The organism is Bradyrhizobium sp. 139 (assembly GCF_023074175.1).
Lineage (GTDB): Bacteria > Pseudomonadota > Alphaproteobacteria > Rhizobiales > Xanthobacteraceae > Bradyrhizobium.
Window position 1 is genome coordinate 1 of the sequence record NZ_JADPKS010000154.1, and the last position, 56006, is coordinate 56006.

The 56006-nt window shown below is 64.2% G+C and carries 52 protein-coding genes and 2 pseudogenes; 24 read left to right on the forward strand and 30 right to left on the reverse strand.

The genetic code is table 11. From position 1 onward, the window contains the following. Positions 1-267 (reverse strand): hypothetical protein (locus IVA80_RS32935; RefSeq protein WP_247439156.1); only part of this gene is annotated, 267 nt, incomplete at its 3' end. 109 nt (positions 268-376) lie between these two features. Here IVA80_RS32935 and IVA80_RS32940 point away from each other — a divergent pair. Further along, complete coding sequence (locus IVA80_RS32940) at positions 377-565, forward strand: hypothetical protein (RefSeq protein ID WP_247439157.1); 189 nt, start codon at positions 377-379, stop codon at positions 563-565. A gap of 51 nt (positions 566-616) precedes the next feature. Next, the gene (locus tag IVA80_RS32945; protein WP_256467563.1) at positions 617-1651 is read left to right on the forward strand and encodes an ATP-dependent DNA ligase; all 1035 of its coding nucleotides are present in this window, start codon (positions 617-619) and stop codon (positions 1649-1651) included. A 26-nt stretch (positions 1652-1677) separates the two neighbouring features. On the opposite strand, the gene IVA80_RS32950 is transcribed toward IVA80_RS32945, so the two are convergent. Beyond that, entirely contained in the window at positions 1678-2781 is a 1104-nt protein-coding gene (locus IVA80_RS32950) for a DUF305 domain-containing protein (RefSeq protein WP_247439158.1), read from the reverse strand. Beyond that, a pseudogene (locus IVA80_RS32955) lies at positions 2778-2900 on the reverse strand (alcohol dehydrogenase); the annotation flags it as partial. The gene IVA80_RS32950 and the pseudogene IVA80_RS32955, both read right to left, overlap by 4 nt. A 288-nt stretch (positions 2901-3188) precedes the next feature. Between IVA80_RS32955 and IVA80_RS32960 the strand changes: the two are divergent. The 6 genes from IVA80_RS32960 (at position 3189) to IVA80_RS32985 (ending at position 7108) form a co-directional block, all read left to right on the forward strand. Then, positions 3189-3497, forward strand: coding sequence for a hypothetical protein (locus IVA80_RS32960; protein ID WP_247439159.1), 309 nt, complete (start codon positions 3189-3191; stop codon positions 3495-3497). 161 nt (positions 3498-3658) lie between these two features. Further along, on the forward strand, positions 3659-4051 hold the full coding sequence (locus tag IVA80_RS32965; protein WP_247439160.1) for a VOC family protein: 393 nt from the start codon (positions 3659-3661) through the stop codon (positions 4049-4051). A 30-nt stretch (positions 4052-4081) separates the two neighbouring features. Further along, on the forward strand, positions 4082-4690 hold the full coding sequence (locus IVA80_RS32970) for a cysteine hydrolase (protein WP_247439161.1): 609 nt from the start codon (positions 4082-4084) through the stop codon (positions 4688-4690). 88 nt (positions 4691-4778) lie between these two features. Beyond that, a complete protein-coding gene (locus IVA80_RS32975) occupies positions 4779-5855 on the forward strand; it encodes a flavodoxin family protein (protein WP_247439162.1) in 1077 nt (358 codons plus the stop codon). After that, positions 5852-6757 carry an NAD(P)/FAD-dependent oxidoreductase gene (locus IVA80_RS32980; protein ID WP_247439163.1) on the forward strand — a complete coding sequence of 302 codons (906 nt, stop codon included), beginning with the start codon at positions 5852-5854 and terminating at the stop codon, positions 6755-6757. The genes IVA80_RS32975 and IVA80_RS32980 overlap by 4 nt, the downstream gene beginning before the upstream one ends. Before the next feature lie 120 nt (positions 6758-6877). Continuing rightward, positions 6878-7108 carry a hypothetical protein gene (locus IVA80_RS32985; RefSeq protein ID WP_247439164.1) on the forward strand — a complete coding sequence of 77 codons (231 nt, stop codon included), beginning with the start codon at positions 6878-6880 and terminating at the stop codon, positions 7106-7108. 8 nt (positions 7109-7116) lie between these two features. Here the strand turns inward: IVA80_RS32985 and IVA80_RS32990 are convergent, their stop codons facing one another. After that, positions 7117-7839: a DUF72 domain-containing protein gene (locus IVA80_RS32990; RefSeq protein ID WP_247439166.1), complete on the reverse strand. Its 723-nt coding sequence runs from the start codon at positions 7837-7839 to the stop codon at positions 7117-7119. 127 nt (positions 7840-7966) lie between these two features. On the opposite strand from IVA80_RS32990, the gene IVA80_RS32995 reads away from it, so the two are divergent. Next, on the forward strand, positions 7967-8182 hold the full coding sequence (locus IVA80_RS32995) for a hypothetical protein (protein WP_247439167.1): 216 nt from the start codon (positions 7967-7969) through the stop codon (positions 8180-8182). A gap of 118 nt (positions 8183-8300) precedes the next feature. On the opposite strand, the gene IVA80_RS33000 is transcribed toward IVA80_RS32995, so the two are convergent. The 7 genes from IVA80_RS33000 to IVA80_RS33025 form a co-directional block, all read right to left on the reverse strand. Further along, positions 8301-9449, reverse strand: a complete 1149-nt coding sequence (locus IVA80_RS33000) for an amidohydrolase (protein WP_346348055.1) — start codon at positions 9447-9449, stop codon at positions 8301-8303. A 278-nt stretch (positions 9450-9727) separates the two neighbouring features. Beyond that, the gene (locus IVA80_RS33005) at positions 9728-10816 is read right to left on the reverse strand and encodes a mandelate racemase/muconate lactonizing enzyme family protein (RefSeq protein ID WP_247439171.1); all 1089 of its coding nucleotides are present in this window, start codon (positions 10814-10816) and stop codon (positions 9728-9730) included. Positions 10817-10966: 150 nt separating this feature from the next. Then, positions 10967-12160 (reverse strand): M20/M25/M40 family metallo-hydrolase, encoded by a 1194-nt coding sequence (locus IVA80_RS33010; protein ID WP_247439172.1) that lies wholly within the window; start codon positions 12158-12160, stop codon positions 10967-10969. A 101-nt stretch (positions 12161-12261) separates the two neighbouring features. Continuing rightward, positions 12262-13509, reverse strand: a complete 1248-nt coding sequence (locus IVA80_RS33015; protein WP_247439174.1) for an MFS transporter — start codon at positions 13507-13509, stop codon at positions 12262-12264. 257 nt (positions 13510-13766) lie between these two features. After that, positions 13767-14531 (reverse strand): outer membrane beta-barrel protein, encoded by a 765-nt coding sequence (locus tag IVA80_RS33020; protein WP_247439175.1) that lies wholly within the window; start codon positions 14529-14531, stop codon positions 13767-13769. 298 nt (positions 14532-14829) lie between these two features. After that, positions 14830-15129: an HGGxSTG domain-containing protein gene (locus IVA80_RS38505; RefSeq protein WP_346348054.1), complete on the reverse strand. Its 300-nt coding sequence runs from the start codon at positions 15127-15129 to the stop codon at positions 14830-14832. Further along, entirely contained in the window at positions 15126-15782 is a 657-nt protein-coding gene (locus IVA80_RS33025) for a hypothetical protein (RefSeq protein WP_247439177.1), read from the reverse strand. The genes IVA80_RS38505 and IVA80_RS33025 overlap by 4 nt, the downstream gene beginning before the upstream one ends. Before the next feature lie 441 nt (positions 15783-16223). On the opposite strand from IVA80_RS33025, the gene IVA80_RS33030 reads away from it, so the two are divergent. After that, complete coding sequence (locus IVA80_RS33030; RefSeq protein WP_247439179.1) at positions 16224-17198, forward strand: tripartite tricarboxylate transporter substrate binding protein; 975 nt, start codon at positions 16224-16226, stop codon at positions 17196-17198. A 39-nt stretch (positions 17199-17237) separates the two neighbouring features. Here IVA80_RS33030 and IVA80_RS33035 read toward each other — a convergent pair whose 3' ends face one another. Then, positions 17238-17699 (reverse strand): NUDIX domain-containing protein, encoded by a 462-nt coding sequence (locus IVA80_RS33035; RefSeq protein ID WP_247439181.1) that lies wholly within the window; start codon positions 17697-17699, stop codon positions 17238-17240. 104 nt (positions 17700-17803) lie between these two features. Here IVA80_RS33035 and IVA80_RS33040 point away from each other — a divergent pair, with 104 nt between their 5' ends. Beyond that, complete coding sequence (locus tag IVA80_RS33040; protein ID WP_247439182.1) at positions 17804-18931, forward strand: DUF1236 domain-containing protein; 1128 nt, start codon at positions 17804-17806, stop codon at positions 18929-18931. 49 nt (positions 18932-18980) lie between these two features. Here IVA80_RS33040 and IVA80_RS33045 read toward each other — a convergent pair whose 3' ends face one another. Next, complete coding sequence (locus IVA80_RS33045; RefSeq protein WP_247439184.1) at positions 18981-19943, reverse strand: lytic transglycosylase domain-containing protein; 963 nt, start codon at positions 19941-19943, stop codon at positions 18981-18983. A gap of 179 nt (positions 19944-20122) precedes the next feature. On the opposite strand from IVA80_RS33045, the gene IVA80_RS33050 reads away from it, so the two are divergent. Then, positions 20123-21157 (forward strand): L,D-transpeptidase, encoded by a 1035-nt coding sequence (locus IVA80_RS33050; RefSeq protein WP_247439186.1) that lies wholly within the window; start codon positions 20123-20125, stop codon positions 21155-21157. Here the strand turns inward: IVA80_RS33050 and IVA80_RS38470 are convergent. The 3 genes from IVA80_RS38470 to IVA80_RS33060 all read right to left on the reverse strand — a co-directional run bounded on the left by IVA80_RS38470 (position 21154) and on the right by IVA80_RS33060 (position 23486). Beyond that, positions 21154-21288: a hypothetical protein gene (locus IVA80_RS38470; RefSeq protein WP_256467559.1), complete on the reverse strand. Its 135-nt coding sequence runs from the start codon at positions 21286-21288 to the stop codon at positions 21154-21156. The two genes, IVA80_RS33050 and IVA80_RS38470, sit on opposite strands and share 4 nt — an antisense overlap. Position 21289: 1 nt before the next feature. Beyond that, complete coding sequence (locus IVA80_RS33055; RefSeq protein ID WP_247439188.1) at positions 21290-22147, reverse strand: VOC family protein; 858 nt, start codon at positions 22145-22147, stop codon at positions 21290-21292. Positions 22148-22295: 148 nt separating this feature from the next. Further along, positions 22296-23486, reverse strand: coding sequence for a urate hydroxylase PuuD (locus tag IVA80_RS33060; RefSeq protein WP_247439190.1), 1191 nt, complete (start codon positions 23484-23486; stop codon positions 22296-22298). A gap of 236 nt (positions 23487-23722) precedes the next feature. Between IVA80_RS33060 and IVA80_RS33065 the strand changes: the two genes are divergently transcribed. Next, a complete protein-coding gene (locus tag IVA80_RS33065; RefSeq protein WP_247439192.1) occupies positions 23723-25063 on the forward strand; it encodes a sorbosone dehydrogenase family protein in 1341 nt (446 codons plus the stop codon). 54 nt (positions 25064-25117) lie between these two features. On the opposite strand, the gene IVA80_RS33070 is transcribed toward IVA80_RS33065, so the two are convergent. Next, entirely contained in the window at positions 25118-25918 is an 801-nt protein-coding gene (locus IVA80_RS33070; RefSeq protein WP_247439195.1) for an SDR family NAD(P)-dependent oxidoreductase, read from the reverse strand. 254 nt (positions 25919-26172) lie between these two features. Between IVA80_RS33070 and IVA80_RS33075 the strand changes: the two genes are divergently transcribed. The 4 genes from IVA80_RS33075 to cyoD are packed head-to-tail and all read left to right on the forward strand — an operon-like array spanning position 26173 to position 30023. Beyond that, positions 26173-27006: a cytochrome ubiquinol oxidase subunit II gene (locus IVA80_RS33075; protein WP_247439196.1), complete on the forward strand. Its 834-nt coding sequence runs from the start codon at positions 26173-26175 to the stop codon at positions 27004-27006. Beyond that, the gene (gene cyoB, locus IVA80_RS33080; RefSeq protein ID WP_247439198.1) at positions 26996-28996 is read left to right on the forward strand and encodes a cytochrome o ubiquinol oxidase subunit I; all 2001 of its coding nucleotides are present in this window, start codon (positions 26996-26998) and stop codon (positions 28994-28996) included. The genes IVA80_RS33075 and cyoB overlap by 11 nt, the downstream gene beginning before the upstream one ends. Then, complete coding sequence (locus IVA80_RS33085; RefSeq protein WP_247439200.1) at positions 28996-29637, forward strand: cytochrome (ubi)quinol oxidase subunit III; 642 nt, start codon at positions 28996-28998, stop codon at positions 29635-29637. The genes cyoB and IVA80_RS33085 overlap by 1 nt, the downstream gene beginning before the upstream one ends. Next, positions 29634-30023, forward strand: a complete 390-nt coding sequence (gene cyoD, locus IVA80_RS33090) for a cytochrome o ubiquinol oxidase subunit IV (protein ID WP_247439202.1) — start codon at positions 29634-29636, stop codon at positions 30021-30023. Before IVA80_RS33085 ends, cyoD begins: the two co-directional genes overlap by 4 nt. Before the next feature lie 214 nt (positions 30024-30237). Here cyoD and IVA80_RS33095 read toward each other — a convergent pair whose 3' ends face one another. Further along, positions 30238-31026, reverse strand: coding sequence for a thermonuclease family protein (locus IVA80_RS33095; RefSeq protein ID WP_247439204.1), 789 nt, complete (start codon positions 31024-31026; stop codon positions 30238-30240). Between the two features lie 202 nt (positions 31027-31228). Between IVA80_RS33095 and IVA80_RS33100 the strand changes: the two genes are divergently transcribed. The 3 genes from IVA80_RS33100 (at position 31229) to IVA80_RS33110 (ending at position 34395) form a co-directional block, all read left to right on the forward strand. Next, positions 31229-32827, forward strand: a complete 1599-nt coding sequence (locus IVA80_RS33100; protein ID WP_247439206.1) for a GMC family oxidoreductase — start codon at positions 31229-31231, stop codon at positions 32825-32827. 7 nt (positions 32828-32834) lie between these two features. Beyond that, positions 32835-33284, forward strand: coding sequence for a hypothetical protein (locus IVA80_RS33105; RefSeq protein WP_247439208.1), 450 nt, complete (start codon positions 32835-32837; stop codon positions 33282-33284). A gap of 91 nt (positions 33285-33375) precedes the next feature. Continuing rightward, on the forward strand, positions 33376-34395 hold the full coding sequence (locus IVA80_RS33110; RefSeq protein ID WP_247439210.1) for a trypsin-like peptidase domain-containing protein: 1020 nt from the start codon (positions 33376-33378) through the stop codon (positions 34393-34395). Between the two features lie 291 nt (positions 34396-34686). Here IVA80_RS33110 and IVA80_RS33115 read toward each other — a convergent pair whose 3' ends face one another. Continuing rightward, positions 34687-38163, reverse strand: coding sequence for an indolepyruvate ferredoxin oxidoreductase family protein (locus IVA80_RS33115; protein WP_247439212.1), 3477 nt, complete (start codon positions 38161-38163; stop codon positions 34687-34689). A gap of 639 nt (positions 38164-38802) precedes the next feature. On the opposite strand from IVA80_RS33115, the gene IVA80_RS33120 reads away from it, so the two are divergent. Next, entirely contained in the window at positions 38803-39504 is a 702-nt protein-coding gene (locus IVA80_RS33120; protein ID WP_247439214.1) for an isochorismatase family cysteine hydrolase, read from the forward strand. Positions 39505-39513: 9 nt separating this feature from the next. Beyond that, positions 39514-41184, forward strand: coding sequence for a regulator (locus IVA80_RS33125; RefSeq protein WP_247439216.1), 1671 nt, complete (start codon positions 39514-39516; stop codon positions 41182-41184). Here the strand turns inward: IVA80_RS33125 and IVA80_RS33130 are convergent, their stop codons facing one another. The 10 genes from IVA80_RS33130 to IVA80_RS33175 all read right to left on the reverse strand — a co-directional run bounded on the left by IVA80_RS33130 (position 41185) and on the right by IVA80_RS33175 (position 50329). Next, complete coding sequence (locus IVA80_RS33130) at positions 41185-42009, reverse strand: carbohydrate ABC transporter permease (protein ID WP_247439218.1); 825 nt, start codon at positions 42007-42009, stop codon at positions 41185-41187. Continuing rightward, positions 42006-42944, reverse strand: coding sequence for a sugar ABC transporter permease (locus IVA80_RS33135; protein ID WP_247439220.1), 939 nt, complete (start codon positions 42942-42944; stop codon positions 42006-42008). The genes IVA80_RS33130 and IVA80_RS33135 overlap by 4 nt, the downstream gene beginning before the upstream one ends. Then, a complete protein-coding gene (locus tag IVA80_RS33140; RefSeq protein WP_247439222.1) occupies positions 42941-44263 on the reverse strand; it encodes a sugar ABC transporter substrate-binding protein in 1323 nt (440 codons plus the stop codon). Before IVA80_RS33140 ends, IVA80_RS33135 begins: the two co-directional genes overlap by 4 nt. A gap of 75 nt (positions 44264-44338) precedes the next feature. Beyond that, on the reverse strand, positions 44339-45118 hold the full coding sequence (gene soxA, locus IVA80_RS33145) for a sulfur oxidation c-type cytochrome SoxA (protein WP_247439223.1): 780 nt from the start codon (positions 45116-45118) through the stop codon (positions 44339-44341). After that, positions 45115-45432, reverse strand: coding sequence for a thiosulfate oxidation carrier complex protein SoxZ (soxZ, locus tag IVA80_RS33150; protein ID WP_247439225.1), 318 nt, complete (start codon positions 45430-45432; stop codon positions 45115-45117). Before soxZ ends, soxA begins: the two co-directional genes overlap by 4 nt. Then, a complete protein-coding gene (locus tag IVA80_RS33155; RefSeq protein ID WP_247439227.1) occupies positions 45432-45899 on the reverse strand; it encodes a SoxY-related AACIE arm protein in 468 nt (155 codons plus the stop codon). Before IVA80_RS33155 ends, soxZ begins: the two co-directional genes overlap by 1 nt. Positions 45900-45907: 8 nt before the next feature. Continuing rightward, the gene (gene soxX, locus IVA80_RS33160) at positions 45908-46360 is read right to left on the reverse strand and encodes a sulfur oxidation c-type cytochrome SoxX (protein ID WP_247439229.1); all 453 of its coding nucleotides are present in this window, start codon (positions 46358-46360) and stop codon (positions 45908-45910) included. Next, entirely contained in the window at positions 46353-47636 is a 1284-nt protein-coding gene (locus IVA80_RS33165; RefSeq protein WP_247439231.1) for an NAD(P)/FAD-dependent oxidoreductase, read from the reverse strand. The genes soxX and IVA80_RS33165 overlap by 8 nt, the downstream gene beginning before the upstream one ends. 45 nt (positions 47637-47681) lie before the next feature. Beyond that, a complete protein-coding gene (locus IVA80_RS33170; RefSeq protein WP_247439233.1) occupies positions 47682-49868 on the reverse strand; it encodes a molybdopterin cofactor-binding domain-containing protein in 2187 nt (728 codons plus the stop codon). Between the two features lie 11 nt (positions 49869-49879). Continuing rightward, positions 49880-50329, reverse strand: a complete 450-nt coding sequence (locus IVA80_RS33175) for a (2Fe-2S)-binding protein (protein WP_247439235.1) — start codon at positions 50327-50329, stop codon at positions 49880-49882. A 261-nt stretch (positions 50330-50590) separates the two neighbouring features. Here IVA80_RS33175 and IVA80_RS33180 point away from each other — a divergent pair, with 261 nt between their 5' ends. Further along, positions 50591-52210, forward strand: a complete 1620-nt coding sequence (locus IVA80_RS33180) for a B12-binding domain-containing radical SAM protein (protein ID WP_247439237.1) — start codon at positions 50591-50593, stop codon at positions 52208-52210. Between the two features lie 5 nt (positions 52211-52215). Here the strand turns inward: IVA80_RS33180 and IVA80_RS33185 are convergent, their stop codons facing one another. Beyond that, positions 52216-53604: an MFS transporter gene (locus tag IVA80_RS33185; RefSeq protein WP_247439239.1), complete on the reverse strand. Its 1389-nt coding sequence runs from the start codon at positions 53602-53604 to the stop codon at positions 52216-52218. A gap of 171 nt (positions 53605-53775) precedes the next feature. Here IVA80_RS33185 and IVA80_RS33190 point away from each other — a divergent pair. Further along, positions 53776-54837, forward strand: a pseudogene (locus IVA80_RS33190) (isocitrate/isopropylmalate family dehydrogenase). Positions 54838-56006 lie beyond the last annotated feature (1169 nt).

Consider the following 56006-nt stretch of genomic DNA (forward strand, 5'->3'; position numbering starts at 1 on the left):
TCCTGCCATGATGTCGCTCCTCATTGCGCCAATCGCAAACGAGGAATCCGCCAACACCCAATCAGTTCCGACGCAGATTTCTTGGAATCGATCGTCTAGTTGGACGAGCGGCCCCGCTGCAGCGCGGAGCCGCGCCTGCAGCAGCCGTTCTACGCCGCGCTCGATGCCTTGCTGGATGTCTTGCTTGAGGTCTTGCTGGATGTCTTGGCGTTGACGCCCTTGCGCGGGGCCATCGTGTTCAGCTTGGGATTTGCGCCTTCTCTTCATTTCATTCTTGGTGAATAGTCCGCCTCGAATGCCTCACTTTCGCGAATAAAGAGGTGGAACGCGAACGGGCCTACGTTGTTCCCTCTTCCAGCTGGACAGGAGTATCGAGATGGCCGACGAGCGCTTTGCCAAACTGTTAGGCCAGGCTGCCATGGACGTGTGGGGCGATATGCCGCGTGACGTCCAGGAGGCGCTTTTCGAGACAGCAATGAAGGGCCACGCCGGGGATCGCGAAGCTCTGGCGCGACTGCTGCATGACCGTCACCCGCGCACCGCGCATCCTGCCAAGCCCAATTGAAGTGCGCACGGGCGCCGTCTCGATGATCGCAGCGTGCCGCGAGTGCTGATCATGGAGCCGATGGAAGCCGAGTCTGTCGCCGAGCTTCCCCGCGGGGCGCAATGGCAATACGAACCGAAATGGGACGGATTCCGCTGTCTGCTCATCCGCGACGGGCGGCGGGTCAGGATGCAGTCGAAGAGCGGGCGGGATCTCGTCCGCTATTTTCCGGAAATCGCTTCCGCTGCATCTGCCATCTCCGCCGGCTCCTTCATCCTCGACGGGGAGCTGATCATTCAGCTCGAGGAGGGATATTCGTTCGACGCCTTGCTTCAGCGCATCCATCCGGCGGCCAGCCGGGTGGAGCGCCTCGCCGGCGAGACGCCGGCAAGCTTCGTCGCCTTCGATCTGCTGCGATCGGCCGGCGCGGATCTCGCGGTGCTTCCGCTCGCCAGGCGGCGGCCCGCACTTGAGACCTTCGCGCGGCGCCAGTTCCGGGGCAATGGCGTGTTCGCTCTATCGCCGGCCAGCCGCAATTACGCCGAGGCAAAGCGATGGCTCCAGCGTGTGGAGGATGGTCATGATGGCGTCGTCGCGAAGCGGCTGGACCTCGCCTATCGCAGCGGCGCGCGAGACGGGATGCAGAAAATCAAGCTGCTGCGATCGGCCGACTGCGTGGTCGGCGGGTTCAGATATGGAGAGAAGAAGCAGGGCAAGAGAAAAGTGATCGGCTCGCTGCTGCTTGGGTTGTACGACGCAGCCGGACTTCTGAATCACGTCGGCTTCACATCGGCGATCAAAGCGTCCGACAGACTCGGCCTGACCGAAAAATTCGAGAAGATCCTGAGCGAGAGCAGCTTTACCGGCAAGGCGCCCGGCGGCCCGAGCCGGTGGTCGACAAAGCGATCCGCGACCTGGCAGGCGGTGCGTCCCGTTCATGTCGTCGAGGTCTGCTACGACCATGTTTCGGGTGACCGGTTTCGCCACGGCACGAAGATCCTGCGCTGGCGCCCGGACAAGAAGCCTTCCCAGTGTCGCATGGAACAGCTTCGGCAACAGTCGGCGAAGCCACGCCGGGCAATGACTGTGAGGCCAGGCAATCACTAAGGACGCGGGCTTGTCCGCGCGCGGCCTTACAGATTGTTTGCGAGCATGTTTCGAGTTGCCTGGCGCACCGCCTCGATACCGGACATGCCCTGCATCAGCGCGATCTCTCCCTGCTGTTCATGGCGGATCGCATGGGCCATGAGACGCAGCCGCGGATCGCCGGAGGAATGCCACTCGACGTCAGCCATCCTGACCGCGCCGGCGTGATGCAGGCTCATCAGGCGAACGAACACCGCGTCGAACTCCGCACCTGTTGCTGAGTCGGCTTCGGCCATCTGGGCGCTTGTCAGATAGCCCGGCATGGCCGCGCGTTCGTCGCTGGAGCAGATCGGCATCGGCTCGGCAAACCAGCCATCCCACCAGCGTGCGAAAATTCGGTTCTCTCCCGATTGCGATGCCACCATGAGAGCCGCCAGCGCGCGCAAGTGCGGCGCCTGCGCCCTTACGGTCGCCAGACGAGCAAGTTCGATGCCCTGCTGGTGGTGCGTCGTCATGTGACGAAGATAGCGCTGGTCGCTGTCCGGGCTGCGGCTCATGAGAGGCAGGGGGGCCGACATCGCGTCGGCCAGCCCGAGAGTCGCCGACACTGCGAGCACGCCAAAGGCTGCAATCGTCCAGCGTCGCGCGAAGCGGACTGCATGCGTCGCCGGAGCGTGACCGATCGGCCAACGTAGCCATGCGAACAAGGGATAGATCAGGGCGGAGGAGAGATGGACCAGAAAGCCGATCCAGTAGGGCTGTTGCAGCGTGAAGATCGGTTGCCAGAACGGAAAGAGCGGGACCAGCACGAACCACTCGGTCGCCGACGTCAGGACGGCCCAGGGAATGGCGAGGCCGGCAAGGACCGCCGGGTGGAGGCGTTCGGTCCATCGGCCAAGCAGGCCGAAGAAGACCAGCGCCCATGAAAAGTCGGCCCATTGGTGAAAAGCGATGCCGATGACGATCGCGGCGATGCCGGGCTCGGACGAAAGCATCGCGTCGCGTGCCGGAATGGCCGCCACCGTCATCCAGTCGACGAGGGGATCGCGACCGAGCTGGCCCGCCGTCACTTGACTGAGCAGCGTCGAAAAGCTGCTGCTGACGAGGCCAAGCTGGGCTGCCGCCAGCCAGCGCGATTTGGCAGCCATCATGCGCCGAAGCGCTTCATCGCGACCTTGATGCAGCCGTCCTTCTTGGCTCGGAAATTGTCCGGTTCCGGCCCCTGCTCGAGAGATGCGCGGTGAGCGGCGACGAAGGAAGGATCGATTTCGTCTTTGCCGTGCCAGGTGAGAGCCTTCATCGTGGAACTCCAAGCCAGAGATGACCGCTAAGCCAGGCCGCGCCTCGAAGTTCCTGTCGCGTTAAGGAACGCCCTTCGCCTTGCGCGATTAGACAAACGACTTTCGAGAGAACGAAGAGCAAGGCTGAACAGGCGGCTGGCGCGTCGACCGGTATCGGCTGCGAGCACGCGCGTATTTGCGCCCGGACAGCATCGCAAAAAAAATGGCGGAACCCGGCACCGCCGAGCATTAGCCGGCACTGCAGGAAGGAGATTGTCATGCTTACAAGATCAATGCTGGTTGGCGCCATGCTGGCAGTCAGCTCTACCATCGCTTTGGGCGGTCCCTGCAACACCAACACCGCCGACCGCGATGCCGGCTCGGGACCGGTCACGACCGGCCGGGCGACTGACACGACTGGCGTCGCGTCGTCAAATGCCAAGGAGCATCCGCCGACCTCAACCATGAACAAGGCCAGCGAGAACACGGCGACCTCGTCGCAGGACGCCCAGCGTCAGATGCAAGGCGAGCCGACGGTTGCCGAACAGTCGAAGACGACGGCCGGTGCCCGCGGCAACGATTGCTGAGCCATCGGGATTTCCAGGCTGAGCGCGAGAGGGAGCTGATCTTCGCTGCTTCTCGCGCTTGGCCGTTTGAGGACTGCCGAAGTCATTAGGACTGCCGAAGCAGGACTGCCGAAGTAGAACTGCCGAAGTCACGGCGCTTCTGGGGTGGGAGAAACGAGCCGATGATCCATCACGTATCCGTCGGAACCAACGACGTGCATCGGGCGCGCGCGTTCTATGATCCGTTGATGGGGTTGATCGGCTTTCGGGTTCTCAAGTCCTCGGATCGCGCCGTTCACTATGGCGCATCTGATATCGTGTTCAGTCTCGAAACGCCGATCAACGGTGAACCTGCCGGCGCGGGAAACGGCGTGCATGTCGCCTTCCAGGCGCCCGACCGGGAGACCGTGAGGCGCTTCTACAGGGCGGCCCTGGCAAGTGGCGGGCGCGATGAGGGAGCACCGGGCATTCGTGAACAGTACAACGCCAACTACTATGGAGCCTTCGTGCGCGACCCCGATGGCAACAAGATCGAAGCCGTGACCTACACGGCGCGGGAGAGCTTCGATCTCTGATCGAGCCAGGCGCTTCAGGATAGAAAGCTGATGAGTGACGCAAAGTTGCCGGACGGCCAAATTCGGCATGCCGTTCACCTCTGCATCGACATGCAGAACATCTTTGCGCCCGGCGGTCTCTGGCAAACGCCGTGGATGGAAAAGGTCCTGCCGGCAATCGCGTCGATCGTCTCCCGCCATCAGGCCAGAACGATTTTCACGCGCTTCATCACGCCGCAGGATCCGGAAGACCGTCCCGGCCAATGGCGGGTCTATTTTCAACGCTGGCACGAGGCAACGCGCAGCCATCTTCCGCCATCCGCTCTCGATCTCGTGCCGGCGTTGGCGCGCTATGTTCCTCCAGCACATATCGTCGACAAGCCGGCCTATTCAGCGTTCAGCAATCCGGGTCTGACGGGCCTGCTGGTCGAAAAGAGCGTCGGCACGGTCGTTATTACCGGCGCGGAAACCGATGTCTGCGTTCTCTCGACGGTCCTGAGCGCCGTCGATCTCGGCTTCAGGGTCGTGATCGTCGAAGACGCGCTGTGCAGTTCGTCCGATGTCGGCCACGATGCGCTCATGACGATGTACCGCAGCCGTTTTCACGGTCAGGTCGATCTCGTGACCGCGGGAGAGCTGGCGGAGTTCTGGCGCGAATAGAGATCTCCTGATCCCGCCCGCGCTTGCTTAGGAACCGCGCGCGGCACCTCGGGTTGGTCGGGTTGCACCAATTTGCCTGGGAGCGAGAATGACGGAACCGGACGTTCGCAAGGGGATGCCGCCTGTCCGGCTGTCGCGCGAGGCGTTCGAGACGCGCTACAGAAGCCAGTTTGTCGATCCGGCCTTTGCACAGCTCAAGCCGGAGCTGGATGCGATCATCGGTGCCGCCTGGGATGCCTACAGCCATTCGCGCAAATCTCCGGTGACGCGGAAGGCAGGCGCGGGCTTTGCCGATCCCGATTACGAGCTTGCGGTCGACTGGCTCGCCGCGCGCGCCGCAATTCTCGAGGCGCAGCGCCGGCACGACGACGCCAACGCGGCGCCGCGCATCCTCATCATCAACGGCTCGGCCCGCAGCGAGCACACCTGTCCCGGCGAGATGTCCAAGACCTGGCGCCTGGTCAAGCTGGCCGAGCCCGTCTTCATCGAGATGGGCTATGCCGTCGACATCCTCGATCTCTCCCGCCTGACCTCGGAGTTCGGCAAGAACATCCATCCGTGCAAGTCGTGCGTCGCCACCGCGATGCCGCTCTGCCATTGGCCGTGCAGCTGCTACCCGAACTATTCGCTGGGCCAGGCCAGCGACTGGATGAACGAGATCTATCCGCTTTGGGTCGCGGCCCACGGCATTCTGATCGTGACGCCGGTGAACTGGTACCACGTGCCGGGCGGGCTCAAGGCGATGATGGATCGCCTCGTCTGCGCCGACGGCGGCAATCCTGATCCGACGTCCACGCACGGCAAGAAGGCCGATGAAGCCAAGGCGCTGGAGCTGAAGGGCTGGCCCTATCCGCGCCATCTCGCCGGCCGCCATTTCGGCCTCGTCGTTCACGGCGACAGCGTCGGAACCGAGGGCGTGCGTCGCGCTCTGTCCGATTGGCTGACCGACATGCACCTGATCTCGGTGGGCCGCTTCGGCGAGCTCGACGGTTATATCGGCTACATGGAGCAATATGCGACCTCTCACCGCGATCTCGACGAGGACCGCGCGTTTCAGCAGGAGGTGCTGAACGTGGCGCGCACGCTCGGCAACGCTGTCAGGCTCGCACGCAGCGGGCGGCTCGACCAGCCTGGAGCCGGCCTCGAAGAGCCGACTCCCAAATGACCGCGGGCGCAGGGCCGCTTGATTGCCTGATTGTCGGCGGCGGCCCGGCCGGGCTGATGGCCGCAATCTATCTTGCGCGATTTCGCCGCCGCGTCTGTGTCGTGGACAAAGGCGCGAGCCGGGCGGCTCTGATCCCGCGCAGCCACAATGTCCCGGGCTTCGTCCACGGTCTGTCTGGCGCCGAGCTGATCGTTCGAATGTCGGCCCAGCTGGACGAGCTTGCCGTTGCGCGGGTGGAGGCTGAGGTCACGACGCTGCAGCGGCACGAACATGGTTTTCAGGCTGAATGGAACGGCGGCGCGCTTGAGGTGGCCACCGTCGTCCTTGCCTGCGGCATCGTCGACACCCACCCGCCGTTCGACCAATGGCGTGCCGCAGTCGCCGACGGGCTGTTGCGCTATTGTCCGGTCTGCGACGCCTTTGAGGTCGCCGGCCGGCGCATCGGCGTCATCGGCCCGCTCGGTCGTGCCGCAGGCAAGGCCATATTCATGCGCGGCTACTCGCGGGATGTGACGCTGCTCGCAACCGAACGGGATGCTGATGAGACCGCAGTGTCACGGCTGGACGAGGCGGGGGTCGAGGTCGTGTTCGCGCCCGATCTGCAGCTGCGGCGCGGACACGACCGTATTGAAGCCGTCTTCGTCGATGACCGGACCGCGCTGTTCGACGTGGTTTATCCCGCCATGGGCGCGGAGGTGCGTTCAGGCCTCGCGGTGTCCCTCGGCGCCGAGCATACTGCAGAGGGTTATCTGAGGGTCGACGACCATCAGCGCACGTCGGTCGACGGGCTCTACGGGATCGGCGACCTCGTCACCGATCTGCATCAGATTTCGGTCGCGTTCGGTCACGCGGCGGTTGCGGCCTGCGCGATCCACAGCAGCCTGCCGCGGCGCCTGGCATGAACGGGCTCCGCGTCGGCGGTGAGCCTCACGATCGATCGCGCCGGGAACGAAGGGCATTGCCCGGCTTTGGTTCAGCGGAGCGGGGATCCCGCACCTGTGCCGAATCCCGCCACTCCATGAGTGCTTGAAGAAAAATGGCTGCTTGAAGAAAATGATCGCCTGAGGGAGAAACTCATGCTGGAAGAGAAGCTCAAGGAAGCCATCATCGGCGAGCTCAAGCGTCAGGCCGCCAACCGGCCGCAATCGCTGAAAGTCGATGGCTCCTCCGAAGAAGAACTGGTCGTCAACGGAAAGATCGATCTTGCCGAGCTGGCCATGGTGATCGCCGGTTCGGTTGCGGGCGGACCGTAGCTCGCGCATCAAAGCATGGCTCTCAGCTTCGACGCGTCGGCCGGTGCCGCGCTCTTCTGGTCGTTGTCGAAATAGACGTAGACGTCGCAACCTTGCCGCTTCCAGGATTTGATCCGCCGCGCCCATTGCGCCAGTGACGCAGGCGAATAGTGGCCGTGATAGCGGCCGCTCGGGCCATGTCCGCGCACATAGACGAAGTCCGCGGTGCGCTTCCATGGAGCCGGTGCATCGTGATGGTCCGACAGGCAGAGCGAGATGTTCTGATCGGAGAGCATCCGGAGAATGCGCGGCTGATACCAGCTCGGATGGCGGAATTCGAAGCTGTAACGCCGCTTCCTGGAGAGCAGTTTGAGGAAGGACGCCAGCCGGTCGGCGTTCGCCTCGAATTGCGGCGGGAGTTGAAACAGGATCGGGCCCACCTTGCCGCGCAGCAGTGAAAGGCGATCCTCCAGCAGCTCAAGGCTGTTGACGGAGCGATCGGACAGGCGCTTCCAGTGCGTGATGAACTTCGACGCCTTCCATGCGAAGACGAAATCGCGGCCGGTCTGCTCCCGCCAGGTTTTCACCGCTTCCGGCGTCGGCGTGCGGTAAAAGACGCCGTTCAGCTCGGTGGTCTCGAACTGCCCGGCGTAGTAGCGAAGTTGCTGCTTCAGCGGCAAGCCTTCCGGGAAAAACGGGCCTCGCCAGGAATCATAGTGCCAGCCGGAGGTTCCGATCAGAACGCGCGCCATTGTTCACGTGCCACCGCTTGCGCGGCGGGAACGGCCGCGCTTTCCCGGAGGGAACGTCCGTGCAGCGGATACGTTGCTTGCGGAAACGGGCGCGCCTTCCGCGCCGCGCAGAACGGGATTGGAACCGATGTACGCGCTCTTCGAAGGCAACAAGCAGATTGGCAATCCGTTTCCCACCGAGAAGGAAGTGTGGGAAGCCGCACTGATCGAGGGATTGGTCACCGACGTTCCTGTCGCCGACGAGGAAGGTGGCCATCTTCTTCCGGCCGGATATCACGTCGCGCGGGTGGACGAGATCTGCGAGCCCCGACCGGACTGGAAGCTGCCGCGCGAAATCTCGTGAGCGGCCTCGTGTCTCCGCTAGAGCATGATCCGGAAAAGTGCGCAGCGGTTTTCCGAAAAGATCATGCTCAAACAATAACCTAAAGCGCGATGACGATTCATCCTGATCTCATCGCGCTTTAGCTCGACGCCAGCGCCGTCTTCGCGACTTCGGCCATCCAGCCGGAGGCCACCGGCAGGATCGCGTCGTTGAAATCGTAGCGCGGGCCGTGCAGTTCGGCGCCGTCGCGTAATGGCCCGTTGCCGATCCAGACGAAGGCGCCGGGTCGCTGCTGGAGATAGAACGCAAAGTCCTCGCCGGCCATGCTGGGCGCGAGGTCGCGGCGTATCTCGGCCCGGACTTTCTCCGCGGCGCTGCGCGCGAGGCCTGCCTCTGCCGGTGTGTTGATCACCACGCCGACGCCGATCGCGATCTCGGGCGTGACCTTGACGCCGAAACTCGTGGCGATCCCGGCGCAGATATCGTCGATCCGCGCGAGGATGGTGTCCTTCACCGCGTCGCGATGATACCGCAGCGTGCCGCGGATGGTGACGCGCCCGGCGATCTGGTTAGCTGCGGTGCCGCCCTCGATCGTGCACAGCGAGAGCACGGCGGCGTCGAGTGGGTCGACGCTGCGCGACGCGATCGATTGCATCGCGACGATCAAATGACCGGCCGCCATCACCGGATCGCGCGTCAGATGCGGCATGCCGGCGTGACCGGCATGGCCGTCAATGGTGATGGTGACGCGCCCGCCGGAGGCCATGACGACGCGGTCATGGACCGCGATCGTGCCGGCGCTGAGGCCCGGCCAGTTGTGAAAGCCGAACACCCGCTCCATCGGAAAGCGATCGAACAGCCCGGCGGCGACCATCGCGCGCGAGCCGCCATAGCCTTCCTCGGCCGGCTGGAAGATGAAATCGACGGTGCCGCTCCAGCTTGTGTCCGCGACCAGCAGCGCGGCGGCGCCGAGCAGCGAGGCGGTGTGCCCGTCATGGCCGCAGGCATGCATGACGCCGGGAGTCTGTGAGGCATAGGCAAGGCCGGTGTCCTCGGTGATCGGCAGCGCATCCATGTCGGCGCGCAAACCGACGCGGCTCTGCGCATGTCCGCACGTCAAGGTCGCGACGATGCCGTGCCCGCCGATGCCTGACACGAAGGGAATGCCGAGCTCGGCGAGCTTTTCCTGCACGAAGGCGGCGGTGGCCTTCTCCTGGAGGGACAGTTCCGGGTGCGCATGCAGATGCCGGCGCCACTGGGTCAGTTTCTGATGCAACTCGGGGGTCAAGGCAGGCGTCTTTCGCATGGTGGCGGCTGCTGCCACCATAGCCGATTATCCACCCGCCGCATCAAGCGCCTTGGAATGCCTCGCGTGCAGCAACACGCGGCGTCTGAGAGTGGCAGGATTTGATGACCGCTGCGAACACGGTGCGCCCCCTCTCCCGCTTGCGGGGGAGGGTTGGGGTGGGGGTGTCTCCGCCATCGAGACACTCTCTGTGTGGAAAGAACCCTCACCCGGCGCTTCGCGCCGACCTCTCCCGCAAGCGGGATAGGTGAGGACCCGCCCTATGGCGAAAGCTTCGCCAGCCCGTTCCAGTCAAAGCTGATGCCGTGGCCCGGGCGGTCTGGCGCCAGGGCCTTGCCGTCCTCGAGCACCAACGGGTGCTCGATATATTTGTCCAGCCCGAAACCATGGGCTTCCAGATACGAGCGGTTCGGGCAGGCCGCGAGCAGGTGCACCGTGATGTCGTGCGCGCCGTGGCTGGTGACGGGCAGGTTGAAGGCCTCCGCCAGCCGCGCGATCTTCATGAACGTACTCACGCCGCCGCAATTGGTGACGTCGGGCTCCGGATAGGACACTGCACCCGCGACGATGTAGTTCTTGAACTCCCACAGCGAGCGCAAATTTTCGCCGGCCGCGATCGGCACGCCGCCGGCCTGCATGACGCGGGCATGGCCCGCGACGTCGTCGGGGATGATCGGCTCCTCGAGCCAGGTGAGATCATGGGGCACGAAGGCACGGGCGGCGCGGATCGCTTCCTCGACGGTCCACTTCATATTGGCATCCGCCATCAGCGGAAAACCGTCGCCGAGATGCTGTCGCATCGCAGCGACGCGCGCGACGTCGGATTTGAGGTCGGGCCGGCCAACCTTCATCTTGATGGCACGAAAGCCTTTTGCGAGATTGCCGTCGGTCTGTTTCAGCAGCGCCTCGACGGAGAGATCGAGGTCGATGCCGCCGGCATAGCACGGCACGTGCGCCTCGAAGCCGCCGAGCAGGCGGAACAGCGGCAATTTCGCGCGCCGCGCCTTCAGATCCCACAGCGCGATGTCGAGCGCGGAGAGCGCCAGAACCGCCGGCCCGCCGCGTCCGCCATAATGCAGGCTCCACCAGACGTGATGCCAGATCGCCTCGGTGTCGTCAGCCTCGCGGCCCTCGACGAGCGGCGGGATTTCGCGCTTCAGGATGTCGGCGACCGCGCCGCCGTTGCGGCCCACGGTGTAGGTGTAGCCGACGCCTTCGGCGCCATCGGCGTCGCGCACCCGGCAGGTGATCAGCTCGAACGCCGCGATCTCACCATGGGTGGAGTCGGAGAGCGTGACGGGAAGGGGGATTCGGTAGAATCCGGTCTCGATAGTTGCGATGCGCGGCATGTTCTCTCCTTGCGTTTTCTGTTTTTGTAGGGCGGGTAGCCCTGCGGACTGCGCGAAGCGCAGATCGCTCGGCGTAACCCACCTCTTTAGTCTCCGCGGCGACAGAAGCGGTGGGTTACGCCTTCGGCTAACCCACCCCACGAAATTAGCTCACCGCATTGTCGCGAGCTGCACGGCAAGCGCGCAGGCGCGGTCGTATTCGTCGAGATTGATCCACTCGTCGATCGTGTGCACCTCGTTCTGGCCGGCCCCGAAGGTCACGGTCGGAACACCGTGGCGGACCATCCAGTTGGCGTCTAGCCCGCCATTGGCGGTGCGCACGTTCGGGGTGCCGCCGACGGCAGAGACCGCCTCGACCGCGCGTTTGACGACGGGGAGGGTGTCCTTCATGCGGAATGGATAATAGTCGGTCTCGGCCTTGAACTTGATCTTGCCGGATTTGCCTTGCGCATTCGTGACGCGCTTGGCCGCCTTCTCGAATGCGGCCTTGTAGGCCTTGGTGATCTCCTTGAAGAACTTTCCGTCGTGGCTGCGGCTTTCGCCGCGCACATGCACGTAGTCGGTGACGACATTGGTGGCATCGCCCGCGGGGCGGCCCTCGCCGCCGGTGACGGGGCCGACATTGCTGGTACCTTGCCGCTTGCCCTTCACCACCTTGCCGAACCAACCGCCGGCTTTCACGTCCGCGAGCGCGAGCGCCATGATCATGGTCGAGGAGATGCCGCGCTCCGGCGCGACGCCGGCATGCGAGGCGCGGCCGAAGATCTCGACGTTCCAGCGGTCCGCTCCGACGGCGCCGATGACGACGTTGGAGGCCGAGCCGCCGTCATAGTTGAAGGCCATCACCGGCGAGCCGAGCTCGTCCAGCTTGACGTGGCGTGCGCCATAGAGGCCGCTCTCCTCGCGCACGCAGAACAGCAGCGTGATCGGCGGATGATCGAGCTTCTGCTTGGCGAGCTCCGCGGCCAGCGTCACCAGCACGCCGCAGCCGCAGCGGTTGTCGCCGCCGGGCGCAGTTTTGGCCTCGTTGACGATCTTGCGCCCCGATTTCTTCGGCTTGGCGCCGGCGCACAGCGGCACGGTGTCCATGTGGGTCATGAACATGATCCGCGGCTGGTTGTGCAGCGCGCCGCTTCCGGGCAGGTCGACGATGAGGTTACCGGTTTCGGTCGGCACGGGAATGCGCGAGTTGGCATCGTCGAGCCGGATCGCGCCCGCCGGCACGCCGCTTTCCTTCAGCGCGGCGGTGAGCTCACGCCCGATCGCCGCCTCCTGTCCGGTGACGCCTTCAATGGCGAGGAAGCGCATGAGGCGGTCGGTGGCGGCCTTGGCGTCGACAGGCATGAGTTATTCCTTTGGAGCGCACTCGTAGGATGGGTAGAGCTCTTCGCGAAACCCATCATCTCTCTGCAAGAACGATGGATTTCGCTTCCGCTCTACCCATCCTACGAACGCGACGAGGTATAAGTCAAAAAGATCAGCGCGCCGAACAGAAGCATGGCTGCCATGAACAGCAGCACCGCCGGCAGTCCCGCGAAGGCCGCCACCGCTCCGGTGATCGACTGCATCAGCGCCGCGCCGAGGAAAAAGGCAAGATTGATTGCCGCGAGCGCCTTGCCCGCAACTTGCGCGTCGACCAGCTGCCGTGACATGCCGAACAGCAGCGGCTGGGCGGAGGTCGCAAGGCCGATGAGCACGAACAGCACCAGATCGTATTGCGGCGGCATCACGGCCACGCCGAACAGCACGGAGACCGCATAGTGCGGTGCGCCGAGCGCCATCAGTGCGAGCAGCAGCGCCGCGACGAGGTGCGTACCGGCGACCAGCTCGCGGCGGCGGCCGAGCCCGCGATCGATCATGCCGATGCAAAGCGGACCTGCGATCATCGCCAGCGTGAACGCGCCGAGCTGGTTGCCGGCCTCGATCCGCGACAGTCCCTTGACCTGCATCAGCCACGGCCCGCCCCACAGGCCGCGCAGCACCAGCGAGGTCGCAAGCGATACCAGCGCCAGCGCGATCAGGCCCCGCAGGGGCCGCGACAGGCCGAGCCGCAGCACTTCCATCATTTGAGACAGCGGCGAAGACTCGTCCTTGTGCTCCGCCGGCTGGTTCGGCACCAGCGCGAACACCGCGACTGCCACCGCGACGCCGCCCAGCGCAGAGATCCAGAACCCCGCGCGCCAGCCGTAATGGTCGACCACGAAGGCGAGCGGGCTCGACGACAGCAGCATGCCGATATTGCCGATCGAGAGGATCGCGCCCGACCACAGCCCGAACCGCGCCGCGGACAATTGCTTGGCCGCCAGCGTCATCGGGCACATCAGCATGCCTGATGTCGCGATGCCGAGCATCACTTGCCCGACCGCGAAACTCTCGGGCCCCGTCGCAAAGCCCGACGCGATGGCGCCGATCACGGTTCCCACAAGCAAGCTCAGCGACACCGGCCGCACGCCAAAGCGATCCATCGCCGCGCCGACCGGGATCTGCGCGGCGGCAAAGGCAAAGGGATAGACCGAGGTGAGGCTCGCCAGCGCCTGCGGCTCCATGTGGAAATCCGCCGCCATCAGGTCGAGGCTGACGGCCGGAATGGTGCGCAGCAATGTCGACAGCATGTGTCCGCAGGCCAGCGCAAGCAGCGCAAGGATCAACGCGCGGGTGCCGTCTCCCGCGTCGTCAGTGGTGGCGGTGGCCATGAGCGTCCCATCCGGAGAAGTTTCGGGAGGGGGTACATGATTGGGAGAGGCGTGCCAATGGGGCCGGGCGCATGGCCCGAAAGACGTGACAGCAGAGCGTTCTTGCGCAGGGAGTCGGGCCTATCGCGAGGCGATCAGAGGCCAAGGCCGGTGCCGGGACGACCGCATTAAAGCCACAGGGGCTGCGATCGCGCAATTCAGCACTGCGGCCGCAGTCACGGACACGGCGCGTCGAACGCGACGCGCCGCCACATCAATCAGTATCGCGCGACGAGCGGGGCGAGGCCGGAATTGAAGCGCCAATTCACGCCGAGCATGACGGTTTGCATGTTCTGTCGAACGCTGGCCGGGAAGAGGGGAGCGGCGGCACATCCGGGATTGCCGGAGCAGTTCAGGGTGTAGCCGTTTGTTCCAAAGTCGAAATAATTGTACTCGGCCTTCAACGACAGGTTTGGCAGCAGCGCAAATTCGAGGCCGCCGCCGACGACGAATCCCGCCACATCGCGCGAGCCCTTGAAATCAAACGAGAGACCAGCGAAATCGGTCTGCGTCATCTGATGGTTGAAGTGGGCGAAGGCGGCGCCGCCCTTGGCGTAAAACAGCACGCGATCGAAGGCGTAGCCGATGCGGCCCGTTGCGGTGGCGACGCGATCGAGCTGGGTCGTCAGCAGGAAGCCGACGCCGCCGCCCGGAATCAGTGTCGTGCTGGTGTCTTTCATGTCGGCCCAATCGAACTGACCTTCGACGCCAAGCACGAGGGAGCCGACCTGATAGTCGCAGCCCCCCTGCACGCCAGCGAGCCAGCCGCTGTTGTGATCGGCAGTGAATGTTAGCCCGGCGATGGGCTGCTGCTCGTTGATCCCGCGACCGCCGCCGCCATTGCCGCCGACGTAGCAACCAGTCCAGGAGAACGCCGGGGCCGCAGGCGCCGCTTTGTACGGCATCGGCACGTCCGCCGCGATGGCCGAAGTAAACGTCGAAACTGCCAGCGCAATGGCGCCGAAAAGGGTTTTGGTGGTCATGCGAGGATCTTCCTTCAACTAGAACGGCAGAGGCGCCTGAAGCGTATCGTGAGCCGGCACCGCATAGGCCAGCAGCTTCATCGGGGTGGGTTGTCCGACTTTCGCTATCGGTTCACAGTATCCGGCGGGTCACTCGGCGGCTGTAACCATCTGGTCACAGTGGAAATAACGACCACTGCAGGTTGCGACCTTTCACTGAGGCTGGCGCGCCACGATGAATCGGGAATTTCGCTGACAGTGCACTAACAGGCGTAGGTGGCGTGGATCGTTAATCGTTTCGTTGAACCATGGATTCGGCTTAGCCAACCGATTCCTCCGGCCCGCAGTCTGGCTTCAACTCGATCAGCAGCTTGCTTGTCTCGTCCAGCAACGCCCGGATCGCCCGTCGTTCTGCGATCCCATCTTGCGCGAATGCGCCATGCGTCCGCGCATTCTGATTTCCCCTTGGCGCGCCCGATCGCCAGGCGCCGCCATGCATGCGACAGCGGGCCTTGCCGTGCACCGCCGGGGCGCGGCAGGCGGTGCCGCTTCGTGTCCCGGCGCCGCAGCGCGGGCTCGCCCACATCGCGCCCGTGTTGCGGACGTGATCACCACTCATGCGCCGGCGCCTTGCCTGGTTTCGGCCTCTTCGTGCTCGCGGGATTCGCGGGGCGGGACCGGTCCTGCATCCGTCGCGGCGTTCGGCTCGGCAACGATCAGGCTCGCATGCTGGGTGACATTCCCCACGATCGCTCTGCCGCCATCCTGCACCGACAAATTCCGCACCGTGATCGCGCGCTCGCCGTTGCTGCGGTGACGGCTGAGTGCCTCGATCTGGGCTGCGAAGGTGCGGGCCAGCCGGGTCAATGCGCGTGTGATGCTATCCTGCTGCGCAATGTCGTCGGTGAAGGCGAGGCGGCACGCGCAGCGTAGCGTCGCCACGTGAACAGACACCATCTGCGCCGTCAGCATGGACTCGAGGGAGTCCTTCGGTGCAATGCTCTTCATCATCGAGATCATGAAGGCGAGATTGCCCTGATCGGCCTTCTGCCCGATCACGCTGGCCTTCACCAATTGCTTGAGGAGGCCGTGCAGCGCGTCGCGGTCGACGGCGCCGAGCGCCTCGGCGAGCAGCCGTTCGCCGGCCTGCGGGTCGGGATGTTGGATCGCAATGCGCCGCTTGTAGAGCTTTATCCGCGGGCTCACGGCGGGGCCGCTGCGATCGTTCGCCGCAACCGGCGGCGTGCTGTGGGGTTCTGGGGTTGTCGTCATGTGCTGTGTCCTTTGCCGGCAGGGGCTCAATGCGCGCGAGGTCAATCGCTCGCGCGCTGCGCGCCTGCGCGATTTTTGAGATGTCGATGAAGGGCTTACGCGCAATCGTAGCGGGGCGCCCGATGGTCGGGCGGCGTGGACGCTGGCGATTGTTGCGATGATGCCATCATGCCGGTGTTTTGCCCGACGAGTCAAATAGATTTCGCAGGATCCGAAAACAACTGCTGTCTTGCGCAAGTCCTTGTTCCGACAGGGGCCGGCTACTGTGCATGGGGTTGTTTTCGCATTTTTGTCTGGATGCGGCTCTCTCGTGCCGCGCGACGGAATGAGTCCGTGCAAACGCGATTGCGAAATCCGGCGCGGCCGCTCATCATGAACTTCGCGTGCGTCGTACCAACAAACATGCACAAGCGGCGCAACGAGGGTCCGGGGAGAGAACGAATGCAACGAACGCTTCGCCTGTTGGCGATTGTCGCCGGATTGTGTGCATCGACAGCTGCTCTCGCGCAAAAGTATCCGGCGCGGCCCGTGAAGATCATGGTCGGCTTCAGCGCGGGCGGCCCGGTCGATGTGGTCGCGCGCATCATTGGCGATCGGCTGAGCAACAAGCTCGGGCAGCCTTTCGTGGTCGAGAACCGCGCCGGCGCCAACGGCATGATCGCCGCCGAGGGCGTGGCGCGCGCGGACGGCGACGGTTACACCATCCTCGCCTGCAACTCGTCCACGATCACGCTCAACAAGACGCTCTTCAAGGACATCCGCTACGATCCCGAGAAAGACTTCGCGCCGCTCACCACCGTCGTCTCGGCGCCGCTCGTGCTCGTGGTCAATCCGGAAAATCCCAAGACCGCCAACATCAACACCGTCGCCGATCTCGTCGCTGCCGCGAAGACCGCACCCGGCGCGCTCGCCTACGGCTCGGGCGGCAACGGCAACCTCGCCCATCTCGCCATGGAGCTGCTCGGCCAAAAGGCCGGCATCAAGATGATTCACGTGCCCTATCGCGGCGGCGCGGCGTCCGAGGTCGGCATTCTCGCGCAGGAGGTGCTGGCGGTGTTCGATCCCTTGTCCGCCGTGCCGCTGGTGAAGGCCGGCAAGCTGCGTGCGCTCGCAGTGTCCTCGGCCGAGCGGCTGCCGTCGCTGCCGGATGTGCCGACCGTCGCGGAAGCCGGCTATCCCGGCTTTGACCTCTCGTTCTGGGTCGGCTTCTTCATGCCGAAGGCCGTGCCCGCGCCGATCCTGGAAACGCTGCACCGTGAGATCGTCGCCGCCGCCAGGGATCCCGCGGTCGAGCACAAGCTCGGTTCGCAGGGCGTCGTCAGCTTGCTCAGCCCCGCTGAGTACACCGCGAAGATCGCGAAGGAGACCAAGGAGCTCGCCGAGGTCGTCGCGGCCGCGAACATCAAGGCGGAGTAGGGCGTCTGCTTTGCGTCAAATGCCCTGGTTACGCGATCCCTAGCCGCCGCGAGCCAGCTGAGCCAGCCGCTCGAGCAGCGCGCGTTGGCCGGCGTTGATCCTGTCATACGCCTCTTCGATAGTGAACCATTCGGCGCGGTCGACCTCTGGGAAGTGTTGTCGTTTGCCGCTGCGCGGCGGCCATTCGATCTCGAACGTGTTGCTGCGAATGCTGCGCGTGTCGACGTCGAGCTCGGCCGCGAACGCGGTGACGATCTTGCCGCCGCGCTGCTTGACGCGACCAAGCGCGATCAGCGGCATCGACAGCTCTAGTCCAAGCTCCTCGGCAAACTCCCGTCGCGCGGCGATTTCTGCATCGTCCCGGTCGGCATATTCGCCCTTCGGGATCGACCATGCGCCGAGATCCTTGTTGCGCCAGAACGGCCCTCCGGGATGAACGAGCAGAACCTCGATTTCCCGGCGCTTCCGATAGGCGATGATCCCGGCGCTCTTCGATGGCATCGCAGGTTCCGCGGCGTCCGTCTTTAGTCCCGGGAAAAAGTGGAACGGAGGGTTTTGGCGCCGGTTGATAATCATTGCTTTAACGAGACAGAAGGGAATGGATCATGATCCGCCTGTTGGCAACCACCGCATTAGGGCTGGTGCTGGCGAACGCGGCCTTTGGGCAATCGCCAGGCACGAACACGAAGTCTGAGCAGACGCCGCAATCCCAGTCGAATTCCCCCGCGCCGTCCACCACCTCGCCGTCTGGCGCGGCGCAAACACAGCAGAGCACATCGCAACCGCAGCAATCATCGACACCGGGAACATCGACGCAGAATACGCAGGCCGCCACACCGTCGTCCGGCTCCGCCAATTCCGGTTCCGGCACCTCCAATGCTGCCAACAGCGCGGACACGGCTTCGCGGCCGCAGAGCGGTACGGCAAACTCGAATGCGGCCGGCAATCAGCCTGCGTCTCCGCAGGGCGTCAACCCGCCGGCGGCGAACACGAACCAGGCGCAGGATCGTGCCAATCCGCCATCGACCAACACCGGTCAGGCCCAGCAGGCCCCCGCTGCATCTGGAACCAACCAGGCGCAGCAGACGCCGAATGCGTCGGGTGGCAATCAGGCGCAGGGCGAGCGGACCGGGACCGATGCGCAGGCTGCCGCCCGCACCGACGTCAACCTCAACAAGCAGCAGGAGACCAAGATCAGCGCGTCAATTTCTCACCTCAACGTGCGGCCGCTGACCAATGTCAAGTTCTCCCTGAATGTCGGCACCGTGGTGCCGCGCGACATCCAGCTATCGACGCTGCCGCCCGATGTGGTCGAGATCGTGCCGCAATATCGCGGCTATAGCTTTGCGCTGGTGAAGAATGAGATCGTCGTGGTCGATCCGGCGACCTACAAGATCGTGACGGTGCTGCCGTACTCGGGGCGGTCCACCGCAACAACGACGACGACGCGCGAGCGCAGCGCCAGCAAGTTCTCGGATCGCGATCGCGAGGTGATCCGCAAGCACGCGAAAACCCGCAGCGAGGCACGGAGCGAGGGGCGGACCACCGGCAGCACCGCGCGGACCGAGATCCATGTCGGTGACCGCGTCCCTGAGAGTGTCGAGGTCGAGGAATTCCCGGGCACCGTCTACCAGGACGCGCCCGCTCTGCGCGACTACCGCTATATCCATCGCGATACGCGGACCTATGTCATCGAGCCTCGCGAACGTCGTGTGATCGAGGAGCTCGACTAGTTCACAGTCCATCGGAAGTCGCTCCATCGGGCGACTTCCGATTTGAGCATCAGCCTGAAGATCGTTCGCGCGCGGCGAAGCGGATGGCACGGGCCTTCGCGCTCTTTCCGGTCGCGCGCGCCGCAGTCATGCTGCGCGCCTTGTGGTGAGCAGAAGCGCCGTGCCGGAGCAAGGACGCGAACCTCTTGGGCGCACGGGTTGTCGCGAGCCGTGCCGCCAGCTGCTCGGCCTTGCGAACGATGGCGGCAGCGGAGGGTGTCAGGTTCACTGGAACCCAGGCGACGTCTTTCGTCTTGGACAGGCTGCCGATGCCCTCGCATGGCGCTTCGCGCGGCAGATCGATCCGGATCGCAAGCGCTTCCGCGCGCTCGGTCCAGTCCTCGGCCTTGGTGCCGGTGATGATGCGGACATAGTCGCGCGTCTCGCGCGGCAGCTCGCTTTCCCTGGCAAGCCACTTCTGGATGCGCCCAGGGCCTGCGTTGTACGCGGCCGCGGCAAGGCCGAGATTGCCGAAATCGTCGCGGAGCTTGCGCAGGAATCTGGCTGACGCCGGCAGCGCCTTCATCGCATCGAAGGGATCGTCGAGCCCGACTTCGGCGGCCGTCTCCGGCATGAATTGCGCAACACCTTGAGCACCAGCCTGGCTGACCTCGTTGGATTTGAAGCGGCTCTCCTGCCAGATCAAACGCGCGAAGAACGGCACCGGAATGCCGCTCGCCTCGGCGGCTTCGCGAAGCGCGTGGCAGAATCGGTCGGTCGGCGAAACCGGCGCCTGCGCGACAGGTTCGACCGCACGTGGCGGCTCGGGTATCTCCTCATAGGCCGCGCGCGCATTGGTGAGCTCGATGGCCTGCACGCTTGCAAGGAAGAGCTCGACCACCGGAACGAGTGGCGAGGCTCGAGTGTTTTGAAGAACGGCGTGGTCGGAAGTTGATGTTTGCCGGGACGCCGACGGATCGAGGTCGCACATCAGAATCAGAAACGCGGCGCAAGCCGCGATGATAAATCGCATTGCGTGGACAACCTCGAACTGTGGGATGAACGGCCAGCGATGCGCCGGCGACAAGGAGTTCTTAACCGTCCGATTGCGGCAAAGCTGCGGTCTCGCCGGTTCCGCCGGTGTTACTACGGGGTTCCCGAAATGAAACTTCCAGCGGTGTTGCGGGGGCGCGCGAACGAGGTCGTACGAAGATGATGCGGTTGATGCTTGGCGCGGTGATTTCACTGGGGCTGATCTGCCCGGCGCTTGCCGGCAATCTCGATGCAGCAGCAGTGAATGACGCTGCCCGTCCGGCAAAGCAGCCGGCGACCGACAAGCTCGACGCATCCATCGTGAAGCTTCAAATCCTGCTCGATCGTGCGCAATTCTCGCCCGGCGAGATCGATGGCAAGCACGGCGAGAATGCGCAGAAGGCGCTGAAAGCATATGCCGAGCAGAATGGAATCTCATCCGACAAGGTGATCGCGCCCGAGCTTTGGGACAAGCTGGCCGCCGCGAGCGAAGGTCCCATTATCGTCGACTACACGATCACCGACGCCGATGTGAAGGGGCCGTTCCTGAAGGAATTGCCGGCCAGGCTCGATGACATGAAATCGCTAAAGGCGCTGAGCTACACCAGCGCCCGCGAAGGGCTCGCGGAGAAATTCCATATGAGCGAAGATCTGCTCAAGGCACTCAATCCCGGCAAGGCCTTCGACAGGGCCGGGGAGACGATCGCAGTTGCGAATGTTTCGGCACCGCGAGAGCTGCCGCGCATTGCCCGGCTTGAGATCGACAAGAAGAACGGGACATTGAAGGCGTTTGATGGCGCCGATCGCTTGGTCGCGTTCTATCCGGCGTCAATCGGCAGTCCGGATCGGCCGACGCCGAGCGGGACGCTCAAGGTCGCCTCGACCAATGACAAGCCGACCTATCGTTATAATCCCGACTACAAGTTCGACAGCGTCAAATCCAGAAGACCGTTCGACGTCAAGCCGGGGCCGAACAATCCGGTTGGGGCGTACTGGATCGGCCTGTCCGCTCAGGGCTACGGCATCCACGGAACGGCGGAGCCCGGCAAGGTCAGCAAGTCGGCATCCCATGGCTGCATCAGGCTGACGAACTGGGACGTCCGCAGGTTGGGCGAAAACGTCAAGCGCGGCACCGCGGTGGTCTTTCTCGATGCGCCGACGGAATCCTCCTCGAGGCGGCAGGGGAAGCCGGCCGCAGAGCGGACCTCGAATTAATCCGTGGGAAAGTCCTTGCGCATCGCGATCTCGGCGGCATCGCCGGGCGAAAGTACGGCCTGCGCGAAGGCCGCTTGCGGCCTCGTCATGATGTCGTAGCGCGAGATGCGCTTGTTAAAGAATTGGTTCAAATCAGCCGGCAACGAAGGCGAGCAGGGTGCCGTTGGCCTTGGCCGGCGGCACGCAGATCGCCGCCCCACTGCGCAACGCTGCCGAACCCAGCGCCTTCTCGGTGGCGGCGAGATCGCCGCTGACGAGGACGAGGGCCGCGCCGCCGCGCTCGGAAAGACCTGCGAGCGGCACACCGGGATAGCGTTTGCCGAGCTGGTCCAGCGTCAAATAGACGAAGTCGGCGCGGTCGCCGCCGGACGGCACGATCACCGCGCCGTCGGCCTCGACCTTCGGCTCGCGGTCGATCAGCCGGCCCAGATGCGCCGCTTCCTTCGCGGGCTCCGGCGTTGCGATCAATGTCTGCTTGATGCGCCTCGCCGCATTGACATGCTGCATCAGCTCGGGAAGCCACACGGTCTCGCGGGTCTTGTGCTGGCAGGCGAAGATGCGCACGCCGCCGGGTGCTTCCGCGGTCGGCCACATGAAGGTGCGGAATTTTGCCGCCGACACGGTCCCGTTCGGCAGCGTCACCGGCCGTTCGAAATCGGTCGGGCCGATCGGCTCCAGGCCGCGTGCGCGGATTTCCTCCGCGCCGGCGGCGGAATCGACCGCGGTGAAGGCGATGCGCTCGATGCCTTCGCCGTGTTTGTCGAGGAAGGCGCGGGCGGGCACGTTGTGCTCGGTCGCAGCCAGCACGCCGAGCAGCTCCATGTAGTCCGGGTCGAGCATGATGGTGTAGTTGCCGGTGCCCATATGTGCGCTGTGGGTGCCGCGCGGCGAGACGGTGAAGCCGAGCTGCCGGTAATTCTCGGCGGCCTTGTCGAGGTCCTGAACCATGACCACAGCGTGGTCGATACCGATGACGTTCTTGAGGGCCACTGTTCTTTCCCCGCGACGAATATAACTGACTTGGGACCGCATGAGCGGTCGCCGGTCCTGTCTACGCCGGATCAATCGTCAAGTCATTTTCAAATCTCGCGAAATGCGGAATTTCATTCCGCGAAACGCACCATCGCGCGCGACGGCGTCAGCGCGCCTGCTCGATATAGGCGGCGAGGATGGCGCGCTCCTCGCTGGTCATCTCGGTGATGTTGCCCGGCGGCATCGCATTGGACCAGGCCGCCACGCGGCCGATCAGGCGAATGTTGCGATGGATGTGCTCGGGCGCGTCGAGCAGGATGCCCTTTGGCGCGGTCACGATGCCGGCCCAGACCGGCTCGGCCGCATGGCACATGCTGCAACGGGACGTCACGATCTCCTCGACATTGGCGAGCGTCGGCTGCGCCGCCGGCGCGCTTGTCTTCACCTCGCGCGGGCCGGCCGCGGAGAGGAAGAGGATCGCGATCACGCCAGCTGCGGCCATCCCCCAGACCCACCATGGCGATTTGCGCCCCGCATGCCGCTCGTTGAAGAAGTGGCGGATCACGGGGCCGAGCGCCAGAATGATCGCAACGATAATCCAATTGAAGCGCGTCGCGTAGAGCAGGGGATAGTGGTTGCTGATCATCAGCACGACGACCGGCAAGGTCAAGTAGTTGTTGTGGACCGAGCGCTCCTTGCTGGTCTTGCCGAGCTTCGGATCGGGCGCCTGCCTCGCGATCAGCGCTGCCACGATCTTCTTCTGGTTCGGGATGATGACCGCAAACACGTTGGCGACCATGATGGTGCCGATGATCGCCCCAATCTGGTTGAAGGCGCCGCGGCCGCTCAGAACATGCGTGAACGCGTAAGTGAGCGCGACGAGGAATAGATAGCCGCCGATGGCAAAGGGCAACTCGCGCTGCGCAAGCCCGGAGCGGCAGGCGGCCTCGTAGAGCAGCCATGCCAGCGCCAGGCTAGCGAAGCTGAACAGTCCGGCCTGGACCGGCGTCAGATCGAGGATCGACCTGTCGACCAGGAACAATTCGGCATCGAGATAGTACACCACCACCATCAGCGCGAAGCCGGACAGCCAGGTGGTGTAGGCCTCCCATTTGAACCAGGTCAGCTCCTCCGGCATCTGGCTCGGGGCCACCAGATATTTCATGATCCGATAGAAGCCGCCGCCATGGACCTGCCAGGCTTCGCCCTGCACGCCATCCGGCAGGTCAGTCTTCGGCTTCAGGCTGAGATCGAGGGCGATGAAGTAGAAGGAACTGCCGATCCAGGCGATCGCCGCCACCACGTGCAGCCAGCGCAGCAGCAGGCTCGCCCATTCCGATATGATGGATCCCCACATGATCTTCCCATCAGTTACGACGGCGATGCCGCAGCTTTGATGACCGCAACCGGCGGCCGCGCCCTTACAATGTGTCGCACCGATCTGCCGCATTTTCCAGTACGATGGGCTGCGGCTGATGCACATCGTGCGGGCATGAGCTGACGTGGGATTCGGCAGGTGTTTGACCTGTCGCAGAACGTTTGGGGGGTCGATCGCGTTGTCGCTCGACACATGCAGGCCGGGAGGAAGACGACGTGAAGAACAGGATTTCGACCACGGCCATGGCGGCGGGGTTGCTGGTCGCTGTTGCAGCCGGCGCGCAGGCGGAGCCGGTGCTGCAAGGAAAGGACGCTTACGGCGATTGGCAGGCCGACAAGCCCGGCACGGTCAGGCTGATCCGACCGCAGGATCTGGTCAGGCCGGGCGCCACCCGGTCGGTCGCGAGCTTCTCGCGTGTGGGGCCGCGTCCGCCGGAGGCCGCGCTGCACGTGCCGGCAGGCTTCAAAGTCGAACTGTTCGCCGAAGGCTTGCGCGCTCCACGCGTCGTGAGGGTTGCGCCGAACGGCGATGTTTTCGTCGCGGAGACGCGGGCCGGCAACATCCGCGTGCTGCGCGCCGGCGAGGGCGGCAAGGCCGCGACCAACGAGGTGTTTGCCAGTGGACTGAGGCAGCCGTTCGGCATCGCTTTCTTCCCGAATGGCGACAATCCGCAATGGGTCTACGTCGCCAACACCGACAGCGTCGTTCGCTTCCCCTATCAGGCCGGCGACCTCAAGCCGCGCGGCAAGGCCGAGACGATCGTCGCGAGCCTGCCACATGACGGCGGCCATTCCACCCGCGATATCGTCTTCACGCCTGACAACAAGCGCATGCTGGTGTCGGTCGGCTCGCTCAGCAACGCCGCCGAGGGCATGGGCACGCCGCCGGGCGGATTGGAGGCGTGGTCAAAAGCGCAACCGCTCGGCGCTGCCTGGGCGAGCGAGACCGAGCGCGCCACCGTCCTTGTCTTCAATCCTGAAGGCAAGGAGCGGAAGATCTACGCCAGCGGAATCCGCAATTGCGTCGGCCTTGCGATCCAGCCGCAGACCGGTCTGCCCTGGTGCTCGACCAACGAGCGCGACGGTCTCGGCGACGATCTCGTGCCCGACTACGTGACGAGCGTGAAGGAAGGCGCGTTCTACGGCTGGCCCTGGTTCTATATCGGCGGCAACGAGGACCCGCGCCACGCCGGCGGACGCCCGGACCTCAAGGACAAGGTGACGGTGCCTGACGTGCTGGTGCAGCCGCACTCGGCCTCGCTGGGCATGACCTTCTATCAGGGCACGCAGTTTCCGGCCGAGTACCAGGGCGACGCCTTCGCCGCCGAGCACGGCTCCTGGAACAGGTCCAAGCGCACCGGCTACAAGGTGATCCGCATCCGGATGAAGGACGGCAAGCCGACGGGAGAGTACGAGGATTTCGTCACGGGGTTTGTGGTGAGCGACACGGAGGTGTGGGGAAGGCCAGTGGGAGTAGCCGTGGCGAAGGATGGATCGCTGCTGGTGTCGGAAGATGGCAACGGCACGATCTGGCGGGTGACGAGCGTGCCGCGATGAAGGTGTACCTTCTCCCACAAGGGGAGAAGGAAAAGGGCACCGCGCTCGCGTCGCCTATCCCCGTCGCACACTCGCCCCGCCATCCACCGGCAGCGTCACGCCCGTGATGAAGTTCGCTTCATCCGACGCCAGGAACAGCGCGGCGTTCGCGACATCCCAACCTGTGCCCATCTTCTTGCGCAGCGGCACCTTGCTGTCGCGCTCGGCTTCGACCTCGGCGCGGGTCTTGTGCCATTCGCGGGCGCGGGTGTCGACAGCCATCGGCGTGTTCATCAGGCCCGGCAGGATGACGTTGGCGCGGATGCCGTATTCGGCGTTCTGGTACGCGAGCTGTTCGGTGAAGGCGATCATCGCCGATTTCGTCGCCTTGTAGGCGACGTAGGGATAGGTCGTGATCGCCGCCATCGAGGAGATGTTGATGATAGCGCCGCTTCTTTGCGCGCGCATGATCGGAATGACTTCTTTGGCCGCCAGGATGCAGCTCTTCAGATTGATGGCGACGACGCGGTCGAATGCCTCCTCGGTGATTTGAAGCAGTTCGGCATCGCCGCCGGACAGGCTGACACCGACATTGTTGTGCAGCACGTCGATCCGTCCCCAGCGCGCCTGCGCATCCGCCACCATGGCCTTGAGGTCGGCGGAGCTGGTCACGTCGGCCTTGAAGGCGGCGGCGGTGCCTTGCTTGTCCGCGATCATCGCGACGGTTTCCTGCGCCGATTCCAGGTGGTGATCGACGCACAGCACTTTGGCACCCTCGCGGGCGAAGGTCAGCGCGGTGGCACGGCCATTGCCCATGCCTTCGCCGGGACTCTGGCCGGCGCCGACCACGATGGCAATCTTGTCGGCGAGACGCATGACGTTTTCTCCCTGCTTTTTCATTACGATAGCACGCGCTAGGCGCGGCAGAAGAGTGATCGCTCGCAGAGTGGTCGCGTTCGGTGCACGCCGTCCCGCCGAACATGCATGGCTCCTTTGCCTTGAGGAAAGTGCGTGCATCCGCAGGGGCCTGCTGCTGCGCAGGAACCGACCTCCTGCAACTCCGTTTGCTGCCGGGGCGTTTTTCGCGTTACGCTCTCCTTCGGGGCTTCCCAATCGACAGTGGCCTGCCGATGAATCTGCTCGATCCACAAGGGCCGGTGGCTGCCGCCAACAGCACCATCCTGGTTGATTCCGTCTTCATTATGCTCGCGATCGTGGTCCCGACCATCATCGCGATCCTGGCGTTCGCGTTCTGGTTTCGCGCGTCCAACACGAAGGCGCGCTTCCAGCCCGACTTCGTCTATTCCGGCCGCGTCGAAATGGTGGTGTGGGCGATCCCCGCGCTCACCGTCATCCTGCTCGGCGGCGTCGCCTGGATCGGCTCGCACCAGCTCGATCCCGCGGCGCCCGTGCCGGGCACCGGCAGCCCGGTGAGGATTCAGGCCGTGTCGCTCGACTGGAAATGGCTCTTCATCTATCCGGACCAGCGCATCGCCACCGTCAACACATTGACCGTGCCGGCGGGCGCCGAGCTGAACTTCCAGCTGACATCGTCGAGCGTGATGAACACGTTCTTCATCCCGCAGCTCGGCAGCATGATCTACACCATGAACGGCATGGTGACGAAGCTGAACTTGCGCGCCGACAATGAGGGCAAGTTGCAAGGTCTGTCGGCGCATTTCTCCGGCGACGGCTTTCCCGACATGATGTTCGACGTCAACGTGATCTCGCCGCTTGCCTTCCCGGATTGGGTCGCAACCACGGCCAAGTCCGATGCCGTGCTGAACGAGGAGAGCTACACGAAGCTGATGCAGCAGGGTATCGAGACGGGCAGGCCGACGTACCGCCTCGACGATCCCCGGCTGTTCGACCTGATTTCGACCCAGCACATTCCGCCAGGGCCAGGCCCGCAACTGACCTCGGAAGCCGGGCGGTCGCAAAGTGGAGGCCGTGATGCTCGGTAAGCTCGATTGGTCGGCCATTCCGTTCGATCAGCCCATTCCGCTCATCGCGGGCGCCGTAGTTCTGGTTGCGATCCTGGCCGTGCTGATCTGGGTCGTGGTGAAAGGACATTTGCCGTACCTCTGGCACGAATGGATCACCAGCGTCGATCACAAGCGCATCGGCGTGATGTATATTCTGCTGGCCTCGGTGATGCTGCTGCGCGGCGGCAGCGACGCCATCATGATGCGGATCCAGCAGGCGGTCGCCTTCCAGTCGCAGGGCTATCTGCCGCCGGAGCATTACAACCAGATATTTTCGGCGCACGGCACCATCATGATCTTCTTCGTGGCGATGCCGTTCGTGATCGGGCTGATGAACCTGATCGTGCCGCTTCAGCTCGGCGTGCGCGATGTCGCTTTCCCGACGCTCAATTCGGTCGGGTTCTGGCTGACCGCGACCGGCGCGCTGCTGGTCAATCTCTCGCTGGTGATCGGTGAATTCGCCCGCACCGGCTGGCTTGCCTTTCCGCCGTTGTCGGAATTGTCCTACTCGCCGGGGGTCGGCGTCGACTATTACGCATGGTCACTCCAGATCTCCGGCGTCGGCACGCTGGTGGCCGGCATCAATCTCGTCACCACGGTGCTGAAGCTGCGCACCAGGGGCATGAACTATCTGCGCATGCCGATGTTCTGCTGGACCACGCTGGCCTCGAACCTGCTGATCGTCGCGGCCTTTCCGATTCTCACCGCCACGCTCGCGATGCTGCTGCTCGACCGTTACCTCGGCTTCCACTTCTTCACCAATGAGGCCGGCGGCAACGTCATGATGTTCATGAATCTGATCTGGGCCTGGGGGCATCCCGAGGTCTACATCCTCGTGCTGCCGGCCTTCGGCATCTTCTCCGAGGTGGTCTCGACCTTCTCCGGCAAGGCGCTGTTCGGCTACCGCTCCATGGTGCTTGCGACTATGGCGATCTGCGTCATCTCCTTCATGGTCTGGCTGCACCATTTCTTCACGATGGGCGCCGGCCCCGACGTCAACGCCATCTTCGGCATCGCCAGCATGATCATCGCGATACCGACGGGGGTGAAGATCTACAACTGGCTGTTCACGATGTATGGCGGCCGCATCCGTTTTGCGACGCCGATGCTGTGGTCGGTCGGCTTCATGGTCACCTTCATCATCGGCGGCTTGACCGGCGTGCTGGTCGCGGTGCCGCCGGCCGACTTCATGCTTCACAACAGCATGTTCCTGGTGGCGCACTTCCACAATGTCATCATCGGCGGCGTGCTGTTCGGCGCCTTCGCCGGCTTCGAGTACTGGTTCCCAAAGGCGTTCGGCTTTCGGCTCGACGAGCGCTGGGGCAAGTTGGCGTTCTGGTTCACCTTCCTCGGCTTCTACGTCACTTTCATTCCGCTCTATATCGCCGGCATGCTCGGCATGACCCGGCGCATGCAGCACTACGACGTTGCGGCCTGGCGGCCCTGGATGCTGGTTGCGGCGGTCGGCATGGCCGTGCTGACGATCGGCGTGATCTGCCAAGTCGTGCAGATCGTGGTCAGTATCCGCAACCGCGAAGCCTTGCGCGACCGCACCGGCGATCCCTGGGACGGCCGCTCGCTGGAATGGGCGACCTCGTCGCCGCCACCGGTGTTCAATTTCGCGTTCAATCCCGATGTGCGTGGCGAGGACGCCTATTGGGATATGAAGGCCCATGCCAAGCAGCAGCAGCTCGAGCATGACAGGCCGGAGTATCAGGATATCGAGATGCCCAGGAACTCGCCGACCGGCTTCGTCTGCGCCTTCTTCGCCACCATCATGGGCTTTGCGCTGATCTGGCACATCTGGTGGATGGTGATCTTGGGCGGCATCGGCGCGTTCGCGACCTTCGTCGTCTTCGCCTGGCGCGATCATGATGAATACGTCATTCCAGCCGAGGAGGTCGCGCGCATCGACCGCATCAATATCGAGGAGCGGCGCCGCCTCGTCAGCATGGCAGGGGCAGTCTGATGTCGATGACCGCGACCGCCGGCCACGCCCATGCCGATCCCCATCACATCGGATTCGTCGTTGACCATCCCGGCCCCGCGTCGAAGCGCATCGTGACCGCCTATGGCTTCTGGGTCTTCCTGCTCTCCGACATCGTGATGTTCTCCTGCTTCTTCGCGGCTTATGCGGTGCTGGTCGGCCAGACCGCCGGCGGCCCGAAGGGCTCCGAGATCTTTGAGCAGAGGAACGTCGCGATCGAAACGGTCTGCCTGCTGTTCTCAAGTTTTACCTGCGGCATGGCCAGCATCGCGGCCGACGTGCGCAACCGGTTCTGGTTCTATCTCGGCATGGCCGTGACTTGCGTGCTCGGGCTCATCTTCCTCGTCATCGAGTTCCGCGAATTCGCCGACCTCATCGCACGCGGATACGGTCCGTCGCGCAGCGCCTTCCTGACCGCGTTCTTCTCGCTGGTCGGATGCCACGGCCTGCATGTCTCCGCCGGCGTGCTGTGGCTGCTCACGATGATGGCCCAGGTGTTCGCAAAGGGCTTTCGGGCAGACATTCTCCGCCGGATGATGTGCTTTGCGCTGTTCTGGCATGCGCTCGACATTATCTGGGTCGCGGTCTTCTCTGTCGTCTATCTGCTTGGGAGTGGCGTATGAGCGATCAGGCGCATGTGCGGACCGAACACGACCTCGCACCGGGCGAGGAAGAGCAACACAGCGTCGGCGAGCGGGTGATCGGCTATGTCGTCGGCCTCGCTTTGGCGCTGCTGCTCACGGCAACGTCATTCTTCATCGCCGGCACGGATCTGGTCTGGCAGCCCTCCATCCCTGTTGCGCTGATCGTGCTGGCGATCGCGCAGATGGGCGTGCACCTCGTGTTCTTCCTCCACATCACCACGGGCCCCGACAATACCAACAACGTGCTGGCGCTGGCCTTCGGGCTCCTCGTCGTCTTCCTGGTGGTCGGCGGAACCGTCTGGATCATGGCGCATCTCAATCAGAACATGCCGCCGATGGATCAGATCATGCCGATGCGCAGGTAGGGCGCACAAAAAAGAAGAGCCGCTTGTTGTGACAAGCGGCCCAAGTCTAGGGAGGAAACGCCCGAGCAAAGCAATCGGGCCGAAGCCGGATTGCTGCCAAGGAACGCTCGCGCAAGGCGCTGCGTACCCATATAAGTCTAGCAACTCCCGATAGAGTTCAATTCCGGATGAATACTGTCTCCGGCTACCGCTCACTTACCCGTGACGGGCTTCCTCATTTCGGCCGGCGGCAATTATAGGCCTTGCGGAAGCCAGCGGCCTGGGCGTCGTCCTCCGAGCAAAACCAGCGGTCCGGCTTCGTGGTCGCGGGATAGCTCGGGCAGCCCCGCAGATGATAGATGCCGATATTGCCGGTGACCCGTGCGCGCACGGCGAGCTTGCCCTTAATGCTGCAGCTCGGCGGCATCGTCAGTTCCTCCGGAAACAGCACCGCACGGATTTCCTTGTCGCGGTCGGCGCGGCAGGCGGCGCCCAGCAGCGCGCCGTCCTTCTTGCCCGTGCGGAATTCTTGCGGCGCAACAAAGCAACCCTTCCAGATGCCGGCCGACGCGGTTTTGGCTTCGGCCGCGGCGGACTTGACGTTCGCCTTGGTCGGCTCGCGGGCGATGGCATAGCCAAGCTTGACCAGCTGCTCGTTCAACGTGACCTTGTCGCCCTCGACCGTGCAGATTGCTCGGTGCCGTTTGCCGAAGCTCTTTTCCGGCCCGACATCGTCACAGCGCACGGCGCGTTTGTTGATCAGCTTCGCCAGCTGGTCGCGGGCCTCGACGCCGCAGGTCCAGGGATCGGCGTGATCGTCGATGCAGACCTGGTCCAGCTCGGGCGCGTCGACGCCGTCGAGACGGTAGGTGACGTCACCGAGCTGGATCGAATTGGCGTCCCGAACGATCGCAGCCGCCGTCAGGGCGGAGGCAGCCCCGGAAGAAGCCAGAAACCCGGACAGAGCGAGAAACAAAACAAGCGCGAAGGCACGGGCGGCGGCAAATGAATTCCAAGAGGACATAACTTCTCGCTATCGATTGCTCGGGCGCCTCGTTCCTAGCATCCGGAAGTCGCGATACCAATGGTCTGCGTCCTGCGAAGTGCGACATTCGCGCGCCAGCCTTTACTCACGGGCCGGTCTGCCCCTATCGTTCGGCACGATAGACAAGCCTGCGCAGGCCGAATCGCCCTTGAAGCGGCGAGGGCGGGAGGAAGAAGCTTCGATGAAAGACCCCGTGGACGTCCTCATCATCGGCGCCGGCGCTTCGGGCGCGGCAGTGGCGTGGTCGCTGGCCGAGACCAAGATGCACATTCTCTGCCTGGAGCAGGGCGGCTGGATGAACCCGGCCGAGTATCCCAGCACGGGCCGCGACTGGGAAGCCAAGTTCTACGGCGAGTGGTCGTCGAGCCCGAATGTCCGCGGCCGGCCCGAGGACTATCCGATCAACGACGACAATTCGCCGATCAAGGTCGTCAACTACAACGCGGTCGGCGGCTCCACCGTGATGTACACCGCGCATTGGCCGCGGCTGCATCCCTCCGACTTCAAGGTGAAGACACTCGACGGCGTCGCCGAGGACTGGCCGATCGACTATGACGCACTGACACCGTTCTTCGAAGAGAATGACCGGATGATGGGCACGTCGGGCCTGTCGGGCGATCCGCGCTCGCCGCTGACGCATCCGCCGATGCCGCAACAGCCGCTCGGTTTGTCTGGCGCCATCATCGGCAAGGCCATGAACAAACGCGGCTGGCACTGGTGGCCGTCCGACACGACGGTCGCGACCATGGACTATGAGGGCCGTGCGCGCTGCATCAATCTCGGCCATTGCACGCCGGCCTGCGCGCAAGGCGCAAAATCCTCCACCGACATCACCTATTGGCCGCATGCGATCCGCGCCGGCGTCGAGCTGCGCACCCATTGCCGGGTGCGCGAGATCACGACCGATGAGAGCGGCATGGCCTCGGGCGTGGTCTATTACGACAAGGAGGGCGTCGAGCAGTTTCAGCCGGCGCATGTCGTCATCATCGCCTGCAACGGCGTCGGCACGCCGCGGCTGCTGCTCAACTCGGCATCTGACCGCTTCCCGAACGGTCTTGCCAATTCGTCGGGCCTCGTCGGCAAGAATCTGATGTTCCATCCCTATGCGCAGATCTACGGCTACGTAAAGGAGCCGACCGATAGCAACCGCGCGCCGCCGACCTGCCTGTGGAGCAAGGAGTGGTATGACACGGACCTGTCGCGCGGTTTCGTGCGCGGCTATGGCGTCCAGTTCGTGCGCGGCGCCGGGCCGGTGTTCGAGGCTGTCGTCAGCGAGCAGAAGGGGATTCTGCCATGGGGCGACGATCATCACCGCGTCTTCCGCAAGCTCAACGGCCATCGGCTCGGGTTTTCCGCGATCTGCGAGGATTTGCCGGAGGAGCACAATTGCGTCACGCTCGATCCGGTGCTGAAGGACAGCCACGGCATTCCCGCGCCGAAGATCAACTACACGATCAGCGAGAACAGCCGGAAAATGATGGAGCATGCGCTCGCCCGCGGCCGCGAGGTTCTCGAAACCGCGGGGGCGACCGATATCTGCGTCAATTCGCCGATCCCGTGGGGCGGCTGGCACCTGCTCGGCACCGCGCGGATGGGGATCGACCCTGAAAGCTCCGTCGTCAACGAATGGGGCCGCTCGCACGACGTGAAGAACCTCTTCATCGTCGATGGCAGCGTCTTCGTCACCTCGGGCGGGGTCAACCCGACCTCGACCATCCAGGCCATCGCGCTCTACGTCGCCGACCAGATGAAGCAGCGCCTCGCCAATCTCTTCGACTGAGGCCATCATGTCCGCAGACAACGAACTGACACGCGCCCAGCGCGACGACCTCCGCACCGTCGCCGCGATGATCGTTCCGGGCAGCGACGAGTACAAGGTGCCCGGCGCCGACGATCCCGCGATCCAGGCCGACATCCTGGCGACGTTGGGGCGTGACGCCAAACTGGTGGCGGCGGCGCTGGATCATCTGGCACGACTTGCCGGCCAGCCGCTCGCGGAGCTCGAGGCCGCCAAGCGCGATGCGGTGGCGCAGGAGTTTCGCAAGCACAGCGGCGCGGCGGCCGCGACCCTCGTCCGCGTCGTGCTGCAATGCTACTACCGCGACGACCGGGTGCTGCACTCGCTTGGGCTGGAGCTGCGCGCCCCGTTCCCCAAGGGCTACGTGCTCTCGGACGGCGACTGGTCACTGCTCGACCCGGTCAAGGCGAGGGCGGGCACGCTACGGCGGGCGCCCTAGCCAGCTGGGCAGCCCTGCCTTGCGCCCCAAGGGAGTCCCTTGCGCGGCAGGGAACAGGCCACCATCTGTGTGGGCCTCAAGGACTCTTGCCATGTTGGATTTCACCTCAGACACCGTCGATGACGCCTCGTCATCGCGAACGACAGCGTCTGACCCGGTCGACGACCGGTCCCTGCTGGACGCTTACTCCAATGCCGTGATCGACGTGACCGACCGCGTCGGCCCTGCCGTCGTGCGCGTCGAGACCGGACCAAAGGTGCCGAACGGCCGCGAGCGCGGCGGCCTCGGCTCGGGCATCGTGATCTCGCCGGATGGTCTCGTTCTCACCAACAGCCATGTGGTCGGCTCCTCCAGGGAGATCCGGCTGCGGGACGTCGAGGACCATGTCGGCGACGCCCGGGTGCTTGGCGTCGATCCCGACACCGACCTTGCGCTGTTGCGCGCCAATGGCGTGCGCGATTTGCCCTATGCCGCGCTCGGCAACTCCAAGACCCTGCGGCGCGGCCAGCTCGTGATCGCGATCGGCAATCCGCTCGGCTTCGAATCGACGGTGACCGCCGGCGTGATCTCCGCGCTCGGGCGCTCCATCCGCTCGGTGAGCGGGCGCACCATCGAGGACGTGATCCAGACCGATGCAGCACTCAATCCCGGCAATTCCGGCGGGCCGCTGCTGTCATCGAATGGCGAGGTGATCGGCATCAACACCGCCATCATCAATGGCGCGCAAGGCATCTGCTTTGCGGTCGCCAGCAACACTGCGCAGTTCGTGCTGTCGGAGATCATTCGCCACGGCTATGTCCGCCGCGCCTATATCGGCGTGGCCGGACAGACCGCGGCGGTCCCGCGGCGGCACGCGGTGCTCGCCGGCGTCGAGAACAAGATGGGCGCGCTGCTCGCGCAGATCGAACCGGACGGCCCGGCGGCGAAGGCGGGCCTGTTGCCCGGTGACGTCGTCATCAGGCTCGACGGTGTCGAGATCAACGGCGTCGACGATCTGATCCGCGTGCTCGACCGCGACCGGATCGGCCGGGGGCTTGCCATGGACGTGCTGCGGCTCGGCCGCCTGCGGGCGGTCGATATCGACCCGATCGAGCGGAAGCCGGCGCGCTAGCGTTGGTCCCTCCAGGCGAGGTATGACGGTGTCATGCCTCGTTCCCGGACCGTTGCTGCATGATGCCGGCCCATGAGACCTACGACGTCGTTGTCATCGGCGCGGGTGCCGGTGGCATAACGGCTCGTGGTGGCCATGCTGCGCGATGGCAATGGTGAGCGCGATCGGCCCCACTGGCGTCATTGCGAGCGGAGCGAAGAAATCCAGAATCTTTCCGCGGTGACAGTCTGGATTGCTTCGTCGCAAGGGCTCCTCGCAATGACGGGCGGAGGGCACTCGCTCTCCTGACCGCTACTCCGCAGCAGCCGCAAAGCGGCTGTTTTCCAGCTCGGCTTCCAGCCGCGCCTTCTCGGCCGCCGCCTGCTTGATGTTGGCTTCCTTGACGTGGCCGAAGCCGCGGATCGTCTCGGGCACGCGTGCGAGTCGCGCCAGCAGCGGGATCTGCTCCACCTTCAGCCCGGCGATCCGCTGGTCGATCATGCCGAGATAATCCTCGACCAGCTTCCGCTCGGTCCGGCGCTCCTCGGTGCGGCCGAACGGATCGAATGCGCCGCCACGCAGGAACTTGAGCTTGGCGAGAATGCGGAAGGCATGGATCATCCAGCCGCCGAACTCCTTCTTCTGCAGATGTCCGGTCCTCTTGTCGCGCTGCGCGAAGATCGGTGGTGCCAGGTGGTATTTCAGTGTGAAGCCACCGTCGAACTTCTCGGAGACCTTCTTGGCAAAGCTGCCATCGGTATAGAGCCGCGCGACCTCGTACTCGTCCTTGTAGGACATCAGCTTGAACAGGTTTTTCGCCACGGCCTCGGTCAGTTCGGTGGAAGTCGGCGAAACGGCGCTCTCCGCTTTCCGCACCTTGGCGACGGCCGCGAGGTAGCGGTCGGCGTAGGCCTTGTCCTGATAGCCGGTCAGAAACTCGGCGCGGGTCGCGATGACGTCGTCGAGCGACTTCGTTGGCGCGGATGCGCGGCTCCTGAACTGCAGCACGCTGCGCACCCGCGACATGTCGTGGGCGGCCACGCGCCCCCAGGTGAAGGCGAGCTTGTTCATCTCGATTGCCGCGCCGTTGATCTCGATGGCACGGAGCAGCGCCTCCAGCGACAGCGGGATCGCGCCCTTCTGGAAGGCAAAGCCGAGCATGAAGGGATTCGTCGCAATCGAATCGCCAATCAGGGCCGCGGCAATGCCTGTCGCGTCGATGATGTCGAGGTTCTTGTCGCCGATCGCATCGCGCAGCACGGTCTGCATCGTGCCCATCTCGAAATCGAGATCGGGGTTTTGCACGAAGCTCGCGGTCGGCTGGAGATCAGCATTGACATAGGCCTTCGTCACGCCGCGCGCGGCGCGGCTGAGCGCGGAGGGACCTGCCGAGACGATCATGTCGCAGCCGAGAATGACGTCGGCGCCGCCGGTGGTGATGCGGACCGCCGAAATGTCCTCCGGCTTCTGTGCGATACGCACATGGCTCATCACCGCGCCGTTCTTCTGCGACAGTCCGGTGAAATCCAGCGCCGAGCAGCCGCGGCCGTCGACATGGGCGGCCATGCCGAGCAGCGCGCCGATGGTGATGACGCCGGTGCCACCGATGCCGGTGACGAGGATGTTGTACGGCGCCTCCAGCTCGCGGGCAGGAGGCAGCGGCAGGTCGGCGAACAACTGTCCGGAATCGACCGCCGAAGTCTTCATGCGCTTGAGGCTGCCGCCATGTACAGTCACAAAGCTCGGGCAAAAGCCCTCGACGCAGGAAAAATCCTTGTTGCAGTTCGACTGGTCGATCTGCCGCTTGCGGCCGAATTCGGTCTCCAGCGGCTGCACCGAGACGCAGTTCGAGGCCTGGGAGCAATCGCCGCAGCCTTCGCAGACGAGTTCGTTGATGAAGGCGCGTTTTGCTGGATCGGGATAGAGCCCGCGCTTGCGGCGGCGCCGTTTCTCAGCCGCGCAAGTCTGGTCGTAGATGATGGCCGTGAGGCCCTCGATGTCGCGCAGCTCGCGCTGCACGGCATCGAGCTCGCGGCGGTGATGGATGGTCGCGCCTTGAGGGAAGTAGTTGCCTTCAGGATACTTGCCCGGGTCGTCCGACACGATCGCAAGCCGCTTGACGCCCTCGGCCCAGACCTGATGTGCGATCTGCGCGACATTGAAACCGCCCTCGGCCGGCTGACCACCGGTCATCGCGACGGCATCGTTGTAGAGGATCTTGTAGGTGATGTTGATGCCCGCTGCGGAGGCGGCGCGGAGCGCCAGCAGGCCGGAATGGGTATAGGTGCCGTCGCCGAGATTCTGGAAAATGTGCTGCTCGGTGGTGAAGGGTGATTGCCCGATCCAGTTCACGCCCTCGGCGCCCATATGCGAGATCAAATCGGTGCGGCGGGTCGGCATGCTCAGGGCCATGCCGTGGCAGCCGATACCGGCCATGGCGCGGCTTCCCTCGGGCACGCGGGTCGAGGTGTTGTGCGGGCAGCCCGAGCAGAAGAACGGCGTGCGCGCGAGCTTGATCGGCGTGCTGGTGGTGACGGGATTGTCGAAAGCTTCGAGCCGCGCGAGGCGCTGCTCCAGCACCGGGCTGTGATGACCGAGCTTGCGCAGTCGCGCCAGCAGCGCGGACGCGACGATGGTCGGCGTCAACTCGCCCTCGCTCGGCAGTAGCGGCGCGCCGCTTTCGTCGCGTTTTCCGGTGACGGTCGGGCGCTTCGACGCATCGATGTTGTAGAGGATACGCATCAACTGGTCTTCGATGAAACCGCGCTTCTCCTCGACGACCAGCACGTCCTGAAGTCCTTCGGCGAAGCGCCGCGCGCCGCTTTCCTCCAGCGGCCAGGTCATCGCGACCTTGTAGATGCGCAACCCCAGATCCTGCGCGTCCTTGTCGGTAATGCCTAAGTCGGCGAGCGCCTGGCGGAGGTCGAGATAGGCCTTGCCGGTCGCGACAATGCCAAGCCGGGCCGGTTTTGAATCGAGCACGATGCGGTCGAGCTGGTTGGCGCGGGCAAAGGCCTGCACGGCGGCCATTTTCGGACCGAACAGGCGCCTCTCCGCCTCCAGCGGCGGATCGGGCCAACGGATGTTGAGGCCGCCGGGCGGCATCTCGAAATCATCAGGCAGCACGATCTTGATGCGCTCGGGGTCGCTGTAGATCGAGGCCGAGCTCTCGACGGTCTCGCTGATCGCCTTGAAGCCGACCCAGCAGCCGGAGAAGCGCGACAGCGCGAAACCATAGAGGCCGAGATCGAGGTAATCCTGGAGCGTCGCGGGATTGATCACGGGGATCAGCGCCGCCGCGAACACCTGCTCGCTCTGATGCGCCAGCGTCGAGGATTGGCAGCCGTGGTCGTCGCCGGCGAGCGCCAGCACGCCGCCATTGAGCGAGGTGCCGGCTGCATTCGCATGCTTGAGCGCATCCACCGAGCGGTCGACGCCGGGGCCCTTGCCGTACCAGATGCCGAACACGCCGTCGACCTTGGCGCCGGGAAACAGGCCGACCTGCTGGCTGCCCCAGACCGCCGTCGCCGCGAGATCCTCGTTCAGGCCCGGCACGAAGGCGATGTCATGCTGTGCGAGCTGCGACTTCGCGCGCCACAGGGCGTGGTCGTACATGCCGAGCGGGGACCCGCGATAACCCGAGATGAAACCGCCGGTGTTGAGGCCCTGAAGCCGGTCGCGTTCGCGCTGCAACATGGGCAACCGAACCAGCGCCTGCGTGCCGGACAGGAAGATCCGCTTCGATTCGAGCCGGTATTTGTCGTCCAGCTCGACCTGCATCAGCGTCATTTCAGGAGTCCTCGGTGGTTGGGTGTGGCGAGCAGGATGTGCGCTGCGGGAGGGAGTTCTGGTCGCGAAGCAGCTGGTCGCAGTCAAGAGCATGGGCCGCTGAAGTCAATATCGCTGACCGCATCCGTGGCGTTCCTGGCGGTCATGGCTTGTGGAAGCCCCCGCGCGCCGGGTGAAGACGCGCGTTCGACAGGGCAGGTGCGGTCTTCGCGACGATGTTGCTCAAGGTAGCGACGCTGAAGGAGTCATACGCGTCGTATGAGGTCGTATGAGGAAGAGTATCGACGGCTGCATGGGGCAGGGCGGTAGCGCCACATCCTCCGTCGTCATTCCGGGGGCGCGACGAAGTCGCGAGCCCGGAATCCATTTCGCCTCCTATATTGCCGCCCGATGGATTCTTGGTTCGACGCTCGCGCATCGCCCCGGAATGACGGCGGAGAGAGTGTCGCCGCCCGCTTATCCTTTAAGCAACTGCGCGCCGCAAAGCCGTCGCACAGAGAATAAGCACACGTCAGTTCGCTTTCTAACTTCCTGAGAGCGCAGCGAATTTCTCCGGAGCCGTCGCTCCATCGCAATTGTACACAATGGCACGGCGTTTGCAGAACTCCCGGCAAAGAGGGTTCTCGCGGGGCCTGCGTCATGTTGAACTCAACCAAGCCGACACTGGGCGTGATCAGCGCCGAGCCTGAGCCGATCAAGCTCGAATGGGCGAGCACCGCGCTTCTCATCATCGACATGCAGCGCGATTTCATGGAGCCCGGCGGCTTCGGCGAGACGCTCGGCAACGATGTCAGCCAGCTGGCGCGCGCGGTGAAGCCGATCGGTGCCTTGCTTAAGGCAGCGCGCGACACCGGCATGCTGGTCGTCCACACCCGCGAGGGGCATCTGCCCGATCTTTCCGATGCGCCGCCCGCAAAAGTCGAGCGCGGCGCGCCGTCCTTGCGCATCGGCGATCCCGGTCCGATGGGGCGCATCCTCATTCGCGGCGAAGCCGGGCACGACATCATTCCCGAGCTTTATCCGCTCGACAGCGAGGTCGTGATCGATAAGCCCGGCAAGGGTGCGTTCTACGCCACCGAGCTCGCCGACGTACTTGAGAAATACGGCATCGAGAATCTCCTGGTGTGCGGCGTCACCACGGAAGTGTGCGTCAACACCACCGTGCGCGAGGCCAATGACCGCGGCTATCGCTGCGTCGTCATCTCGGACGGCTGCGCATCCTACTTCCCCGAGTTTCACGAGATGGGCCTGAAGATGATCAAGGCCCAGGGCGGCATCTTCGGCTGGGTCACGAGCTCGGCCGCGGTACTGGAGGCGATGAAGATTTCCACATCAGTTTAGGGGCATCACATGAGCACAAGTATGACGGGGACGGCCGGCAAATCTGATCTGAACAAGTCCGAGTTCAAGCCGGCACTATGGACACCGGGTGACTGGAACGCGTTCTTCGGCTTCGGCACCAATATCCTCGTCAACATGCTGGTGCTCACGGGCCTGCTTCGCTTCGTGCTGAAGATGCCTGATAGTCTCGTGTTCGGCCGCATCCTGCCCGCACTGGGGCTGATGATGTGCCTGTCGACCTTCTACTACGCCTATCTCGCCTATCGCCTCGCGCAGAAGACCGGCCGCACCGACGTCTGCGCGCTGCCCTCGGGCGTCAGCGTGCCGCACATGTTCATCGTCACCTTCGTCATCATGCTGCCGATCACGATCAAGACCGGCGACCCGCTCAAGGGGTGGTCAGCGGGCCTGGTCTGGGTGTTCTTCCAGAGCTTCATTCTCATGATCGGCGGCTTCATCGCGCCGTTCATCCGAAAAATCACGCCGCGCGCCGCGCTGCTCGGCACGCTCGCCGGTGTTTCCGTTACCTTCATCTCGATGCGCCCCGCGCTCGAAATGTACATGACGCCGCAGATCGGATTGGTTTGTTTCGCCATCATCCTGGTGAGCTGGTTCGGCGGGGTCAAATATCCGCGCGGCATTCCCGCGGGGCTCGTCGCCATCGCGGTCGGCATGATCATCGCCTGGGGCTCGAACCTGTTCGGGCTCGGTCTCGGTGGACTGAGCATCGCCGGCGTTAGCGCAGCCTTTTCCAATTTCGGCTTCTCGGTGCCGATCCCGGCTGTAGGCTACGTGTTCTCCGGCTTTGAGTTCCTCGGAATCATCCTGGTTACCGCCATTCCGTTCGGCATCTACGACCTCGTTGAGGCCATGGACAATGTCGAGAGCGCGGAAGCGGCCGGCGACGAATATCCGACCACGCGGGTGCTGACCGCCGACGGCATCGTCAGCCTGATCGGCTGCCTGATGGGCAATCCCTTCATCAACGCCGTCTATATTGGTCATCCCGGCTGGAAGGCGATGGGCGGCCGCATCGGCTATTCGGCTGCGACCGGCATCATGGTGGTGGTGCTGGCCTGGTTCGGCGTCATCTCGGTGCTGCTGGCGCTGGTGCCCGTCGTCGCGATCTCGCCGATCCTGCTCTATATCGGCATGCTGATCGGCGCACAGGCGTTCCAGACCACGCCGGTCAAACACGCGCCCGCGATCGTGCTGGCGCTGACGCCACATCTCGCGGCGTGGGCCAAGCTCCAGATCGACACGATGTTGGGCTCGACCATGATGGCAGCGACCACCGTCGGCGGGCTCGCCGCCGACAAGGCCGACGCGGTCAAGGCTGCCGCGATCGCCGCGTTGCCTCAGCAGGGCGTATTCTATCACGGACTCGAAGTGATGGGCGGCGGCTCCATCCTCGGCGGCCTGATCCTGGGTGCGATCGGCGTCTTCATCATCGAGCGCGACTTCGAGAGGGCATCGGCGTTCGCGCTGGTCGGTGCGGTCCTGACCTACTTCGGCTTCATGCATGGCGAAGCCGTCGGCATCGGCGGCGGCTTTGGCGTGACGCCGGCGGTGGCGTTCGCCTATGCCGTGATGGCCGCCGGTCTGTTCGCGGCCAGCAGGCTCGGCGCGAGCGAGCCCTACGCCTCGCATCCGGAGATGCACGCCGCACCGGCGGAGTAGCTACCCGCCCTTGACGGCCCCTGCGGTGAGCCCGGCGACGATCTGTCGCTGGGCGAACACCGTCAGCAGCAGCACCGGGAGGGTGACAATCAGCGCGGCGGCCGCGAGCGGCCCCCAGCTCAATTGGTCGAACGAGATCATGTTATAGACGGCGACCGGCAGGGTGCGTGTCTCGCGTCCGGCCAGCACGATGCCGAACACAAAATTGTTCCAGGAGAAGATCACGGCCAGGATGAAGGCGACGGCGATGCCGGGTTTGGCGATCGGCAGCGCGACATGGCGGAAGACCTGCCAGCGTGTGGCGCCGTCGATGAGCGCGGCTTCTTCCAGCTCCATCGGCGTCGTCTCGAAATAGCCGATCATGATCCAGATCACGATCGGCACCGTCACCACCAGATGGATGATGATCTGCGGCACCAATGTGCCGAGCAGTCCCAGCCACTGGAACATGAGAAACAGCGGGATCAGATAGGACAATCCCGGCGTGATGCGGGCGATCAGGATGACGATCGCGGATTTGTGCGCGGCCATCCGCGCGATGCCGTAACCGGCGGGAACGCCGACGAGCAGCGCAAGCAACGTCGCGCTGCCTGTTACGATCAGGCTGTTGATGAAATAGGTCAGGAAACGGTTGGAGGCGAGCACGTCGGCATAGTTCTTCCAGGCGATATGCTCGGGAATGAACACCGGCGGATAGGCGGCATTGTCGATCTCGAACTTGAGCGACAGCGACGCCATCCAGAGGAAGAACAGGATTGCCGGCGACACGATGACGAATACCGAGAACCACAGGCCGATCTTGCCGATGATTTGCCTTGGAGTCATGTGCCGCTCGCGATCTCGGTCCACAGCATGCGCTGGCGTGCGTAGAGCATCACCGCCGCAAGCAGAACGATCAGCAGGAAGAACACGACGGCGATCGCCGAGCCGTAGCCGAGGTCGTAATAGGAGAAGGCGACGCTGTAGAGATAGATGTTGATCGTCTCCGAAGCCGAGCCCGGCCCGCCCTGCGTGATCGCGAAGATGATGTCGAAGCTTTTGACGGCGTCGATCATGCGGATCATGCCGGCGATGAACAGGAACGGCATGATCAACGGCAGGGTGATGAAGCGGAACACCTGCCAGATGCTGGCGCCATCGATCTGTGCACTTTCATAAGGCTCGGTGGGGATGGCAGCGAGGCCGCCGAGCACGATCAGCATGACCAGCGGCGTCCATTGCCAGGTCTCGACCAGCACCAGCGAAGGAATGACGGTTGCTGGATGAAACACCCAGAGCTGCGCAGGGATCCCGACCAGCGACAGCAGATAATTCAGCACGCCGAGTTGCGGGTGGAACATCATGGTCCAGACCAGCGCGATCGCCACCGGCGTCGCCATCATCGGCATGATGAAGATGCCGCGCAGGAAGCCGCGGCCGGGGAATTTCTGGTGAAACACCACGGCCGCAAACGTGCCGAGCACGAGCGGCAGCAGCACGGACAGTGCGGTGTAGGCCAGTGTATGTCCGATGGCCTCAATGAAGCGGGGATCGCCCGTCAGCCGCAGATAATTGGAGAATCCAACGAAGGTGGTCGACGAGCCTACCTTCCACTCGTTCAGGCTCATCCAGATCGTGAAGACCCACGGGAAGATGATGATCGCGAGCACGACGACCAGCGCCGGCACTACGAACGGCCAGTAGGACGGCGGCCGCAACTCTTTCTCCGGCGCGGCATCAGACTGTGCCGCGCCCGGAGTCGATTGTGTCAACGCACTCACGCCTTCTCGCTACGCTCCAGGATCGGCCGGTACTGATCGTTGGCCTTCTTCAGCTCGGCCGCAGGATCCGCCCCGGACAAGGTCGCAGTGATCGCGGCGCCGACGATGTCGCGGAATTCGGCGACCGGAATCACGACCGGCAGGCCCAGCTTGCTGATCTTGCCGGAATCGATCACCGATTGCAGCCACTCCTTGGTCTTTACGCCCTTCTGGACCTCGGGATCGCCAAGGATCGAGTTGCGGAACGGCACGCCGCCGCCGGCCTGCAGCAGCCGCGCACCCTGGGTTTTCGAGACCACCCATTGGCAGAGCAGATAGGCGGCTTCCTTGTTCTTGCTCGCAGCAGCAATGCCGATGCCGTCGCCATAGGTCGAGGAATATTGTCCCTTGGGGCCGGCGGGTACCACGGTGTAGCCGACCTTGCCGACAACGCGCGAGGCGGCCGGATCTTCCAGCGGTGGCGCCCAGCCGACGCCGTCGATCCACATCGCGGATCTGCCTTGCGTGAACGAGGCCATCGACTCCATCCAGTTGAAGCCGGCGACGCCGGGCGGTGCCGATTTCGTCAGGAGCGTCTGATACAGCTTGGTCGCGGCAATGGCTTCCGGACCGTCGGTCAGGATGTTGCCCTTGGTGTCGAGGAATTCCCCGCCATAATCGAGGAAGAAGTTGCTCCACATCGCCATGTTGGCGTTGCGCAAGCCGCGCCCGACAAAGCCGTAGGTCCCTTCCTTGGGATCGGTGAGCTTCTCGGCGGCCGCAGCCATCTCGTCGAGGGTCTTGGGAACGGCGACGCCCTTCTTCTCGAACAGCTCCTTGTTGTAATAGAGGATGAAATAATCGACCGACCACGGCAGCGACAGCATCTGGCCCTTGTCGTTCTTGGCGTATTGCAGGCCCGCGGCCGAAAAGTCGCTCTCGACGAGATCGGGCGCGGTCAGCGCCGGATCCTTCATGAAGTGCGTCATGTCGGCGAGCCAGCCGGCCTTCTCGAACTGCCGTTTCTGCACGTGGTAGCTGAGATGGACGACGTCGAAGCTCGGCCGTCCCGAGGTCAGCTCGATCACCACCTTCTGGCGTTGCTGCTGCTCGGGAATCTGCTCGGATTCGACCTGGATGCCGGTGAGCTCGGTGAACTCCTTGACGTATTTTTGCAGGTTGTCGCCGCGGGGCCCTTTGGCGAGGATCACCTCGAGCTTGGTCCCGGCGTATTTCTTCCAGTTCACCTCGGCGTGCGCCGGCAATCCGGTCAGGCTGAGCGCGCTAGCTGCGGCAGTGCCCGTCAAGAGCGTACGACGCGAGATTTTGTGGTTGACCACTTTAGGTCCCTCCCTGTGACTCAATTTGGGCGGATACTAGCGGCCGTTCCACGCCTGCCTAGTCCTATTCTACGATCAGGGGCGCACCGCTGGCGTTTCCACCGGCAAGCCGCGCGCTCTCGACATCAAATAGAGCTCGAGGGCGACCAACTCGGGCGAACCGTAATCGTATGCCTGGGCGCGGACGCCGGTCATGCAACCGCGTAGTCGCCGCTCCAGCGATCCCAGCGTCTGCCATTCCAGGCGATAAAGCGGATAGCCGGTTGGCTGTCCCTGCGTGATCGGCGCGCCGGCAAGTCGCTTGTTGAAGTTGTCGTCGTGGCAATTGGTGCAGGCAAGGTTGAGCTGGCCCTCGCGTTGCATGAAGAGGTCGCGGCCCTGCGCCACGAAAGGTTTCAGCTCCGGCTCATCGCCGGCCGTGATCGCGACGCCGCGGGACTGGTGGGCGATGAAGGCGGACAGCGCCAGGAGGTCGCGGCTCTCGTAAGGCAGCGCCGACGCCTGCTGATGATTGGCGCGGCAGAGATTGATGCGCTGATCGAGGGTGACGGGGCGCGCTAGCGCCTTGTCAAAGGCGGGATAGCGTGCCGCGACGCCTTTCATGCTGCTGCGTGCATCGCCATGGCAGTCAGCGCAGGCTTTGTCGGCACTGCCGGTCTTCTTTGTCCAGAGCGCCTCGCCGTCGAGCACGAAAAGCATGCCCGGATTGGACGTGTCGTCATCCTGCATCGCACGCGTGTCGGGTCCCATGAACGAATAGCCGGAGCGGCGTGCCTCCGGCGCGATCTCGCCGGCGAGCAGGGCAGGGGCCGCGGCAAGCAGTGTTGCTGCCGCTATCGCGCGCCAAAAGATCATTCGACCGTGATCGATGCGGATGCGCTGGACGAATAGCCGTTGTCGCCGATCCATTCGAATTCGAGCTTGCCGCTCTCCTTCGCGATTGTGAAGAAGGACAGGTACGGGTTGGCCGCAATCGCCGGAAACAGGTCGGCGCGAAAGATCTCGGTGGCGTTGTAGCGGCAGGTAAAGCTGGTGATGATGTCGCGCGGTACCAGAGCGCCATCCACGGTATGGCGGAATCCGGTCTCCATGATGTGCGAGGTCAGCGCGCGGATCTCGATGATGTCGCCGCGTTTGGCTTTTGCCGGAACGTTGATGAGTGCGGCCATCAGTTCATCTCCTCGGTGCAGGCGGCCAGCGTCACGACGATGTCCACTGCGACTTGCCAGAAGGTGTCGTCGGAGAGCCGGGCGATCGCGACCACCTTCTGAGTGTCGGCGAGACGGATCCTCGTCGAGACCTGGGCGCGGCCCGAGGAGGGACCAAGATGGAAATTGCCGATGTTCGGCTGCGGGTTCTTCTCGTTGAAGACATGGATGCTCTTGACGTAGTCGTCCGCCGTCATCGGACTTGCGACGCTCACCGTCATCGGCACCGTGTTGCCGTTCTCGACCAGCGGCGGGATGTCGAGCTTGACCCTGCCCGTGCGAAGCTGTGCTTCACCCACGACGCTGCGGATCGCCGAGTTGAGCATCGCCGGCGTCGCCGCGAGCGGCCGCAGCGTGATGATCGAGATCGACCCGGCGACCGTCACGCTTCCGGCAAGGCTCAAGAATTGTCGTCGCGTGGTTGGCATGAACAGTCTTAGCCCCGAAGCGTTGCAAGAAAAGCCACGATGTCCTCGATCTCTGTGGCCGACAATATCGGCTTGCCGGCGAAGTTGCGCCCGACCCGCACGAGGCCATCGGTGCGATAATAGGACGGCATGATGGTCTCCGGGTTGAAGCGCGAGGCATCGACCAGCCGAAGCCGCAACTGGCTCGCCGTCCAGCGGTTCCCGGCGGCTGTGAGGTCAGGCGCGAGGTCGCCCTGGAACCGGGTCTCCGGAAATGGGCCGGAATGGCAGAGGATGCAGGTCGTGGTGCGCGCGAGCACCAGCGCGCGGCCGCGCGCGGCATCGCCGGGCGCGCCGGTGAGCGATTCTACAATGCCGTCGCCGACGATGTTGTAGGGCGCGAGTTGTTCTGCGCTTGCACCATAGGTGAGGGCGAGACTGACGACGATCAGCGCTGCGGTATGGACGGATGATCTAGCCAAAGGTGTCCGCCGTGATGGTTTGAAACCAGCGCTCGGCCTTGGCGGCCTCGCGGGCGCGCAGTTCGGGCAGCGCATCGAGCGGGCTCGTCGCGCCGCCCTCGACCTCGGCGAAGATATCGCCCTTAGGCTGGTAATTGCCGGCGAGCGAAAAGCCGTAACCGGGCGCGACGGTGTTGTAGCAGACGCCGGTCAGCCGCGGTGCCTGCGGCGCGCGGCCCGCGAGCAGGTTGACAATGGCGGCGGCGCAAGCCTTGCCTTGTGCGCTCGCGGCCGCTGCCGATTTGGGAATGCCGCCGCCGAGGCAGGCGTCGCCGATGACATGGATGTTCGGGGCGAGCTTTGACTCGAAGGTGACGGGATCGATCGGGCACCAGCCGGTCGCATCCGCCGCGCCCGCGATCTCGGCGATGCGCCCGGCGCGCTGCGGTGGGATGATGTTGGCGACATCGGGGGTGTAATTGCCGAACTCGGTGACGATGGTCTTCGCCGAAGCATCAACGGAGGTCACACGGCCGCCTTGCGACAGCGCGACGCGCTCGATCATGTCGCCGTAAAGCTCCTTCCAGGCCTTCTCGAACAACCGTTGCTGGGAGAAATTGTCCTTGGCATCGAGGATCAGCACTTTCGAGCGCGGCTTCTCCGTTTTCAGGTAATGCGCGATCAGGCTGGCGCGTTCGTAAGGTGCCGGCGGGCAGCGCGAAGGATTGGCCGGGATTGCAATTGCGACCGTGCCGCCGTCTGCCATCGCTTCCAGTTGCCTGCGCAGCAGCAGCGTCTGAGCGCCGGCCTTCCAGGCGTGCGGCATTTTTTCCGATGCCGTGTCGTCGTAGCCGGGCAGCGCCTCGAAATGGAAGTCGATGCCGGGGGAGAGGACGAGGCGGTCATAGATCAGCTTGGCGCCGTCTGATGTCGCGATGTTGCGTTCTTGCGGATCGATCCTGGTTGCAGCTTGAATAAGGACAGTGATGTCCTCGGCAGCGAGCTTGTCATAACCGAACTGTTGCGCTTCGATGTCGCGCAGGCCCGCGATCACCTCATTGCTGAAGGGGCAGGAGGTGAAGAGCTTGTTCGGCTCTATCAGCGTGACCTGCAATTTTGCATCGGCGTGCTTGAGCGCGCGGGCGCAGGCCGCGCCGCCAAATCCACCGCCGACCACGACAACCCGGCCGGCCGATTGCGCGCGCAGAACCGATGGCCGCGCCAGCGTTGCGGCGGCCGCGGTGATGCCGAGCACGGCATTCCGCCGTGTCACCGGGCGCGTGGTCATCAGGATCATCCAGGCAAAAATGCTGCGGCGGCGTTGTAGCCGCCGCGGCGTTTCTCAGGCGAAGGTGATGTTCTGGTCGCGCAGCGGCACCGAACGGATGCGTTTGCCCGTCGCCGCGAAATAGGCGTTGAGCACCGCCGGCGCTGCGACGCCGATGGTCGGCTCGCCGACACCGCCCCAGAATCCTCCGCTCGGCACCATCACCGCCTCCACCTTCGGCATCTCGTTGATGCGCATCGAGTTGTAGGTGTCGAAGTTGGTTTGCTCGATGCGGCCGTCCTTGACGGTGCAGCCGCCGTAGAACAGCGCGGAAAGGCCGTAGACGAAGGAGCCCGCGATCTGCCGCTCCACCTGCGCCGGATTGACGACGTAGCCGGGATCGGTGGAGGCGACGATGCGATGCACCTTGATCTTGCTGCCGTCGGTCACCGATATTTCGGCGGCGCCGGCGACATAGCTGCCATAGCCCATGACCTGCGCGATGCCGCGATAGACGCCTTGCGGCGCCGGTGTGCTCCAGCCGATCTTCTCGGCCACGGCATTGAGCACCGCCAGATGCTTGGGGTGATTGCCCATCAGCTTGCGGCGGAATTCGAGCGGGTCCTGGCCTGCGGCCTGGGCCAACTCGTCCATGAAGCATTCCATGTAGATCGCGTTGTGATTGACGTTGACGCCGCGCCAGAAGCCGGGCGGAACGTGCGGGTTGCGCATCGCATGCTCGATCAGGAGGTTCGGCACCGAATAGCCGAACGCGGCCTCGCCGGATTGGGCGACGCCCTGGAATGCGGCCGGATCCATGCCGTTCTGCAGCGCTTCGGGGCGCAGCGAGAACAGGATCGACTGCCCGGACAGGCGGTAGTGCAGCGCGACCAGATTGTTGTCGGCATCGAACGCGCCGGTCATCTTGCACTGGGTGATCGGGTGATACCTGCCATGCGCCATGTCCTCTTCGCGCGACCACAACAGTTTGATCGGCGTGCCCGGCATCTGCTTGGCGATCATGACCGCCTGACGGACATAGTCGGTCTGACCGCGCCGGCCGAAGCCGCCGCCGGGCATCACCTTGTGCACGTCGCACTTCTCCGCCGGCAGGCCCGAAGCCTCCAGCACTGCGGCGAACGCTGCCTCGCCATTCTGCGTGCCGCACCAGGCCTCGCATCTGTCGGCGGTGTGGAGCGCGGTGGCGTTCATCGGCTCCATGGTGGCGTGGTTCTGGTAGGGATAGCTGTAGATGGCCTCGATTTTCTTGGCGGCGCCGGCAATCGCCGCCTTGGCGTCGCCGTTCTTGTTGCCGACATAGGCGGGCTGCGCGTTGTCGAGGCCCTCGGCCAGCCATTTCGCAATCGACTCGCTGGAGACCTTGGCGTTGTCTCCCTCGTCCCAGACGATCGGCAGCGCTTCGATCGCGGTCTTGGCATGCCACCAGGTGTCGGCGACGACCGCGACCGCGGTATCGCCGACCTTGACGACCTTCTTGACGCCTTTCATGCCGACGACCTTGGCTTCGTCAAAGCTCTTCAGCTTGCCGCCGAACACCGGGCAGTCCTTGATGGCGGCGTTCAGCATGCCGGGCTGCTTGACGTCGATGCCGTAGACGGTGGTGCCCGTGGTCTTGTCGGCGGTGTCGAGCCGCAGCAAGCCTTTGCCGATCAACTTCCAGTCCTTTGGGTCCTTCAGCTTGACGTCGGCCGGCGGCGTCAGCTTGGCCGCGGCCTCCGCGACCTTGCCGTAGGTCGTAGTCTTGCCGGACGGGGTATGGGTGATGACGCTGTTGGCGGCCGTGCATTCGGACGCCGGCACCTTCCATTCGTCGGCCGCGGCCTGGATCAGCATCAGGCGCGCAGTGGCCCCGCCCTTGCGGACATAGTCTTGCGAGGAGCGGATGCCGCGGCTGCCGCCGGTCGAGAAATCGCCCCAGGCGCGTTTGCGGGCGACGCTCTGGCCGGGGGTCGGATATTCGGTCGTGACCTTCGACCAGTCGCATTCGAGCTCCTCGGCGACGAGCTGGGCGAGGCCGGTGAGCGAGCCCTGGCCCATTTCGGAGCGGGCGATGCGGATCACCACGGTGTCGTCGGGCCTGACGACGACCCAGGCGTTGACCTCGGGCGAGCCGTCGGCTGCGCGGACTACGGCGGGGCCGCCGAAGGGGATGTCGAGGCCGATGGCGAGGCCGGCGCCGAGTGCGGCGGTGCCGATGACGAAGGCGCGGCGGTTCATCTTGGGCGAGACGTGCTTGTTCATGGGGCGGCTCCTTAGGCGCTGGCGATCGTGTGGATCGCTTCGCGCACCTGCTGGAAGGTGCCGCAGCGGCAGATATTGGTGATGGCCTCGTCGATGTCGGCGTCGGTCGGCTTCGGTTTCTCGTTCAGCAGCGCCGCCACGGCCATGATCATGCCGCTCTGACAATAGCCGCATTGCGGAACGTCCTGGGCGATCCAGGCTTCCTGCACCTTGTGCAGTGAGTTGCCGGACGCCAGTCCCTCGATCGTGGTGATCTTCTTGCCCTCGGCTTCGCTGACCGAAACTCCGCAGGCGCGGATGGCGACACCATCCATGTGAACGGTGCAGGCGCCGCATTGTGCGATGCCGCAGCCATATTTGGTCCCGGTCAGGCCGGCATTCTCGCGGATCGCCCACAGCAGCGGGGTATCCGGCTCGACCTCGAGCGTGAAGGTTTTTCCGTTGATTGTTAGATTTGCCATCGCAAGTCCCCTGATTGGCCCAATCCACCGATTGGACTCAGGGGCGCAATGTGTCCGGCAAACTGGAACTGTTCAAATCAACAGTCCGCGGGGTAGCTGTCGAAGATTCCCCTCCCTGGACGCCCGCGGCACGGCTTGGGGCGACGCCTGCCGGCTTCCCCGCGCAGACATTCCGGGAACAGTGAGCGACAGTTTGTCTCTTTTGCTGGGATGCAAGACGGAAACGCTCTGCTACACTAGGATCGAGTCAAAAGAGGTTCCATGACCGTACCGCAGCCTTGCAACGTGTTGATGCTCTATCCGCTCTTCTCGGCGGAGTCCTTCTGGAGTTTTGGCGAATCCTGCAAACTGATGGGTGTGAAGCGCCCCGCTGCTCCCCTTGGCCTGATCACGGTTGCCGCGATGCTACCCGAGAGCTGGACGGTGCGCCTGATCGACTGCAATACGGGCCCCCTCGCGGACGAGGATCTCGCCTGGGCCGACGTGGTCTTCACCGGCGGAATGATGCCGCAGCAGGCGGACACGCTGCGCCTGATCGAGCTGTGCCGTGCGGCAGGCAAGCCGGTGGTGGTCGGCGGTCCGGATGCCACGTCCAGCCCGCACATCTACGAACGTGCCGACTTCAGGGTGCTCGGCGAGGCCGAAAGCGTCATAGCCGAATTCATCGCGGCCTGGGACGGCGGCGCCCGCTCCGGCGTCTTCACCGCGCCGAAATTCCAGGCCGACGTCACCACGACGCCGGTGCCGCGTTTCGACCTGCTCAAATTCGAGGACTATCTCTATCTCGGCGTGCAGTATTCGCGCGGTTGCCCGTTCACCTGCGAGTTCTGCGACATCATCGAGCTCTACGGGCGCGTGCCGCGAACCAAGACCAACGTGCAGATGCTGGCGGAGCTCGATCGGCTCTACGCAATGGGCTACCGCGGCCACCTTGACTTCGTCGACGACAATTTCATCGGCAACAAGAAGTCGCTGCGGCTGTTCCTGCCCCAGCTTGCCGAATGGCAGCGCGCCCACGGCTATCCCTTCGAATTGTCGACCGAAGCCTCGGTCAATCTGGCCGATGATCCCGAGCTGCTCGATCTGATGGGCGCCGCCAATTTCTTCGGCATCTTCGTCGGCATCGAAAGCCCGGACCCCGCAACGCTGGTCGCGATGCGAAAGAAGCAGAACACGCGGCGCAACATCGCCGAGAGCATCCACAAGATCTACGCCGCCGGCATGCTGGTCACTGCAGGCTTCATCGTGGGCTTCGACAATGAGAAGGTTTCGATGGCCGAGGCCATGATCGACTTCATCGAGGAGGCGGCGATTCCCGTCAGCATGGTCGGCCTGCTCTATGCCTTGCCGAACACGCAGCTCACGCGCCGCCTGGAGCGCGAAGGCCGGCTGCATCCGGGCCACGACCTGGCGCCGACCATCGGCGCCGATCAGTGCACGAGCGGCATCAATTTCGATCCGGTCCGCCCGCTGCGCGACATCCTGATGGACTACAAAACGGTGCTGGAGCGCATCTACAGCCCGGCGGCCTATGCGAACCGTGTCGACCGGTTGATGACGCTGCTCGACCGTTCCAAGCAGCGTCACGAACTCGCCGAAGGCGACATCCGCGCCAGGGTCGGCGCGATGGAGACCGTGCACCGCGTGGTCACGGCCATTCCCGAGGCGCGCGGACCGCTTTGGCAAACCTTCATGAACTGCGCCAAGCGCGACACGTCATCGGCGCGGATCGCCGTGCAGATGATCGCGGCCTATGCGCATCTCGGGCCGTTCTCGCGCAAGGTGATCGAGGCCATCGACGGGCGCCTTGCCGCGCTCGATGACGAGGCGGTCGTCCCGGCGGCAACGATCGAGGCGACGGCGGCCCGACATCTGGCTTGAGGGTCTTACTTCACCGCAAGCCGCAGGAAACTCATCACGCTGCCGAGCGCGGCGAAGCCTGCGCCGAGTGCCAGAGCGACGGTTGCGCCATCGTGACCGGCCAGCGCGAAGCAGAGCGCAGCGAGTGCGGCCCCCGTCGTCTGCCCAATCAGACGCGCGGTGGCGACGATGCCGGAGGCGCTGCCGCTACGGTGTGGCGGTGCGCTTGACATCACCGCCTTCATGTTCGGCGCCTGGAAGAAGCCGAACCCCATGCCGCAGATCACCATCCGCCAGATGATGTCGGGAATGCTGGGGTTGCTCGGAAGCAAGGCCAACAGCGCCATGCCGAGGCCGAGCAGCACGAGCCCGATGCCGCCGAGCAGACCGACGGCATGGCGATCGGAGAGGCGCCCCGCAATCGGCGCCATGATGCCGACCACCAGCGGCCATGGCGTCATGAAGAACCCGGTCTCGACCTGCGAACGGCCCAGCACGTCCTCGAAATAGAACGGCAGCGAGACGAAGGCGAGGCCCTGCACCGCGAAGGAGCAGACCGCGGTCGCCGCCGACAGTGCGAACATCGGCCGGCTGAACAGGTCGATCGGCAGCATCGGCGCGGGATGGTCGGCATGGCGGCGCGTCAGGATGAAGCCGAGCACGAGGGCGGTGACCAGTTCGACGCCCACGACCACCGGCGACAGATTATGTGCGGCGCTGCCGATGCCCGTGATGAACAGGCCGAGGCAGGCCGACGCCAGGATCGCGCCGAGAAAGTCAAAGCCGTGATCGGCCCGCGGCGTCTTCGGCAACATCGCAAAGCCGATGCCGATCGCGACGAGGCCGAACGGGATGTTGACCGCGAACAGCCACGGCCACGGGCCGAATGCCAGGATGGCAGAGGCAATCGATGGACCGAAGGTGAAGGCGGTCGCGACCACCAGCGCGTTGTGGCCGAAGCCGCGGCCGAGCATCCGGCCGGGATAGACGAAGCGCACCAGCGCCGTGTTGACGCTCATGATGCCGCTGGCACCCAAGCCTTGCAGCGTCCGTGCGACCAGCAGGCTCTCCAGCGACCACGCCACCGCGCAAAGCAGCGAGGCGATGGTGAACAGGATGAGGCCGCCGAGATAGATGCGCTGGTGCCCGACGATCTCGCCGAGCGCCCCGAGCGGCAGCAGCGTCGCCACCAGCGCGATCTGGTAGACGTTGACCACCCAGACCGATTGCTCCGGGCTGACATGCAGATCGGCGGCAATGGCGGGCAGCGCGATGTTGGCGATTGCGGTGTCGAGCGAGGCCATTGCCAGCGCGGTGAAGATCGCGGCTATCGCCCAGCGCCGCTGCGTAGCCGGCAGGGCATCGGCGATGGGGTGGTCAGGCTCGCGCGCGGCGGCAGGTAACGTGATGGTCATTGCGTTAGCGCGTTTCTCCGGCCGCATGGGTTCGATGGTCTTTCCGGCATGTACTACGCTTGGCGCGTCTTCCACAGGCACATGCGTGCATGCTGTGTATGCGTGAAGGTGAGGCGATCATGCCATGCCCTGGCGTATGATCATGTCACGTCGGCAATGCAGGGGATCATCATGCATATCGTCGTTCTGCCCGGTGACGGCATCGGGCCGGAGATCACGACCGCGACATCGGGCGTGCTGCGCGCGGCCTCCGAGCGCTTCCAGCTCGATCTGCGCCTGGAGGAGCACGCGGTTGGGCATGCGAGCCTGAAACAGTTCGGCACGACGGTGCGCCCCGAGCTGCTCGACATGGTCCGCGCCGCCGACGGCCTGATCCTGGGTCCGACCGCGACCTTCGACTTCAAGGACGAGGCGCATGGCGAGATCAATCCGTCGCGGCACTTCCGCAAAAGCCTCGACCTCTACGCCAATGTCAGGCCCGCGCGCACTTATGCCGGCCGGCCCGGCCGGTGTGGCGATTTCGACCTCGTCGTGGTGCGCGAAAACACGGAAGGATTTTACGCCGACCGCAACATGGAGCTGGGCAGCGGCGAGATGCTGGTCACGTCAGACGTCGTGATCTCACTGCGCCGGATCACACGGGCGTGCTGCGAGCGCATCGCGCACGCCGCCTGCCGGCTGGCGATCAAGCGCCGAAAACATCTCACCATCGTGCACAAGGCCAATGTGCTCAAGATCGGCGACGGCATGTTTTTGGAGATCTGCCGCGAGGCGGCGAGGGCCTATCCCGGCCTCGAAGTCGATGACATCCTCGTCGACGCCATGATGGCGCATGTGGTGCGTGACCCCGACCGTTTCGACGTCATCGTCGCCACCAACATGTTCGGCGACATCCTGTCCGACCTCACGGCGGAACTGTCCGGCAGCCTCGGCCTCGGCGGCTCCCTCAATGTCGGCGACCGCTACGCCATGGCGCAGGCGGCGCACGGCTCGGCGCCTGACATCGCAGGCCAGGACGTCGGCAATCCGGTGTCGCTGATCCTATCGACGGCTCTGCTGCTGGCGTGACATGGCGAGAGGAGCGGCGCTGTCCGCTACGAGGAAGCGGCGCGTGCGATCGAGGCGGCAGTGGCGAAGGCGGTCGGCGAGGGCAGGGCGACGCGCGATGTCGGCGGCAAGCTCGGCACGATCGCGGCGGGCGCCGCGATCGCGGAGATCTTGCAGGCGGAGTGAGCTGCTCCAAAACAAAAAAAGCCGAAAACAACCCCATGCACAGTAGAGAGGGGCTTGATCAATAAGGGTTTTTCGGATCGCACCGCGACGACATTCCCCGTCCCGATCACGTTGACACGTCGGGCAAAACACCGGCACGATGCTATCCTTGGCGCCGTTCGCGGAAAAGGCCCTGCGTGTGTGCTTCGTCGCGCCGTGGGTGCGGTCGCCGGAACTGAGAGCAGAGTTTCTGGAAGCGTTCATCAAGGCTGGACTGGCGGAGTAGCGGCTGTCACAAGCAGCGCACGGGCATTGTTGCTGGCGCAGGCGAGCGATCTACTGAGGTTCCTGTTTGTCGGCTATTTCTCGCGCAGCCAAGCTAAGCTCCAACTCTCTTAGCTGCTCGATCAAAGGTCTGCGATCTCTTGATAATCAAATGGCGTCAGTGAATCGACGCCGCGTGACGTCATCTGGTCTTGAAGAATGGTCGCCATCATGGCTTTGATGCTCATGACTATTGCCGCAAAATTTGATCGGCTTAGGAATCAACGGAGAGTAGACGCCAAGACTGACGACGCGCAACGGCAAGGATCTGCTTCGGGGGCCGTACAATCACGGGCGACGCTCGGGTCCAATATTGCGCTGCGAAGCGCGCGTCTTGCGCAACAAGGCACTTCGCTCCGATCGCTTTAGGCTCCGCATCTAGCCGAACAACCTGTTTGCCGGGATGCTGAGATCATGAAGCCGGGGCTTCTGGGCAGACGCCGCAGCCTCGTCTCCGCAACATCGAACTCGCGCGTGCCATTCGATCGAGACCTACGAAACAGTTCGTTAGCTTTCATGTGGCTAGCTGGGAGCGTGCCGATTACCGCCGATGCGGCACACATTGGAATGGGAATGCCGGCCCCGGCTGTTCACCCCATCCTACGGCCGGGGCCGTTTTGAACTTTCGCAGCATCGTTCAAACCCGGTTCACAACCATGCTTAGAGGCATTGCTATCGCGCTATTTGGAATGGGCATCTTTTCTCAACTTGATCAAGCGCTCTTCCATGGCCGCAACACTGACGGCGCGCTGAGGCTCATGCGGGAGATTAGCCGAGGCTTCGGGCTGTAAGGTACCGCCCCGCCCGTCTCATTCATCGGGGGCAGCGCCTTACGCGCACCACGACGGCTACTTCTTCAGCGTTAT

Bases quoted from the DNA above. Each gene is read 5' to 3' on its own strand.
- IVA80_RS32940 (WP_247439157.1), top strand. From the start codon at position 377: ATGGCCGACGAGCGCTTTGCCAAACTGTTAGGCCAGGCTGCCATGGAC.
- IVA80_RS32945 (WP_256467563.1), top strand. From the start codon at position 617: ATGGAGCCGATGGAAGCCGAGTCTGTCGCCGAGCTTCCCCGCGGGGCG.
- IVA80_RS32950 (WP_247439158.1), bottom strand. From the start codon at position 2,781: ATGATGGCTGCCAAATCGCGCTGGCTGGCGGCAGCCCAGCTTGGCCTC.
- IVA80_RS32960 (WP_247439159.1), top strand. From the start codon at position 3,189: ATGCTTACAAGATCAATGCTGGTTGGCGCCATGCTGGCAGTCAGCTCT.
- IVA80_RS32965 (WP_247439160.1), top strand. From the start codon at position 3,659: ATGATCCATCACGTATCCGTCGGAACCAACGACGTGCATCGGGCGCGC.
- IVA80_RS32970 (WP_247439161.1), top strand. From the start codon at position 4,082: ATGAGTGACGCAAAGTTGCCGGACGGCCAAATTCGGCATGCCGTTCAC.
- IVA80_RS32975 (WP_247439162.1), top strand. From the start codon at position 4,779: ATGACGGAACCGGACGTTCGCAAGGGGATGCCGCCTGTCCGGCTGTCG.
- IVA80_RS32980 (WP_247439163.1), top strand. From the start codon at position 5,852: ATGACCGCGGGCGCAGGGCCGCTTGATTGCCTGATTGTCGGCGGCGGC.
- IVA80_RS32990 (WP_247439166.1), bottom strand. From the start codon at position 7,839: ATGGCGCGCGTTCTGATCGGAACCTCCGGCTGGCACTATGATTCCTGG.
- IVA80_RS32995 (WP_247439167.1), top strand. From the start codon at position 7,967: ATGTACGCGCTCTTCGAAGGCAACAAGCAGATTGGCAATCCGTTTCCC.
- IVA80_RS33005 (WP_247439171.1), bottom strand. From the start codon at position 10,816: ATGCCGCGCATCGCAACTATCGAGACCGGATTCTACCGAATCCCCCTT.
- IVA80_RS33010 (WP_247439172.1), bottom strand. From the start codon at position 12,160: ATGCCTGTCGACGCCAAGGCCGCCACCGACCGCCTCATGCGCTTCCTC.
- IVA80_RS33015 (WP_247439174.1), bottom strand. From the start codon at position 13,509: ATGGCCACCGCCACCACTGACGACGCGGGAGACGGCACCCGCGCGTTG.
- IVA80_RS33020 (WP_247439175.1), bottom strand. From the start codon at position 14,531: ATGACCACCAAAACCCTTTTCGGCGCCATTGCGCTGGCAGTTTCGACG.
- IVA80_RS38505 (WP_346348054.1), bottom strand. From the start codon at position 15,129: ATGAGTGGTGATCACGTCCGCAACACGGGCGCGATGTGGGCGAGCCCG.
- IVA80_RS33025 (WP_247439177.1), bottom strand. From the start codon at position 15,782: ATGACGACAACCCCAGAACCCCACAGCACGCCGCCGGTTGCGGCGAAC.
- IVA80_RS33030 (WP_247439179.1), top strand. From the start codon at position 16,224: ATGCAACGAACGCTTCGCCTGTTGGCGATTGTCGCCGGATTGTGTGCA.
- IVA80_RS33035 (WP_247439181.1), bottom strand. From the start codon at position 17,699: ATGCCATCGAAGAGCGCCGGGATCATCGCCTATCGGAAGCGCCGGGAA.
- IVA80_RS33040 (WP_247439182.1), top strand. From the start codon at position 17,804: ATGATCCGCCTGTTGGCAACCACCGCATTAGGGCTGGTGCTGGCGAAC.
- IVA80_RS33045 (WP_247439184.1), bottom strand. From the start codon at position 19,943: ATGCGATTTATCATCGCGGCTTGCGCCGCGTTTCTGATTCTGATGTGC.
- IVA80_RS33050 (WP_247439186.1), top strand. From the start codon at position 20,123: ATGATGCGGTTGATGCTTGGCGCGGTGATTTCACTGGGGCTGATCTGC.
- IVA80_RS33060 (WP_247439190.1), bottom strand. From the start codon at position 23,486: ATGTGGGGATCCATCATATCGGAATGGGCGAGCCTGCTGCTGCGCTGG.
- IVA80_RS33070 (WP_247439195.1), bottom strand. From the start codon at position 25,918: ATGCGTCTCGCCGACAAGATTGCCATCGTGGTCGGCGCCGGCCAGAGT.
- IVA80_RS33075 (WP_247439196.1), top strand. From the start codon at position 26,173: ATGAATCTGCTCGATCCACAAGGGCCGGTGGCTGCCGCCAACAGCACC.
- cyoB (WP_247439198.1), top strand. From the start codon at position 26,996: ATGCTCGGTAAGCTCGATTGGTCGGCCATTCCGTTCGATCAGCCCATT.
- IVA80_RS33085 (WP_247439200.1), top strand. From the start codon at position 28,996: ATGTCGATGACCGCGACCGCCGGCCACGCCCATGCCGATCCCCATCAC.
- cyoD (WP_247439202.1), top strand. From the start codon at position 29,634: ATGAGCGATCAGGCGCATGTGCGGACCGAACACGACCTCGCACCGGGC.
- IVA80_RS33095 (WP_247439204.1), bottom strand. From the start codon at position 31,026: ATGTCCTCTTGGAATTCATTTGCCGCCGCCCGTGCCTTCGCGCTTGTT.
- IVA80_RS33100 (WP_247439206.1), top strand. From the start codon at position 31,229: ATGAAAGACCCCGTGGACGTCCTCATCATCGGCGCCGGCGCTTCGGGC.
- IVA80_RS33105 (WP_247439208.1), top strand. From the start codon at position 32,835: ATGTCCGCAGACAACGAACTGACACGCGCCCAGCGCGACGACCTCCGC.
- IVA80_RS33110 (WP_247439210.1), top strand. From the start codon at position 33,376: ATGTTGGATTTCACCTCAGACACCGTCGATGACGCCTCGTCATCGCGA.
- IVA80_RS33115 (WP_247439212.1), bottom strand. From the start codon at position 38,163: ATGACGCTGATGCAGGTCGAGCTGGACGACAAATACCGGCTCGAATCG.
- IVA80_RS33120 (WP_247439214.1), top strand. From the start codon at position 38,803: ATGTTGAACTCAACCAAGCCGACACTGGGCGTGATCAGCGCCGAGCCT.
- IVA80_RS33125 (WP_247439216.1), top strand. From the start codon at position 39,514: ATGAGCACAAGTATGACGGGGACGGCCGGCAAATCTGATCTGAACAAG.
- IVA80_RS33130 (WP_247439218.1), bottom strand. From the start codon at position 42,009: ATGACTCCAAGGCAAATCATCGGCAAGATCGGCCTGTGGTTCTCGGTA.
- soxA (WP_247439223.1), bottom strand. From the start codon at position 45,118: ATGATCTTTTGGCGCGCGATAGCGGCAGCAACACTGCTTGCCGCGGCC.
- soxZ (WP_247439225.1), bottom strand. From the start codon at position 45,432: ATGGCCGCACTCATCAACGTTCCGGCAAAAGCCAAACGCGGCGACATC.
- IVA80_RS33155 (WP_247439227.1), bottom strand. From the start codon at position 45,899: ATGCCAACCACGCGACGACAATTCTTGAGCCTTGCCGGAAGCGTGACG.
- IVA80_RS33165 (WP_247439231.1), bottom strand. From the start codon at position 47,636: ATGATCCTGATGACCACGCGCCCGGTGACACGGCGGAATGCCGTGCTC.
- IVA80_RS33170 (WP_247439233.1), bottom strand. From the start codon at position 49,868: ATGAACAAGCACGTCTCGCCCAAGATGAACCGCCGCGCCTTCGTCATC.
- IVA80_RS33175 (WP_247439235.1), bottom strand. From the start codon at position 50,329: ATGGCAAATCTAACAATCAACGGAAAAACCTTCACGCTCGAGGTCGAG.
- IVA80_RS33180 (WP_247439237.1), top strand. From the start codon at position 50,591: ATGACCGTACCGCAGCCTTGCAACGTGTTGATGCTCTATCCGCTCTTC.
- IVA80_RS33185 (WP_247439239.1), bottom strand. From the start codon at position 53,604: ATGACCATCACGTTACCTGCCGCCGCGCGCGAGCCTGACCACCCCATC.